The sequence below is a fragment of the Geminocystis sp. genome, assembly GCF_041753295.1.
Lineage (GTDB): Bacteria > Cyanobacteriota > Cyanobacteriia > Cyanobacteriales > Cyanobacteriaceae > Geminocystis.
In genome coordinates this window covers 1-57,671 of sequence record NZ_JBGSUU010000106.1, presented here as the reverse complement: position 1 = coordinate 57,671, position 57,671 = coordinate 1, and the positions used below count along the sequence as shown (strand labels likewise).

The following is a 57,671-nucleotide window of genomic DNA, read 5'->3' as shown; positions in this document are numbered from 1 at the left end:
TTTTATGTTTGCCCCAAAATCCGTTGCTTTAATTGGTGCATCTGAAAAAGAAGGTAGTGTTGGGCGCACTTTATTATGGAATTTGATTAGTCATCCTTTTGGTGGCACGGTTTTTCCTATCAATCCAAAACGTAAAAATGTTCTCGGTATTAGGGCTTATCCTAATATTAAAGAATTACCCGAAATCGTTGATTTAGCAGTTATTGCCACTCCTGCGGTGACAGTGCCGAATTTGATTAGGGAATGCGTTGAAGCTGGGGTTAAGGGTGCAATCATTATTTCGGCAGGATTTAAGGAAATTGGGGCAGATGGCATTGCATTAGAGCAAGAAATATTAAAAGAAGCCAAAAAAGGTAATTTACGCATTATAGGTCCAAATTGCTTAGGTTTAATCTGTCCTCCTACGGGTTTAAATGCTAGTTTTGCTAGTACCAGTGCAAAAACTGGTAATGTGGCTTTTATCAGTCAAAGTGGTGCTTTTTGTACTTCGATTCTCGATTGGAGTATCAAGGAAAACTTGGGTTTTAGTGGTTTTATCTCCATCGGTTCAATGTTAGATGTAAATTGGGGAGATTTGATCTATTATTTTGGTGATGATCCTTTAACTAAAAGTATTGTTATATATATGGAATCTATCGGTGATGCTCGATCTTTTATCTCCGCCGCTAGGGAAGTAGCCTTATCAAAACCGATTATCGTTATTAAAGGTGGGCGTACAGAAGAAGCAGCTAAAGCCGCCGCATCTCATACAGGGGCATTGAGTAGCAGTGATAAAGTCTTGGCTGCTGCCTTCCGCCGTTGTGGGGTTTTACAGGTAGATACCATCAAGGAAGTGTTTAACATGGCGGATTTATTAGCAAAACAGCCTCGCCCGAAAGGAAGACGTTTGACTATTTTAACTAATGCAGGAGGGCCTGGAGTTTTAGCTACTGATGCGTTAACGTGGGGAAAAGGAGAATTAGCTTCTTTAAGTGAGACAACGATAGAAGAATTAAACGCAATTTTGCCTACCCATTGGAGTCACAGTAATCCCATTGATATTTTAGGAGATGCTACCCCTCAAAGGTATGCACAGGCTTTGGAAATTGCTGCTAAAGATGATAATAATGACGGATTATTAGTTATTTTAACTCCTCAAGACATGACTGATCCCACTCAAACGGCAGAAGAGTTAACGAAAATTACGGGGAAAATTACTCATAAACCTGTGTTGGCGAGTTGGATGGGAGGAAGTGGGGTTGCCACGGGGGTTGAAATCCTTAATCGTGCCAATATTTATACTCAACCTTATCCTGATGATGCAGCAAGGTTATTTAATCTCATGGGGCGTTATAGTTATAACTTGAAGGGATTGTATGAAATTCCGAGTTTTTCTAAGACTGATAATCTCATTGATGAGGATTTAGCTACTAATATTATCGCCCATGCTCAGGCAACTAACCGCACTTTATTGACGGAATATGAATCTAAGCAGTTATTACAGGCTTATGGTATTCCTACTGTTACCACTATCATCGCTGAAAATGTCGAAAAAGCCATAGAATCTGCACAAAAAATTGGTTATCCTGTGGTGATGAAACTCCATTCCGAAACCATTACCCATAAAACTGATGTGGGAGGAGTTAGGTTAAATTTAACTAGCCAAGAGGATATTAAACAAGCCTTTTTAGGTATTCAAAAACGAGTTAAGGATAGTGACTTTTTAGGGGTAACAATCCAACCGATGATTCACCTAGAAGGTTATGAGTTGATTTTAGGTAGCACCGTTGATCATCAATTTGGTCCTGTATTATTATTTGGTACTGGTGGGCAATTAGTAGAAGTGTATCAAGATCAAGCTATCGGACTTCCACCATTAAATAGTACTTTAGCACGGCGATTGATGGAGCAAACTAAGATTTATACGGCTTTAAAAGGAGTTAGAGGGAGAAAAACCGTTAATTTAGAACAATTAGAGCAAATTTTGGTATTATTTAGTCAATTAGTTATTGAACAACCGTTAATTAAAGAAATTGACATCAATCCTTTATTAGTATCGGAAAATAATTTAATCGCCCTAGATGCAAGGGTGTTATTATATGAGCCAAATATTGACAAAAAGCAAATAATTTTCCCTGCTATTCGCCCTTATCCTAATCAGTATATCTCTATGGCACAATTAGCCGATGGTAAAGAGATCAAAATTCGCCCTATTCGCCCTGAAGATGAACCACGAGTAGTAAGTTTTTGTACTGCTTTATCTCAAGAAAGTGTTTACTTACGGTTTTTTCACTCTATTAGTCATCAGTCTTTGATTTCCCATGAAAGGCTTACTCGTATTTGCTTTATTGACTATAATCAAGAAATTGCTTTAGTTGCTAGTTATACTCATCCAGATACTAATGAGAAAGAAATTTTGGCGATCGCAAGACTAAGTAGAGTACATGGTAACACAGAACAAGCAGAGTTAGGTTTGTTAGTCAAGGATAGCTATCAAAAACAAGGATTAGGGACACTATTAGGTCAAAATCTGATAAAAATAGCTAAAGAAGAAGGGATTACGACTATTATTACTGAAATTTTACCTGATAATCACGGAATGCAAAATCTGTGTAAAAAATTAGGTTTTGAATTGCATAAAACTATGGATTTAGTTAAAGCAATTTATTTTGTTTAAGCAAAAACCCATAAAAGTTACCGATAGAATTTACCCATTTTATTAGGTTTAAACACTATTTATGGTGATTGGTGGGCAATGCCCACCCTACATTTAGGGTTAATTTTCTCTATTTTAATAATTTTTCTGATAAGGTTAAAGTAATGAGCGATCGCAATAATAATAAAGTAAATAACCCCGTTAATCCGAATAAAATCACCGCCCATGAGTGATAAATAGTTGAAATGAGAAGGATGCCATTAAGTAAAGAAAAACCCGTTAAACAAGTGTAAATTAGGGCTTTAAGAGCTAAATAAATAGTTTTTGTGATTCTCTCATTTTCTAAAGAACGTATCCTAATTTGTAACTCTCCTTGTTCTAATCTTTCTTGAAAATTTTGGATAGTGTTTTCTAAACGAGAAGGCTTCTGTAACTGTTGTTGTAGAAACATTTTTCCTTGACGGGCAATAGTTACAATTATATTGCTGGGTGTAGTAGAACGGGCAATATTACGAATAAAAGGTTGACTGGCGGACAAAAGACTGTATTGTGGATCTAAGTTACGAGCAATACCGTCAAGGGTAGTTAAGGCTTTAATGATAAAAGTCATTTGCGGTGGTAAACGGAAGGGTTGTTGTTCAAACATAATATAGATTTCTGCACTAATTTCACGAAAAGCGTTAATATCTACAGGTTTATCGAGAAAACGAGTTAAAGAAAAGCTAATTAAGCGTTTTATCGCCGTCATGTCTCCCATAGGTTCAATTAATCCCATATATACTAATGTATCTAAAACTTGATCAGCGTCTTTTCGCATCATGGCAAAAAACGTTTGTACCATTTGTTCTTGTGCTAATCCCTTAACCTCCGCCATCGCACCAAAATCATAGAAAATAATTGAACCATTATTGTTAACTGCCATATTACCGGGGTGAGGATCAGATTGAAAAAATCCGTCAATTAATAGTTGTTTTAAATAAGTACAAATTCCTAATTCAATTAATGGTTTAACGGGGATATTTTTTTCTATTAATGTATCTATATCATTAATTTTAATACCGGGTAAATATTCTAAAGTTAAAACTTTTTTTGTCGTATATTGCCAATAAACTTTAGGGACAATTATCCGTTTATCTTCTAAGAAATTTAAGCGAAAACGATCCGCATTTTGTCCTTCTTTGATATAATCTATTTCAGCAAATAAAATACTAAAAAATTCTTCATATATTAATTTTAAATTATATTTTTTAAATCCAATAATAAAGCGATCGCCAAAACTAATAAGAGTTTTTAAAACTTGAAAATCTAACTTAAATAACTTTTCTAAACCTTGTCTTTGTACCTTAATTACTACCTTTTCACCTGTGTTTAAAATTGCTAAATGAACTTGCCCTAAACTAGCCGCAGCAATAGGTTCAGGTTCAAACTTATGATAAATATTATCTATTTTTTCTCCTAATTCTTCTTCAATAATACTAATAGCATCTTTGGATAAAAATGGAGGAACTCTATCTTGTAGCTTACTAAATTCTTTAATATACTCTAAGGGAATTAAATCAGGGCGAGTTGACAAAGCCTGACCAATTTTGATAAAAGTAGGACCTAGTTTAATTATCTTTTTTACTAACCATTTTGCCCTTTTTTGATATTGAATACTAGACTTATTTTGACGAATAAAATCAATAAAAATAAAGAAAGAAAACTGTAAAGTCACCAGTAGAATATCCCCTTGACGATGAAAAGGAGAATAATTTTGATAATCCCAAGATAAATTATATTGTAAAGATCTCATTCATTCGATAATTGTGGAAAAATAAGAGTAAAAGTATTAAGATAATTATTTGATTTAATTAAGGATATACTAGAAACATTAATTATACCGTTTAAATTTTGTACTAAAGATTTAACTAAAGCCAACCCTAGCCCTGTACCACTATTAGTAATATTTTGTATTTGTATTCCTTGATAAAAAGGTTGAAAAATCTGTATTTGTTCATCAGTATTAATCAAACATCCATAATTACTAATTTCGATAATATTATCAGATTTTTCTTGATAAATTCGTAATTTAATATCTGTTTGGGGAAGAGAAAATTTACTAGCATTATGAAGTAACTCTTTGATGATTAAAGTAATGCTATTTAAGTCAGTATAAATATAATTTAATTGATTATCAATAATAAATTTTATTTGTTTATAATGTAACTCTTGAGAAAAAGAATTATATAAATCATCTAATAAAGGTTTAAGATATATTTTTTGATGTTCAATAGTTAATTTATTTGATTCTAATTCTTGTAAAGTTAAAAGATTGTTAACCAAATTAATTTCCTTTTCGCATTCATCTTCAAGAATATCTAAATAACGAATACTTTGTTGATTTTTATTAATTAATTTTAGCATTTTTATCCCCATTTTCATATTTGATAAAGGAGTTTTTAAAGCATCACTAAGACTAGCAATAAATTCATCTTTAATCATATTTAAACGTTTTAATTCTTCAATATGATCTCGCATTCTTTGTCCTAATTTGGCTTGTACATCTAAACTTACTTGTAGTTGTGTTGTTCTTTCATCAACTAATGATTGAACTTTTGCCAAAGTTTGTTGATTAAGAATAGATGATGTAACCTGTTTTGCCATCCATTTTCCTACTTCAATTTCTGATATTTCCCAGCTTCGAGATTGATAGTTTTGCATTACTAATAAACCAAGAATTAAAGGCTTATAATTTCGAGAATTACGTTTAACAAAAAGAGGAATAATTAATAAAGATTGAAGTAAAGTTAAATCAAAAATATCAAAAATATCATTATTTATATTCAAATTATTTAGTTGTTTTTTATCTTTAATCTTAATCAAAGAAGGTGATTTTTGCCAACCATAACAAGTTAAAGGAGAATCTGATAATTGATAAGAAATAATTTGTTTTTCATTGGTATCGTCTAAGTTTAATTGCCAATTATAAACAACTTCTACTATTGCCGAAGGAATTGATTTTAGATGAATATTAATAGGTAAATATTCATACTTAAATCTTAAAATCAAAAAGCGATCTAGTTTAAGTATTTTTGCGGTTGTAGCAAGATCATCATCAAAAATACCATCCATTATTTTATATAGTATAAATCTAAACAGCTAAGGTTTATTATATTAATAATTTAAAAAAAATAAAATAATCAAGAGAATTTAATTTATCACGTTAAAATAAAAACATTAACAATCTTACTGATGAAAATAAATGAATACTATCTCACCACCAGAATTAATTATTCCCGAATCTAATCTTGATCGAGATTGTACCACCTTATCTCGTCATGTTTTACAAAGTTTAAAGAGTTTTTCCCCAGATGCTTACGATTTAAGCGCTATTATGAGTCGCATTGCTTTAGCTGGAAAATTAATTTCTCGCCGTCTTAGTCGCGCTGGTTTAATGGAAGATGTTTTAGGCTTCACAGGGGAGACAAATATTCAAGGGGAATCCGTCAAAAAAATGGATACCTATGCCAATGAAGTCTTTATTTCTGTGTTTAAACAAAGTGGCTTAGTGTGTCGTTTAGCTTCAGAAGAAATGGATAAACCCTACTATATTCCTGAAAACTGCCCTATTGGTAGATATACTTTACTTTATGATCCTATTGATGGTTCATCTAATGTTGATATTAACTTAAATGTAGGCTCAATTTTTGCGATTAGACAACAGGAAGGGGAAGATTTAGACGGAGAAGCAACAGATTTATTACAAAACGGTAGTAAACAAATTGCCGCAGGTTACATTCTCTATGGTCCTGCTACAGTCTTAGTTTATACTATGGGTAATGGTGTACACTCTTTCTTTTTAGATCCTAGTTTAGGAGAGTTTATCTTAGCACAAGAAAACATCAAAATACCAGATCATGGTTCAGTATATAGTGTTAATGAAGGAAATTTCTGGCAGTGGAATGATTCTTTTCGCAATTATACTCGTTATGTTCATCGTCAAGAGGGCTATACTGGGCGTTATAGCGGTGCATTAGTGGGAGATATTCACCGTATTTTAATGCAAGGGGGAGTATTTTTATATCCCGGTACAACGGAGCAACCTGAAGGTAAACTAAGATTACTATACGAAACTGCACCTTTAGCCTTTATCATCGAACAAGCTGGAGGTAAAGCATCCGATGGAATTAATCCTATCCTCGATATTATACCCTCTAAAATTCATTATCGAACTCCAGCCATTTTAGGAAGTAAAAATGAAGTAGAATTAGTCGAATCATTTATCGAAAAATAATTGATAATTAACTTAGTCAAAAAACTTTAATTTTAAGGAGAAAACAATCCTTTTTTTTGATATAATCTTCTTGATTAAATACTTTTTATATTATGATTAAAGCAATTGTCACCGATATTGAAGGTACAACCAGTTCGATTAGTTTTGTTCATGATGTTTTATTCCCTTATGCTTATGATAAAATGGCAGATTTTTTAATTAAAAACTGGGATAATTCATCAATAAAAAACATAATTTTAGAAGTAGCAAAACTAGAAAATTTAACTAATTATAATCAACAACAAATAATAACTATTTTGAGAGATTGGATTAAAAATGATTTTAAAATAACTCCTCTCAAAGATATTCAAGGTATGATCTGGGAAGAAGGTTATAAAAATGGGGATTATCAGTCTCATGTTTATGAAGATGCTTATCAAAAACTATCTTTTTGGCATAGTCAAAATATCCCTATTTATATCTATTCTTCAGGTTCATGTTATGCTCAAAAACTATTCTTTAAACATTCACAATATGGTAATTTATTAAATTTATTTACTGGTTTTTTTGATACTAATATTGGCGGCAAAAAAGAAGCTAATTCTTATAAAAATATCGCTAATAATATTGGTTTAAATACTGAAGAAATAATTTTTTTATCTGATATAGAAGCAGAAGTAAACTCAGCTTTTTCCGTGGGCATGAAAACTGTTTGGGTAATTAGAGATGAAAGTATATTTAATGAGAAAAAAAATAGTAATTATCCTCATCAAATAACTAATAATTTTGGCTCTACTACTTTGAATATGATAAATTATGTCTAAAAAAAGGTGTCAGGTAGCAGGTATTAGGTTAAATTCAAACTGTTAATTTATAATAATTGCATTTTTAAAATACTCAAAGCCATACTGATTAAAGTTTACATTAATTATTTTCTATTAATTTGTCATAGCTACTGTAGGAGAGCCATAATTTTCACCAAATTAAATATAACAATTCTATAGGAGTTGAAGTAAGGAAGAACAATTAAACTAAACAGATATGTAACCGTCATTACCTAAAATTTTTTCACTTTGATAAACTTGCTACAAACTGCATAAAGACTATAGTTCATGATGGAAACATTTTGCGAATAATCAACTATGAATCTATCTACATTCATTCTCATTGCTTTAGGAATTGGTATCGCTTTCGGAACTTTTATTAACACGACTTTTCCTGCTAATGTTAGTAATTTAGATCACTATTTTCTCCTCCCCGTGGGAGAATCTTTTTTGCGTTTGATTCAGTTTTTGGTAATGCCTATTGTTTTTTCCTCCCTAATTATGGGATTTTCTCGTATTCAAAATGCTTCACAGGTAGGACGTTATACCGCTAAATTATTAAGTAGTTATGTGATAACAACAGCTATTTCTGTTTCCATTGGTATGGGAGTAGCATGGTTTTTACAGCCGGGTAACGGACTTTCAGGCTTCCAAATTCCAGAAACTATGGGCGTATCTGAGCCTCCCTCCATAATTGATTGGCTAGTTAGTCTAATTCCCATTAATCCCCTTGAGGCTTTGAGTGAAGGTAATCTGCTTCAAATTATCTTTTCGGCGGCGATTTTTGCCGTAGGGATTCAACTTGCTGGAGAAAAGTCTAAGCCTTTTGTCAATTTCATGGAAAGTGTTTATAACATCAGTGAAAAATCCCTGTCAATAATTCTTTATACCGCCCCTTTAGGGGTTTTTGCTTTAATTAGTTCAGTAATTGCTACCCAAGGCATTGGATTAATTCTCAAGTTGCTGGTTTATGTATTGGGATTACTATGTGCTACTTTATTAATGACGGGGTTTTATGTCATTATTTTGGTGATTCTTAAAGAGCAACCTGTTAAATTTTTTAGTAGTGTGTCTGAAGCATTAATTTTAGCATTTGGTACAGCTAGTTCTAATGCCGCTTTACCAGTATTATTACAAAATATTCAAGAGAAATATGGACTTAATGAGGAAATTGCCAGTTTTGCTATTCCCCTTGGCACTGCTTTAAAACGAGATGGTGCAGCGATTTTACAAGGTTTTAATGCTCTGTTTATTGCTCAAATTTATCATGTACCTATAACTACTTCTTTAATAACTGCCATTGCTCTTAGTAGTTTATTAGTATCTTTTAGTACACCCGGAGTACCCGGCTCAGCTTTAATCACTATGGCTACAGTTTTATCCGCTTCTGGATTACCCTTAGAAGGAATTGCTATCGTGGCAGGAGTTGATAGATTAACCGATGGATTTAAAACTGTCATTAATCTTATTGGTAATAGTGTAAATGCCATTGCCCTCAGTCATTGGGAACAATCCCCACAAAATGTAAACTTAGATACCGTTAGTTAAGAAAAAAATTCAGTTGTCCTACCTTAAATAAAAATTTATGGGTAGGCACAAGATTTTAGTCATATTTGCAACTAAGAAATGAAATAAGACGAATAGAATAGCCTTAAAAACGTTTTTCTGGATATAAACTAAAAACTCCTTCCGCCGATGGTTGACAAATTCCTCTTTCTGTGATTAATCCTGTAATCAGTCTTGCAGGAGTTACATCAAAACCATAGTTAGCTACTGGACTATTTTCTGGTGCTACAAGTACTTCTTTAATTTCTCCATCATGTAATCCTTTCATATATTTAACCTCCCTCCCATCTCTTTCTTCAATGGGAATTTGTTTCACTCCGTCGCTGATTTCCCAGTCAAAGGCTGAATATGTCAAGGCAACGTAAAAAGGAATGTTATTATCTTTCGCCGCCACTGCTTTTAAATATGTCCCGATTTTATTTGCTACATCTCCCGTGTAAGTTGTGCGATCGCTACCAGTAATTACAATATCGACTAAGCCGTGTTGCATCAGATGCCCTCCAGCATTATCAGGGATAATAGTATGAGGTACTCCTTCTTGCCCTAATTCCCAAGCTGTAAGGGTTGAGCCTTGATTTCGTGGGCGTGTTTCATCTACCCAAACGTGAACTTTAATACCTCGTCGATATGCTTCATAAATAGGGGAAGTGGCTGTACCATTATCAACGCAACCCAACCAACCAGCATTACAATGGGTGAGGATATTGACGACTTCTCCGTGTTTTTTTTGACTTATATCCTCAAGGAGTTTAACGCCGTGTTTACCGATATTCTGACAAAAACTGACATCTTCTTCGGCGATGGTTTGAGCAATTTTTGCACTATTTTCGATTATCAGATTTATATTATCATTTAAAGTAACAATTTTTTCTAGTTGACGATTAACCGCCCATGCCAAATTTACTGCGGTTGGACGAGTAGCTTTTAATTTTTTTCCTGCTAAATGTAGAAATGTTTGAATATCTTTGACTTGATTTTTTTTTGCTTCCAAACTAGCAAGATACATTCCATAAGCGGCTGCTGCTCCGATTACTCCTGCACCACGAACGTGCATCTCTTTAATAGCTGTGCAAACTTGTTCAAAAGTGGCTAAATCTTCGATAATTAATTGATGAGGTAAATAGCGTTGATCTATAACTTGAATTATACTATTATCTTTAGGATGTAGCCAAATTGTCCGATAAGGTTTTCCGTTAACATTCATAAATAATTACTAAAAAAACAGCATTTTCTAGTTTAATCAATTATCAATTAAAAACAGAGAAGAATCTATTATTTATGATCAATTAGCCATTTTCAATTATATATTGCTAATTATCTATTTGTGATATACTATTTTTGTCTTCAATCTCTCCTTAGCTATGGATTATCTTGTTTCTCCTTCTCATCCTCCTGATAAATTAGCCTTGAATCACACCATCAAATTAGGTGTTATGGCTTCAGGTAGCGGTAGTAATTTTGAGGCGATTGCTCAAGCGATAAATAAGGGGGAGTTAAATGCTAAAATTGAAGTCTTAATATATAACAATCCGTCGGCGAAAGTAAAGGAAAAAGCAGATAGATTAAATATTCCTTCCATATTATTAAATCATCGTAACTATTCCCATCGAGAAGCATTAGATCAAGCTATCGTAGAAGTATTTAAAGTCAATAAAGTGGAATGGGTTGTGATGGCTGGTTGGATGAGAATTATTACTGACGTGTTATTAAATGCTTTTCCCCATAGAGTAATTAACATTCATCCGAGTTTATTACCTAGTTTTAAAGGAATTAATGCCATTGAAAAAGCCTTAAAATCACGGGTAAAAATTACAGGTTGTACCGTACATTTAGTAGATTTAGAAGTTGATAGCGGTCCTATTTTAGTACAAGCGGCAGTACCTATTTTACCAGATGATACAGCAGAAACGTTACATCATCGTATTCAAATTCAAGAACATCGTATCATAACCCAAGGTATTGCACTAGCGGCGTTAAAGTCATAGATAAAAGGAAATAAAAATGCAAGAAACCCGTTTAAACTCGTTATTGAGTAAGTTTTTTAGTCAATTTAATAATTTCTTTACTAACCCTTGGCGTAAATCATCTTTAACGATAATTTGTTTATTAGGAGGATTTTTTTTAGCTTCAGCATTTTCTACTTCCGCAGGACAAGTTGGTTTATTAGATATGACAATGGCAGTAGTTTTTTTATTGTCAACAGAAATTATCAGTTTTTTTGTTTATCGTCGTCGTAATTCTAATAATAAATCATTATGGGTTGATTTGTTAAATTCAACAAAAATAGGTTTTACTTATGGACTTTATTTAGAAGCATTAAAACTCAATTCTTAACATTAATAGTTATCAAATTTTACTTTTTTATCTATAAATCTATTCTTTTTTCTTAATATTGACAATAACGCTAGTTACATAAAGACTAAACTATAATAAAACTATGGTATCTTAAGCTATAGAAAATATTTTTAACACAAATTAACAGGATATTTTAACTGAATAATATTGCTTTAATTTTTAATTAGTTTATTAAAATTATAATGAAAAAATTTATTATTATTGATCATTCTTTACAGGATTTACAGGGACATCATTATGAGTGTAGTTTGTCAGTTGCAGAGGCAGCTCAAAGACGAGGTTATAAACCAGTTATTATCGCTAATAAAAAATTTTCTTCTTCTTTATATCCTGATAATATTCAAGTAATTTCTGTCTTTAAAGTAGATTGGTTTAATAATTCTACTCAACCATTAAATATTTTTCAAAAACAACTTAAAAGATATATTAATAATCAAGAAAATAGCAGTTTTGTTAATGGCATTAAATATTATCAAGAAAAGATTAATTATCAAATTTTTAAACTAAAGTTAACTCAACCTAAAACAAGAGGAATTTTAGACAAAATAGAAGGAAGTTTATTTAGATTAAGTAAATGGATAAAAAAGGATATTAATTTAATTAAAAATATTCCTTTTACCCATACTCTTTGGGGAATCTTAAAAATAATTTGGGGTGTAACTAGGTTTAGTTTTAAAATTACTAAAAAAGTTATCGATAAGATTATCAAAAAATTAGTAAATATCGAAAGTAATTCATTTATTGAGTCTTTTCGTCAAATTATTAATTCTTTAAAACTTACTCCAAATGATCATGTTTTTATTCATACTTTAAGTATCGAACAATTAGAAGCAATCTTATATTTTTTACAAGGAAAAGAGTTAAATAATTTACCACAATATCATATCATGCTTAGACGAGATATTGATGATAATTTAGTTAAAAATGCTGAAGGAATAGGAATTAAGGCTTGTTTATCACAATTTTATCAATGTCAATTATTCCCAAAAAAAGTAAAATTTTATACTGATACACCACAATTAGTTAATCGTTATAATAGTCTTTCTCCCGTAAAATTAATAGAAATTCCTGTACCATTTAGACAAGAAATTTTACGAAAAAATAACATATCAAAAATAGAAAATAAGCCTTTACATTTAGTTTATTTAGGAGATGCGAGAATTGAAAAAGGTTATTTATATTTACCTCCTATAGTAGCTGATTTATGGGAAGATTATTTAGTCACAAAAAAAATTAGAATAACTATTCAATCTAACTTTAATATTAATAGTGGTGAAAAAGGAATTTTAGCTAGTAGATTACAACTTGAAGAATATCCTCAAGACATGGTAAAAGTTATTAAAAATTCCATGACAACAGAGGAATATTATCAATTATTAATAAGTGCAGATTTATTGATTATTCCCTATGATATTAATAGTTATCGTCATCGTACATCGGGAGTTTTAACAGAATCTTTAGCCGCAGGAAAACCCGTAATTGTACCGGCTAATAGTTGGTTAGCGAGTCAATTAGATGAAAGTCGAGGAGGCATTTATCAAAATCCTGAAGATATTAGTAAAACTATTCTTAAAGTAATTAATAACATTAGTGAATATCAAAAAAATGCGGAAAAATTTAGTATTAATTGGCGAAAAAAACATTCTCCTGATAGTTTAATTGATTGTTTATTAACAGAAGTAAATTTTAAAGATAATTCTGTGATTTCTTTGGATAATAAAAAAGAAAAAATCAATCTAGTTACCTCCCCAAAGTTATTAATGATTATTCGAGGAGATAGTTTATTAACTTTAGATATAAATGGGCAAATTATCCTTAGTCATTTACAATATTTATCAGAATGTAACTATCAACTTTTATTAATTATTTATTCTCTCGATACGTCATCATCCGAAAAAGAAAAAAATAAATTTAGTCATTCAATTAAATCTATTCTTAATCAAGATAAATTTAAAGAAATATGGTTTTTATATTCACAAAATTCTCCTCAATTGATTAATGGTTTAGACAAAGAAAAATATTTTAGCAATGTTTACCATAATCAAATAACTTTTACAAGAAAATTAATTGAAGTTAATAGTTTATTTATTCCTGATAGTTTAATTAATTATTTACAAAAAGAGAATTTAGATACTATTTTTATTGATTCTATTATCAGTGAAAATATAGTTAATAAATTAGCCTTAAATAATCTTCCTATTATTTGTCAAGTGTCAGATTTATTATCTTATCAATCAGCTATTGAAAATAATCAAAATATTGATAATAATGAATGGGAAATAGAATTAAATTTATTTAGTAAAGTAAAAGTTATTTTAGTCAAGAATAAACACCAAGGAGAAAAACTTATTAGTTATAATCCTTCTTTAGTAGCTTATAATTTACCTAGTTTTAATAACTTAGTATCAGAAAGTAGATTTATAAATAATAGTAAAATTATTAACTTTATTTGGGGTAAAAATAAACTAGAATATCAACAGATAATTAATAATGCTTTAAAAATTACTTTAGGGAATAAAATTATTAAAAATAACCTCAGTCAAGGAGGAGAAAAAATAGCAATATTTTATCCTTGGGGAGATATTTTAGAACGAAAAGCAGGGGCAAGTCAACGGGTTGGATTATTAATTGATTATTTACAAGAAAAAGGCCATTCTGTATGGTTATTTACAGTAGGAGAGGAAAAAGACTTAATTTTAGATAATGTGCGTTATAGTTTTTATGATCAAAATTTTGACGGTTTAGAGTTAATAAATCAAGTTTATACGAATAGCTATAATTCCTTAGTCACCATTAATTCATTGACAGAATTTGAAACTAATAATCACCAGAATAATCAAATATTAACAAATAATTTTCAAGAAATTTCAGAAGATTGGCGTTTAAGTATGTATAATCAATTTCCCTTTGATGATAACTTTAAAAAATCTATAACAAATATCATAGATTGGGCAGATATTGTCATTTTAGAATATCCTTTTTGGGCAAAAATTGTTAGTAAAATTTGTCAGGAAAAAAATATTAAATTAATTATTACTGCCCACGATATTTTATGTCAACAAGTATCTAAAAATTCTCCTATTTATCAAATCTTATTAGCAGAAGAAATCTCTAGTTTAAAAACAGCAAATAAAGTAATTTGTGTCTCAAAAGAAGATCAACAATTTTTATCACAATGGGGTATAAATAGTAAAGTTGTTTCTAATCCTGTTAACATCAATTTATCAGTAATAAATCATCAAGAAAAATATTTTAATCTTTATCCTTGGTTAACAGAAAATTATTGTTTATTCGTGGGAAGTGGACATTTTCCTAATATTGAAGCAGTAAAAGAAATAAAAAAAATAGCTAATAATTATCAGGGAAATCCTTGTAAATTTATTATCATTGGTAGTTGTTGTTTAGCAGAAAATAATGATTATTTTATCTCTTTAGGAAAAGTTGATTTAGAGTTATTAACTATAGTCTATCAACAGGCTAAATTAATATTAGCACCGATGTTATCAGGTACAGGATCATCTTTAAAAATAATGGAAGCAATGAGTTTTAATAAAGTTATTTTAGGCACAAAGATCGCCTTTCGTGGATATGATATAATCAATAAAACTCACGCTATTATTGAAGATAATTTAACTCAATATCCTGCTATCATTTCTCAACTTTTAACTAATAATAAAGAATTAAATTTCATTGGTAATAATGCTAAAAAATTAGCTCAAAATTATGATTATAAGGAATTATATCAAGATTATTTAGATTTTTAAATCAAGTTTGAGGTGATTATTATTATTTTACTTTACTAACTATATAACTAAGTGATAGAATAATTATGTAGTTAAAAAAAACAGGGTGAAAAAATGCTATTTCGTCAATTATTTGATCAAGAAACATGGACTTATACTTATCTCATAGCGGATATTGAAACAAAAGAGGCGGCGTTAGTTGATCCTGTATTAGAACAAGTATCCAGAGATTTAAAGTTAATTGGTGAGTTAGGTTTAACCTTAAAATATTCTATTGAAACTCATGTTCATGCTGATCATATTACTGGTACAGGTGAATTGAGAAAATTAACCCATTGTTTAGGTATTGTCCCCGAAAAAGCTCAGGTAAACTGTGCGGATCGTCACATAATTGACGGGGAAATTTTAATGTTAGGGAATATTGATATTAAAGCCATCGCCACTCCCGGTCATACAAATTGTCATTTCTCTTATTTAGTGAATAATACCCATTTATTAACGGGAGATGCTTTATTTATTAGAGGTTGCGGTAGAACTGATTTTCAGAGTGGCAATTCTGGTAATTTATATGATTCTATCACACAAAGATTCTTTACTTTATCTGATGATACTTTAGTTTATCCCGGTCATGATTATCATGGTCATACCCTATCGACTATCGGCGAAGAAAAAGAATTTAATCCTCGTATTTCCCATAAAAATCGTGAAGATTTTATCAAGATAATGGACAATCTTAATTTACCTAATCCTAGCAAAATTATGGAGGCAGTACCAGCTAATCAATTATGTGGAAAAGTTTAATAATTATTTACTTTTAAAATTTCTAATATTATTAACATTAAAATAACTTTATTAGGTAAAAATTGTCATGAATAAAACTTTATTAGAAACAACAATAAAATTGATTAATCCTCAAGAATTAATGGAAAAATTAATCAAGGAATCAGTTTTTTTAGTAGATGTTAGAGAGGAGGAAGAATATAATTTTGGTCACATTTGTACTGCTATTCTTAAACCTTCATCTCAATTTCACCCAGAGGAATGGTTACATCATCATAATATTATCCTTTATTGTCGCTCAGGCAAACGTTCTCATCAAATAGCGGAAAAATTAATAGCTTTAGGTATTACATCTGTTACTGAACTAGAAGGTGGTATTACAGCATGGCAACAAGCCAATTTTCCTCTGGTAAAGTGATTTAAAAAATATTATGCGGTTAACTTTTGGTTTATTTTTAGGGATTTTTGTTGGCTTAACCCTCGGATTAATCGGCGGTGGAGGCTCAATTTTAGCTGTTCCTATTCTTAAATATGTCATTGGTGCTTCAACAAAAGAAGCCATTGCCATGAGTTTATTTATAGTGGGAATTGTAAGTATTATTGGTTTAATACCCCATTGGCGACAGGGAAATGTCAATTTTTCTATAGCCTTAATTTTTATTCCTCCTGCCATGATAGGAAGTTTTTTAGGTGCAAAAATTAGTGATTTACCCATTATAAATGAGACAATTCAACTCATTAGTTTTGGCATTATTATGTTACTTGCTAGTATCTTAATGATTCTTAAAAGTAACCAAAAATATGAAAATAAGGATATAATTTTACCTGAAAAAAAAGAGATTATTAAGAATAAATATAGTCAACTTTTTATCACAATTATTGAAGGGTTTGGGGTTGGAATTTTAACAGGATTTGTAGGAGTTGGCGGAGGATTTTTAATTATTCCAGCCTTAGTTTTAGTGGGAGGAATACCTATGAAAGAAGCAGTGGGTACATCTTTAATTATTATTGCTTTTAATTCCGTTAGCGGTTTTGCTGGTTATTTAAACCAAGTGAATTTAAACTGGTTACTAATGATTAGTTTCACCGTCGCCGCTAGTATAGGAATTATTATGGGAGGGTATTTATCAGAAAAAATTAACGCTAAATATTTACAAAAAGGATTTGGTTATTTTGTCTTAACCGTTGCAATTTTTATTTTAATTGTTCGTTAAAATAAGTCATTTAAAATTATTGTAATGTGATAATAAGTTGTAAATTTTAAAAAGATTTTAGCTATTTATAGTTACTTTTCAATCTTTAATTACTCATCAACAATTTAGGATTGCTGTAACTAAGTAGGCAAAATAAAAAGTAAAATTTATTTTAGGATGGAAAACGTTAATTTCTTAACTCATTACTCATTACTTATTACTCATTACTTATTATTCATTACTCATTACTCCACTTCTGCAAAAAGTCTAATACTTATTTATTTGATTTTTGTTGTTGTTGATAGAGGTAAAAATAACGCCCCATCATAGCCATTAATTCTTGATGAGTACCTTTCTCTACAATTGAACCATTATCCATAACTAAGATTAAATCAGCATTTTGAATTGTACCTAAACGATGGGTAATAAATAATACTGTACGATCTTGGAAAGCATGAATTAAATTTTGACATACTTGAGCTTCTGTATTATAGTCTAACGCACTTGTGGCTTCATCTAAAATTAACATTCTTGGATTTTGTAACACAGAACGAGCGATCGCAATACGTTGTCTTTGCCCACCTGAGAGAGAAGCGCCTCTTTCACCGACTCTGGTATTATAACCGTTAGATAAATTCATGATAAATTCATGGGCAACAGCAACTTGAGCCGCTTTAATGATTTCTTCTGTGGTAGCATCAGGACTGGTTAAAGCAATATTTTCTAAAATTGTACCATCAAATAACAAACTTTCTTGGGGTACTACTCCTATTTGACGACGTAAAGAATACAATTCCACACGGTTAACGTCATAGCCATCAATCAAAATACGCCCTGATTCAGGCTCATAAAGTCGAGAAACCAGCTTTGTCATGGTACTTTTTCCAGCGCCACTTTCTCCCACAATACCGACAAATGTACCCGCAGGAAACTCGATACTAACGTTATTTAATTGTAAAGGGCCATGGGGTTTAAAACGAAAACAGACATTATCATATTTTAAAGTGCCTTGAATGGAGGGCATAGGAATGTTATCTCTATCTTCCTCCGCTTCTTGAGGATGATCTACAATATCAGCTAAACGTTCAAGAGATAAAGCAGTTTGTTGAAAATTTTGCCATAGTTGAGCGAGACGTAAAATCGGTGAAGTAACATAACCTGAGATAATACGGAAAGCGATTAATTGCCCTAAAGTTAAGTCTCCTTTCAATACTAAATAAGCACCAACCCATAATACTAGGAGTTGTGATAATTTATTTAAAAAGTTACTCGCTGAACCTGCTAAAGTTTGAGTAATAACAGTTTGAAAACTTGTACCGACATATTTAGCATAACGCTCTTGCCACTCCCAACGGGATTTTAATTCGATATTTTGAGCTTTAACGGTTTGAATCCCTGACATAATTTCTACCAGATGGGATTGAGTTTCAGCGTTACGCTCGGCTTTTGCTCGTAGTTGACGACGAATCAAAGGAGAAAATACAAGGGTTAGAAGCACGAAAATAGGAATAATACCCAAAGCCACAAAAGTTAATAATGGGCTATAAACGAACATAACCGCAATATAAATAACGGAGAAAATGGCATCTAAAACCACTGTTAAAGCAGTTCCTGTTAAAAATGACCTAATATTCTCTAACTCGTTAATACGGGTAGAAATTTCTCCGACAGGACGCTTTTCAAAGTATCTAAGAGGTAAGCGTAAAAGGTGATCGATAATATCCGAGCCTAAAGTCATATCGATGCGATTGGTTGTATCTGTAAAAGAATACGTCCGCAAAGTGCTTAAAATGGCTTCAAATACCGCCAAAACCACTAAAAATATACCTAAAACTTGCAAGGTATCAGGGCTATTTTGCACAATTACTTTATCAATGATAATCTGAATCATTAAAGGATTAGCAAGGGCAAATAATTGAACAAAGAAGGAAGCAATAAAAACTTCTATTAAACTCCATTTATATTTAATTAAAGATGGTACAAACCAACTTAAACCAAATTTTTCTTGGGCAGTTTCTTTGGTTAGTTTGAGGAGTAAAACCTTACCTTCTTGCCCCCAAATTTCGAGAAAATCATTAGTTTTATATTCTCTTACAGCACCACGACGAGGATCTGCTACTACAATAGTTTTATCACTGGTAGCATAGATAACCACTAAACTATCAGATAATTTTGTTAAAAAAGGGCCTTCTAAACGTCCAAAAGCACCAGCAGGAAGCCCTATTAATTGAGCATTTAAGCCGATTAATTCAGTAATTGCCCCACAAATATCAAGAGATAAACGTCCTCCTCTATGTACTTGTTCTTTTATAATACGAACTAAAACCTCCCCTCGATAAGGAATTTTATAGTATTTTGTAAGCATTCGCATACAAGCAATACCAATTTCTGCCTCTGTTTTTCCACTAAAAAAAGGATAGTTTTTCAGAGGTTTTTTACTTTCTTTGGTTAAAGAAGAGGGTTGTTTTTGTAGGAGAGTAGAATCGGCGATGGGAATATCTTGATTATCCATCAACACCGAGGGGGTAACAGTGGGAGTTTTATTCTCTTTATGGGAATTATCATCCGCCCAAACGTCTTCTATTTCTTCTGTTTCAACGGTAATATTGTCAATATTTTTAAGATTGTATAATTCTTGAGATTTCGGTAATTGTAAGGAAATAAAGCGACAATCACTATCAAGGGTTAATTTAGTATTTGATGGTACTTCTGAACCTATTTCTTGATCTTTAATTGTGCCACTACTCAATACCCAGATTTGATTTTCAGGAGGAGGAGGTAATTGTTGTTGTTTTCCTGAAGATAAATTATAAACTTGAGTATAATTAAGAGCTTGTTGGGTTAATTTTTTAAGATTACCTTCACCGATAGCGTGATGAATAAATTGATAGCTTAATAAGTTGAAGATTTCAATTAAACCTGCTTGATTTTGATAATACTCTTTCAATGATGGATGTTTATTGACTAACTTTAAAAATTTCTCTCTATCTAAAGTTAAGGCGATTACTTCTGTGGAGGCAATGGCAGTTTCTGAAGGAAATCCTCTAATTAAACTTTCCCAACCGATAACGCAACCATTACTCAAAAGCTGTAAACTAATAGGTTGACTATTAAGAGTATCATAAGCAATACAACGGGCTTGACCTTCGTAGATTATAGCAATATGAGGTGGAATTTTCTCTTTGATTAGCATAATCTGTCCCATTTCATATTTTAATGGTTGAAAATGCTCAGATAATTCTTGAAGTGTATTTTGTGATAATTGTTTAAAAGGCTCAATAGTAGCAAGAAACTCTCCTACTGAACTAACAGTATATACCATGATTAATAATTGTTCAGAAATTTAAGTAATTTTGATTTTAAGATTTTTTATATAGTTAATCGTAATTTTAAACCGAAAATATCAGATTTTATTGATGATTAATTAACTAAGATTGAACAAAATAGGATTAAGAGATATTATTAATTAACCTTGGATCATTTTTTATTCTCTGCTAAGTTGAAATTTTACTTGTTTTTGTAATTGTTCATTCAGCCAGTTATTAAATAATTCATCTAATAATCTACGTTTCATATTTCCATCTAATGGTGCGACTAAATATTTCTCTAATCGTAAAATAACATTCCATTCACCGATTCTCATGGGTGGCAAAACTTCCCCAGGTTGAGATGTCATGAGTTTTTGTGCAATTTGTGGATGTGGTACACTTAACTCCACAGGCCCCATTAATCCACCTGTTTCGGCTTCTGCACCTTGAGAATATGCCCTTGCTATTTCTGAAAATTCTTTTTCTCCTTCACAGATACGAAAATATAATTCTTGTGCTTGTCCTACGTTTGTTGTCCTAATTAATGAGTAAACTATCTTGTCTAGTTGGTTTTTTCTTTTTAAATAATAAGATTCTATTTCATTACTCCATGTTTCTTCTTTATATTTTTCTAGTTTAGTATTTCTTAAAATTCTTTGTTGTAATTGTTCCCTTGTCAAATAATTTCTTTCTAACCATCCTTGTAATTTTTCAGTATCATTAGGATTTAGTTGCATTTGCATAAAGAATTGTTGCTCCGCCATCGCTGTTTCTTCTGGGCTACATTGGATATTGGCGATCGCCTGATCTAAAATAATCTCCCTAGCTAAAGGCGCAATCATTTGTTTTTCAGCTAAAAGAGGAAAAATATTTTCAGGAGTAATAATAATATTACCTACTTCCATTTTATAAGTCATATAAATTGATTAATAAAGATAACGAAAATACTATAGCAAAGATAGGAGTAATGAGTAATGAGTAATGAGTAATGAGTAATGAGTAATGAGTAATGAGTAATGAGTAATGAGTAATGAGTAATGAGTAATTAATTCCTAATATTTACGATTCTTTACAAAATGACGAAAATTTGATATAAAATGTATCAATTTGAAAGAAAAACCAAGAGGTAAAAGCTCTCTATGTATATTGTTCATATTGCTTCAGAGTGCGCACCTGTAATTAAAGCAGGGGGATTAGGAGATGTCGTTTATGGGTTAAGTAGAGAAATCGAAAATAGAGGTCATACAGTCGAAATTATTTTACCTATGTATGATTGTATGCGTTACGATCATATTTGGGGTTTACATGATGCTTATAAAGATTTATATGTGCCTTGGTATGATGGGGCAATTCATTGTTCTGTCTATTGTGGTTGGGTACATGGCCGACTATGCTTCTTTATTCAACCCCATTGTGAGGATAATTTCTTTAATCGAGGTTGCTACTACGGAGAAAATGATGACGATATGAGGTTTGCTTTTTTCTCGAAAGCGGCTTTAGAATTTCTTTTTATTAGTAATAAACGCCCAGATATTATCCATTGTCATGATTGGCAAACAGGATTAATCCCTGTCATGTTATATGAGATGTATAAATGGCATGGTATGGCAAATCAAAGAGTTTGTTATACTATCCATAACTTTAAACATCAAGGTATTTGTGGCTCTGAAATATTAGAAGCTACGGGGTTAAATAATGCTCCTTATTATTATAGTTATGATCGTCTCAAAGATAACTTTAATCCTTTTGCTTTGAATATGATGAAAGGAGGTATTGTTTATTCTAATCACGTTAATACCGTTTCTCCTCACCACGCATGGGAAGCAAGATATAGCGGTGTGAGTTATGGTTTAGGTCATACTTTAGAACTTCATCACTATAAATTTAACGGTATTCTCAACGGAATTGATTACAATATTTGGAATCCTGAAATAGATACTTTTATCCCTTATCAATACAATATCAGTGATATTAGTAATAAAGCTAAAAATAGACAAGCCTTAAGAGAAAGACTATTATTAAAAGATGATAAAAAACCTATTGTGGCTTATATTGGCAGACTTGATCGTCAAAAAGGTGTGGAATTAGTACATCATTCTTTATACTATTCTCTCCATCATAATGCGCAATTTGTCTTATTAGGTTCAGCGACTGAGTCTTCTATTAATAGTTGGTTTTCCCATGAAAAATACTTCCTCAATAATAACCCTGATTGTCATTTAGAGTTAGGTTTTAATGAAGAATTAGCCCATTTAATTTATGCTGGAGCTGATATAATTGTCGTACCTAGTGACTATGAACCTTGTGGCTTAACTCAAATGATTGGTTTAAAATATGGTACAGTTCCTGTAGTTCGTGGTGTTGGTGGTTTAATTGATACAGTTTTTGATAAAGATAATGATCAAAATCATCAAGAAACCCAAAGAAATGGATTTGTTTTTTATCAAACGGATCATAATGCCTTAGAATCAGCTTTAGGACGAGCGATCGCATTATGGTATCATAATCCTAAAGAATTTGAAAAACTCCAAAAAAAAGGGATGGAATATGACTATTCTTGGAAAAACCCTGGGCAAAAATACATTGATTTATATGATTTTTTACGCCATAAATAAGGTATCAGGTATTAGATTAGACTTCTTGCAGAATTGGAGTAATGAGTAATGAGTAATAAGTAATAAGTAATGAGTAATGAGTAATGAGTAATGAGTAATGAGTAATGAGTAATGAGTAATGAGTAATGAGTAATGAGTTAAGAAATTAACGTTTTCCATCCTAAAATAGATTTTACTTTTTATTTTGCAAGAGGTCTATTAAATTAAAACTGTTAAATTATAACGTTTATATTTTTATCATAACTGTTATAGAAGAGTCATAAATAATAATAACAATTAACAATTAACAATTAATAATAATATTTCAGAAAAAATAACTCTTAAGATTGCGTAAAAAATAGTTTTATTCCACATTTTTGAATTTCATCTTATTTTCATATTTATTTGACAGTATAAAGAGTGAAAGAGATTCTAGTTTTAAAAATGAGGTAAAACTTAATTATGAGGCAAAATAAGCTCAATAGACGCAAATTCCTGCAATTTTCAGGAGGATTTGCTAGTTTTATTACCTTACATCAAATTCTTCCCGTTTCTGCTAAAGAGAAGAATGTTGAAGAAGATATTATTAATTTACAAGTAGAAAAAACTGAGATTACCATTGGCGATGTTATAACGATGGGTTATACTGTCAATAATAGTTTACCAGCTCCAACGATTCGCTTAAAAGAAGGGCAAACTGCGACAATAAAAGTAACCAATAATCTTAAGGAAGATACCTCAATTCATTGGCATGGTTTAATTTTACCAGCAAATATGGATGGAGTGCCGGGGGTAAGTTTTCGAGGGATAAAACCAAAAGAAACTTTTACTTATCAATTTCCAGTAACTCAAAACGGTACTTATTGGTATCATAGCCACAGTGGAATGCAAGAACCTTTAGGACATTATGGCGCTATAATAATTGAACCTCGTGATGGCGATCCTTTCGAGTATGATCGAGATTATGTTATTTTACTGTCAGATTGGAGTTTTGAGAATCCCCACGCAATTCTCGCTAATTTGAAAAAAATGCCTACTTATTATAATTATCAGCGTCGCACTGTGGGTAATTTAGTGCAAGATTGGGAATGGAAACAAATGCGTATGGATTCTTCTGATATTGCTGACGTGACGGGGGCAACTTATACTTATCTTTTAAATGGTAAAACGGCGGATAAAAATTGGACGGGAATTTTTCAACAGGGTGATAAAATTAGACTAAGATTTATTAACGCCTCCTCCATGACATTTTTTGATGTGAGGATTCCGGGGTTAAAGATGACAGTATTACAAGCTGATGGTCAAAATGTACAACCAGTCACGGTAGATGAATTTAGGATGGGAGTAGCCGAAACCTATGACGTAATTGTTGAACCAACTACCCAAGAGGCTTATACTATATTTGCCGAGACAATGGATCGCAGTGGTTATGTTCGAGGTACACTAGGGATAAAAGAAGGATTATCTGCTGAAATTCCAGCCCGAAGAGAGCGCCCTTTGCGTACAATGGCAGATATGGGGATGGATCATAATATGGTAGGAATGGATCATAATACCCATAATATTTCATCTTCTGTTACTACAGATCATAGTAGTCATAATTCTTCATTATCGGATCATAGTAACCATAATCAACCAAAAAATGATATGTCGAATATGAGTCACAATGATCATGATATGTCGAATATGTCAGGAATGAATCATGATAACCATGACATGAGTCAAAATCAACCCTTAGATTTTTCTTGGCAACCTCATGGGAAAAATAATCATGGTTTAGGAAATGCGGCTACGCCAATGATGGTAAAAAATCGTTTAAATGAAGCAGGAATTGGCTTAGAAAATGCACCTCATAAAGTGTTAGTTTATACGGATTTAAAAAGTCTTAAACCCCTAAAAAATAAAAGAAAACCAGATAGAGAAATTGAGTTACATTTAACTGGTAATATGGAACGTTATATGTGGTCATTTGATGGGAAAAAATACTCTGAAGATAAACAAATAAACTTTAATTATGGCGAAAGATTAAAGCTAACTTTTGTTAATGATACCATGATGGAACATCCCATACATTTACATGGAATGTGGATGGAATTAGTTAACGGTAATGGTATTTATCAACCTCGAAAACATACCATAATTGTTAAACCAGCAGAAAAATTATCTACAGAAATTGATGTTGATGCTAAAGGAAAATGGGCTTTTCACTGTCATTTAATGTATCACATGGATGTAGGAATGTTTAGGGTTATTAATGTTATCGGTTAATCTTAGGTTGATTTAAACAATGTGCAACCAATCAAAAATCTTTATATATTCTTGTGGGATTTCTCTTCTTCAACCCAACCGACAATTAAAATTTTTATAAACAAAAATAGTATTAATATTAATGTCCAAAATTATCAAAAGATATTCGTTATTAAGTGTAATCTTATCTATAAATTTTATCTTGTTTTCGCAAAATAGTAAAGCGGAAAAAGTTAATAATATTAACATAAAAAATTCTATTAGTATTGATAGTTTTAATTCGGAAAATACCATCAAAGATAAACAACTTTTTTTTCAAGATATTAAACATAATAATTTTATACATCAAGAAAAAAACTTTATTTTTGCTCAACATAATCATAACAGTGAATCAGATTTTGGTGAACCTATCCATGATAATCAAATTTTTTCTAATGTACTTTTTGATCAATTAGAATATCAGGTAAATGATAGCCAAAATATTTTTAATTGGGATGTTAGCGGTTGGGTTGGTGGTGATTATCAAAAACTTGTCTTTAAAACTGAGGGTGATGTTAGTTTAGATGATGGTAACGGTGAAGCGGAATTACAACTTTTATACAGTAAACAAATTTCTCCTTACTGGGATTTTCAGGCTGGTTTACGTTACGATCAATTATACGGTAATAAAGGAAATAGTCGAGGTTTTGCCGTTATTGGAATACAAGGATTAGCACCTTATTTTTTTGATATTGATAGCGCTTTATTTATTAGTAATCAAGGGGATATTTCCGCTAGATTTAAAGCTGAATATGAATTATTACTTTCTCAAAAATTAATTTTACAACCGAAAATTGAAACTAATTTAGCTATTCAAGAAGTCAAAGAATTTGACATTGGTAGTGGTATTAATAACTTGGAGTTGGGATTAAGATTACGTTACGAAATTAATCGACAATTTGCTCCTTATATTGGTGTTAGTTGGAATAAACTTTTTGGTAATACGGCTAATTTTGCTGAAAAAAAAGGAGAAAGTAGCGATGATGTAAAATTTGTCATGGGTGTTAGATTGATGTTTTAAATTATTTAATCAAACAATTTCTAGTATTTTTCCTTAATTTTATTAATTTTCATTCTAATTTCATTTTTATCAGGCAAAATTAAAGATAATAAAAAAGGGGGTTAATTCCCCTCTTTAAGTAAATATTTATGACGAAATCTTAAAGTTTTTTCTCTTAGTGATTGTGATGATTTTCGTTTTTTTCATCATTGTCATTATCGTCGTCTTTTTCTTTATCTTCAGAATGTTTATCATCATTACTTTTTATTCCTTTAACTTCTTGCTTGTCATTAGAAAAAGAATAACTTTCTTGACTGAATACAGGAAAAGTAGTGACAGTTAAATTAAAAATAATCCCACTCAAAAACAAAACACTTATGAATAATTTATTGGTAATTTTCATTGATTTAATTTCTTTTTTTACTAGCGAATAATTATAATGTTAACTATCAATAGTAAATATCTGGTAAAGAAATAATCTCAATGCAAAATTAAGTAGATTTATCAATCTTTAGTTATAAACTGATTAAAAATAGTGGCAATTAATGTTATAATGAGAGATTGTCTAAATAGTTCGTTTTTAAAACTTGAATTTAATTCTCGAGATTAACAAGATTTACGCAAAGAAGTTAATTCAGCCTCTCTAAAAGATTAAGAGGTAGTGCGTCAGTTATAGTTAATAAATTAAAGGCGATATTGACAATTTTTGATGCTTTACAGATATAATATTACCCATGAAAACCAGTTGGATTAATCGTGCTGATCGTTTAAGTGCCTTACCTCCCTATGTTTTTGCTCGTTTAGATGAATTGAAAGTTAAAGCCACAGAGCAAGGTTTAGATTTAATTGATTTAGGTATGGGCAACCCTGATGGTGCAACCCCTCAACCTATTATCGAAGCGGCAAAAGAGGCTCTAAATATCACTAAATATCATGGTTATCCACCTTTTGAAGGTACAGCAGATTTTCGTCAAGCGATCGCCAATTGGTATCAAAGACGTTATCAAGTTGACTTAAGTGCCGATAGTGAAACGTTACCATTACTCGGCTCAAAAGAAGGCTTATGTCATTTAGCATTGGCTTATATTAATCAAGGAGATACGGTTATTGTACCAAGTCCATCTTACCCTGCTCATTATCGAGGTCCAGCTATTGCAGGAGCGGACATTTATGCACCCATATTAACGGCAGAAGAAGATTGGGTGTTAAATTTAAGTAAAATTCCTGAAGATGTAGCTCAAAGAGCAAAAATACTTTATTTTAATTATCCGAATAATCCCACCAGTGCCACTGCACCCCGTAGCTTTTTTGAAGAAGTGGTATCATGGGCGAAGCATTATCAAATTATGTTAGTTCATGATTTAGCCTACGCCGAATTAGCTTTTGAAGGTTATAAACCCACGAGCTTATTACAAATTAAAGGAGCAAAAGATATTAGTGTAGAATTTCATACTCTCTCTAAAACTTATAATATGGCTGGTTGGCGTGTGGGTTTTGTTGTAGGGAATACCGATATTATTCAAGGTTTACGCACTCTCAAAACTAACCTTGACTATGGTATTTTCAGTGTCATTCAAGCCGCAGCGCAAACAGCTTTACAATTACCAGATACTTACATTTATGAGGTACAACAAAGGTATCAAAAACGTCGAGATTTTGTCATAGAAGGTTTAACTAAGTTAGGCTGGAATATGAAACCTTCTAAAGCCACTATGTATTTATGGGTACAAGTTCCTCGTAATTCCAATTCCACAGATTTCGCCCTTAATGTTTTGCAAAATACGGGGGTTGTCGTAACTCCGGGTAACGCTTTTGGCGAGGGAGGTGAGGGTTATGTGCGACTTAGCTTAATAGGTGATTGCCAACGATTAGGAGAAGCCTTACAACGGTGGGAAAATGCAGGAATACGTTATTAAATATCCTCATGAATCATGATAAAAGTTAGAAAGGAAACGGGGAGATAGAAAGGAAACGGGGAGATAAAAAGGAAACGGGGAGTTAGGAAGAATATTGAATAGTGTGTATAACTGAGATCTTGCACTAGATCAAAAATACTTAATAAGCAAAAGTAAAAAAATCAATTTTAGTATAGTTTGAGTCAATTTTAATCCCTTTGCCCTTTGCCCTTTGCCCTTTGCCCTTTGCCCTTTGCCCCTTGCCCAACCTTCACCAGTTAATAGGGTGCAAGATCTGAGTATAAACTCATTATTTAAAACCTGACACCCGAAACCTGATACCTGTAACCTATTCTTAATGTTACTAGAAATAATATATCAATTTACCAAGGCTAATTTTTCTAGTAATAAATCTATATTAAAATGTTCTTCTATCAAATTTTGGACACATTCTACCTTAATAGTTTCGTGTAGTCTTACCCTGCCAAAAGCCCCATCGATAATTTCTACAGAAGTTAAGGTATCAAAATCTACGGTTAAAATCGGTATTTCTAAGTCTTCAGCCCTTGCTAAAATTAATTGTTGTGGCGGAGTATGACCTGTTAAAATTAAGCAGTTTGTAGAGCTTTCTAAGGCGGCTAATTGTAAATCTGTGCGATCGCTTCCTGTTACGACAGCCATATTTTGCCGTTGACGGAAATATTCTAAAGCGGAGTTGACATTCATTGCACCGACGGTAAGACTTTCTACCATTAAGTCTAAACGATCTTCACGACATAAAACTTTAGCTTTTAATTGAGAAACCAATTCACGGACACTTACGCTTTGTAATAATCTATCCGTAGGTAACATTCCTAAAATATCGATATTTTGAGACTTGAAAAAAGGTTTAATGGTATTTTCTAAAACGTCTAATTGTTCATGAGGAATACTATTAATTAAAACACCTAAAAGACGATTTCCTAGAGATTTCTTAGCTGCTAAAATTTGGTCAATAATCAATAAAGGTTCATATTTTACCACTAATAATACAGAAGCGTCTATTTTTTGTGCAATTTCTTCTGCCGAAAGATTAAATAAATTTCCTTGAGTTAAATTTCCTGCACCTTCTAAAAGAATTAAATCTGCTTCAATAGACTCACAATATTCTAATAATTGATCTTCATAATTATTTTCTTTGCCAAGATATTCAAGAATAGTTTTTTCGTTGAGTAATAGTAAAGGAGATTTTACTTGAGATGGTGACAAATTTAAAGTTTGAGTAATAAATTGTAAGTCTTGTTCATCTCTTAAAGTATCACAAGAGTTAAAACAAGTGCCGATAGGTTTACCGTAACCAAGTTTAATGTTTTTCTTTTGAAGTTGATGGGCAATGCCTAAAATTGTAGCTGATTTTCCTGTATATGGTTCACTAGAAGCGATTAACAAATATTTACTTGACATAATAATTACTGATAATATTTTTTTGAAGAAAGACTAAATTACTACAAGACTCCTTTAGAGCTTGGTATTTCATGAATACGACGAGAATCGATTTCTACAGCCATGCGCATAGCTCTAGCAAAGGCTTTAAAAGTAGCTTCGATGATATGATGAGAGTTGATACCGTCTAGTTGACGAATATGTAAAGTAATTTGACTATGATTAACTAAAGCCACAAAAAACTCTCTCACTAATTGAGTATCATAATTACCAACTCTTTGGGTAGGTATTTCTAAACCATAGCTTAAATGTGGACGACCTGAAAAATCAAGGGCAACTTGAATTAAAGCTTCGTCTAAGGGAGCGACAAAATGTCCAAAACGATGAATCCCTTGACGATTACCCACAGCTTGAGCGATGGCTTTTCCTAGGGTAATCGCTACATCTTCATTAGTATGATGATCATCTATTTCGATGTCTCCAATGCCTTGAATATCTAAGTCAAATAAACCATGGGAGCAAAGTTGATGTAACATATGATCGAGAAAAGGAATGCCAGTGTTAACATTACATTTTCCTTCTCCATCAAGGTTAACTTCTACTTTAATGTCTGTTTCTTTAGTAGTGCGACTGACAGAAGCAACACGACTTTGATGAGAGATAAATTCTAAATTATTAGTAATAACTGACATTATTTAATTTAAGTTTTAGTCCGATTTAAAAAATAAAAATATTAAATATAATTATGATCACTTTTTTTCCTAAAGAAAAGATAACTTATAAATTAATTAATTGTTAATTGTTAATTGTTGATGATTAATTAATAGTAGCCATGTTCTGGTTGCATTTGGGGCATAGCTAGTTCAAAATTAGAAGGATCTCTTAAAAAACGAAAAGCCTCTTCTTCTAGGCGATGGATTAAGTAACCTTCTATGACGTTAGTAAGACGAAGACAAGTTAGATACCCTTCCATGTATATTCTTAACTCTTCATAGCGACTACCTCTTTGCCATAAATCCACCATTCCGTCAGTTAATTTTTGATAGTATCGAATAACAAAGGGATCTGTTAGCATAATTTTTCTTGTTATCTGTTGATATTAATATTGACAGTTATGAAATACGATGCTTTCATTTTCTTATTCTAGCTTAATTACCCGGAAAGCCAACATACCAAAAATATGTAATCATTGGTATTAAAGTCGCTAATGCTACCAAAACGATCATCCAAATAGTGGCGCTACGATCATTAGTTTCTTCGGCGGTGGCAAAAGTTCCATCTATAGCTAATTCTTTAACTTCAGGAGGCCCTGGATCTTCTTTTCCTGATAAAACGGCAATCATACGATTACTTACGTCTATTAGAGCCTGATTATATTGTAAATTTTTGAGGGGAATAACGGCGGTTTCTTTAAGTAAACTTTCACTGATGTCAGGAGTTAAAAAAGTACTAGATTCTTCACCACTACGAATAGCAGTACGATTAGTTAAAGTATCTAAAACTAATAATGTTTGGTTATTTTGTTCTTCAGGAGTAGGATACCAAGACGTAAAAATATCATCAGTTAAAGAATCGATAGTTTGATCATAATCAAGACGATTAATAACTACCATGCGAGTTTCATTGCCTGTTTTTTGAGCTAAAAGTCCTAATTCATCACTCAATTGTGATTCTGTTGCTTTACTAATTACTTCTGCATTGTCAATAACCCAAACATTTTCACCAGCATTAACTATTGGTAAATCATAGACTCCTGTGGCGGCGGCATTATTAACATTTACATTTAGTAATAAAACTAATGAAAGAAAAAAAGTACTAATAATGGCGTTTATTTTCTTCATAAAATTATTTTTCCTTATGGTCACATTTTAAATATTCTTTTAATTATCTCATGTTATTCTGAGAATTGATCTTAAAAATAACGGAAGATTATTAACATATATTATCTGTGGAAAGTAAGATTTTTTTTACAGTACTAAAGAACTAAATTAGTTTAGTTTTAAAATTAATTTTTATTTTTTGGAAATCAAATTTGAGTTAAACCAATGTATGGCGTTGGCGATCGCTGTATCAATATCAGTTTGAGGTAATCCTAACTCTTCAATGGCTTTAGTGGAATTATAATACATAAATTGAGCCGACATTTTTACTCCTTCCACTGCTATAGAAGGGGATTTACCGAATTTTGTCAAGATATATTCATCAATCATCCCAATAGTTAAAGGAATCCATAGAGGTAATTGAATTTTTGGAGATGGTTTACCGCTAATGGAGGCTAATTTTAGAAGAAACTGTTGTAAAGTTAAATTTTGATTTCCTAATATATAACGGTGTCCAGTTTTACCTTTTTCTAAAGCTAAAAGATGTCCTTTTGCTACGTCTTGAACATCAATAAAATTTAAACCAGTATTAACAAAACCGGGCATATTTCCTGTTAAAAATCTGACAATAATTTCTCCTGTAGGAGTGGGTTTTAAATCATAAGCACCGATGGGAGTGGTAGGATTTACAATAACAATATCTTGACCATTTTTGACGGCTAAATGAGCTTCTTGTTCAGCATAATATTTTGATTTTTTATAATTACCAATTAAATTTTTTACGGAGGATTGATAAGTTTCATCAGCTAAAATACCATCTTTTCTAACACCAATAGCAGCCACAGAACTTGTATAAACTGTACGTTTAATACCAGCTTTTTTTGCACATTGTAAAATATTTCTCGTACCTAAAACATTACTTTGATATAGTAAATCTTTATCTTTTAACCACAGAGAATAATGAGCACCAACATGAAATAAATAATCACAATCAGCCATATTTTGAGCTAAATTTTCATCATTTAAACTTCCTTCTAATAATTCTACATTTAAGTTTTTTAGATTAGTTAAATCAGCATTTTTTCTAACTAAAACTTTGACTTGATATTCTTGAGACAATAATAATCTAACTAAATTTGCACCCACAAAACCAGTTGCACCTGTGACAAAAACTTTTTCTTTCATTAACTATAAAAGCTCTATATTTATTGTAAAAAACTATCAAAAATAGGGTATATTTTACGCCATTAGATAATTTTAATCAGAGAAAATTGATTCAATAGACACCTTAAATATATAATAATTTAAAGAAAAGCAACTATAAATTGGTTAGTACATATATTCTGTCTGTTTCTCTATGCTCTTACTTTAATAAATAAGTAGTTTCCATTGCACACTATGGTTCATTATCGAGCATTCCGACAAGCCTTAATAGCGGTATCTTCGCTGATCTTGGTGCGAGCGCCATATTTACCGTTGACGTAGAGTAAACTTTTCATGCAATTAGCGATCGCCTCACCCGATCCTCCCGTATCTGATGTTCCCCCATTGGGAATGACAATGATGGAATTGGGAGAAGAATTATTTGGAGAGACTTGGGGCGAAGCAGGACAGCCAAAGGCATTGCATTTTTCTCCCATAGGCGGTTTAGGACAACCAAAGGCATTACATTCAGCGGCACTTGATTCAGAACACCCAAAAGCATTACAACCAGCATAAGCTATTTTAGGGGCAATACTGAGACTAGAGGCTAAAAAGAGGATAATACCGAATCCTTTTAAAGGGGTAATGGGGAGAAAAGAGTTGGCCATGGCATTTTTTTTGAGTATGTGAATAAATAGGAAGAAAGTGATTGCGTCTTTGGTTAAATGCCCTTTAATATTAGCATCAAGTATGGTAAAAATCCGATGCTAAATAGACAAAGTTTAAAAAAGGAATTTTAAGATAGTTCCAATCAGTTATTACCCATAAGCTAATAAGTATTAGTGTTTACTTTAACCAGTAAATTTGATGATTGGTGAAGGATGTAATTGTAGTTTTTTCTCATTAAAATTTTTCGCCGATGCCAAAATGAATACGATTATCTCCCTCATTATTGATAGCATAATCAATACGAATAGGGCCAACGGGAGATTGAACTCTAACCCCTAATCCATAACCAAAGCCATCACCGCTTAAGCCTCTGACTTCAGAAGGTTTACCGATAACGGCACTTCCCGAACCTAGAGTTGTCCCATAGTCAAAAAACAGAGTACCCGCCAAGAAGGAAACAATGGGGAAACGATATTCTGCCGTAGCTTGAAAGAAAGATCTACCGTTACCTAAATCCCCTTCACCATAACCCCTGACAGAATTACTACCACCGATAACAAAGGCTTCATAGGGGGGTAAATCACCTAAAACAGTTCCTCCTTGAAAGTTAAAAGCAAGAGTTTGAGGACCTTTAACAAAATCAAAATTAATTAATTTCAAAGGTAGATAATAACTATAACTAGCACGAACACGATTAAACAAAATCGAAGTCAAAGGAAGACTTTGTTCCATGCCGAGTAATAATAAACTACCACTGTTGGGACGTAAACCATTATCTCTGGTGTCTTGGGAGGCATTAAATCTAACGGTGAATATATCATCAATACCACTGTTATTAAATGCTAATTTTTGATTACCAAAGGCTTGTCCAGAACGAGGAGAAAGATTACTATCAGAATCCTGCACTTCTATGTGTTGATATTGAAAACCTGTGGTTAGAACCCAATCAGCTTTAGAGAAAGCATCTTCAGCTAAAGGACGAGATAAGGTAAAACCAGCACCAGTACGCACTACCCTTGGACTATCATTATTTCTTTCTGTACGAATAGTCTCTGTATCCGTACCATCATAAACTAGAGAAATAGATCTTCGACGAAAAATATTACCCGTGTAAGAAGTACGATAAGGATCTCCACCAATCCAAGGATCTTGAAAACTAACATCAAATAATAATTCTCTTTCTCCTAATTGAAATTCTAAACCTACGGTTTGATTATTACCGCCTAAATTTCTTTCTTGATAGCTAACTGTACCAAATAAACCGCTAGTGGAACTAATACCAGCCCCTGCGGCTAAAGATCCTGTATTATTTTCTACTACATCAACGTTCATGATAACTTGAGAAGGATCATCTCCGGGTGCAAAAGATAGTTTAACATCTTCAAAAAGACCTAAACCAAATACTCTTTGTAAATCTTCTTGGGCAGTACGACGGTTAAAAATATCTCCCGGTTTTAGCTGTATTTCTCTGGTAACAATAAATTCTCTCGTCTTACCTTTAACTTCTTCTTGCTCACTGTTAAAGTATCGCACTTGAATATTTTGTAATTGTCCTTCGGCGATAATGAGAGTTACAACACCATCAGGACTGATTTGTGGCGCACCAACGACTTGAGCCAAATCATAACCATTATCGGTGTACCATTTATTTATTTCTGTGATTCCTTCTTGTAAATCTCTTAAATTAAGAATTTTTCCGTATTGCTCTTCAAAGGCTTTTTTAAGTACTTCTGGAGGTAAAGGAGATTTTTTAGTGGTACTTTTTTCTGGGAGAGTTTGAATTTCTACTTGTTGTAGGATGGGATTAGGCACAACAGCAAAAGTAATTTTTACCCCTAGTTGGGTATCTTCTGGCGTTACTTTAACATTACTAAAATAACCAGTGGCATAAATAGCGTTAATGTCTTCTTGTAATCTTGATCTGGTGGTTGTACGCCCTGGATTTGTTCTAATGGTATTATAAACTAGGTCTTTGAGTTCACCTTCTACCCCTGTAATAGATACTTCTGACACTAAAACACGAGCTTCTTCGCTAGGGGTTTCTGTGGCAGGAGGAGTTTGGGGAGGTGTAACGGGGGTTTCTGTGACAGGAGGAGTCTGGGGGGAGGTGACAGGGGTTTCTGTTTGAGCGATTAAATCAGATGGAGTTGATACTGAAGCGTTTTCTGGGTTGACAGAGACTGGAATAGGAATAGAGTCAGTTTCTGATTTGGCAAATTTCTCTTGTGCAATCCCATAGTGTGACGTTGGCATCGTCTTATTTTCATTTTCAGGGGGAGTGACAGGAATAGCAATAGAAGCTGTAACAACATCCGAAGATTGAGAGAGAACATTAGTTTGTGCGAAAGCCTTTAAAGGAAAGGAGAAACCAAGAGTTGATAACAGTATCAAGAGTAAAGTTTTCTGCCACTGAGATTTATTTTCGACTAACATAATTTTATCAATGTCAGTATTAAAACTAATAAGTCTTTTGTTCCCTTTTTGAGTGTCAAAAGCTAATATCACAGCAGAATTACTTTGATTAGCTGTTAAAGAATGATCTTGAGTTTTGTTTTTTTTCACTGCCACACACCAAATTTTAATTAATTGCAATAATTCTTTCTAAATATACTAGGTATTTTTCAGTTTTTCAATTTGAGTTAAAACTCTTTTTTGTACTTGCTGATATGCTGATTCAACTTTACCTAAATCTCGACGAAAGCGATCTTTGTCTAAGACTCTTTTTTCTATATCTTGTTCCAAGTTATCCCATAAACGGCAAGTATCAGGACTAATTTCATCAGCTAATAGTAAATTCCCCTCAAAATCTAACCCAAATTCAAGTTTAAAATCGACTAAAGTAATATCACAACTACCAAAGAATTCTATCAAATATTGATTGATTTTTAAGGCGTTATCTTTTAACTGGTTAATTTGCTCAACAGTAGCTATATTCATGATATTAAGACGATCAACGGTTAAAAGAGGATCTCCTAAATCATCATTTTTGAGATAAAATTCCACTAAAGGAAAAGGTAATTTTTGTCCTTCAAGTAATGTTGTTTGTTTACATAAACTTCCTGCGGCAATATTTCTCACCACTACTTCTAACGGGATTATTTGCACAGCTTTAACTAACATTTCTCTTTCTGACTTTTGAGCCAAAAAATGAGTTTTAATGCCCTTAGAGCCTAAATAATTGAGCAATGCTGAAGAAATTGTACAGTTAATCTCCCCTTTCCCCATGATTGTGCCTTTTTTGAGTGCATTAAATGCCGTAGCATCATCTTTAAAATAGGTTAAATATTCCTGTAAATTTTCCGTAGCATAAACAATTTTAGCTTTACCTTCGTACAGTTTAGAGGGTGTTGACATAATCGCAAACCATTACATAGAAAAAATATTCACATATCACCATATCATAACCCGTCAGTATTTAGGAGATAGGAAATAGGAGATAGGAGTTAGGAGATAGGAGTTAGGAGTTAGGAGATAGAAAGGAAACAGGGAGTTTAGAAGAAATACTCATAGTTGACATCTCCAATATTTAGTTTTCCTCTGTTAACTTTTCAATCCTTATTCCACCCTGAGAAAAGAAGTTTAATTACATAGATTTGATAGTTTTTAAGGCTTCATCCACATGGGCTTTAAAATCTAACATAGAATTAAAAATATGACGGACAATACCATTTTTATCGATTATATAGGTAACTCTACCGGGTAAGATAAAAAGAGTTGCTGGTACATCAAATAATTTTCTGACTTGGTTTTGAGTGTCGCTTAATAAAATAAAAGGTAGTTTATATTTACTGGCAAATTGTTGATGAGAAGTCACAGAATCGCTACTAATACCGATAACTTCTGCTCCTGCTTCTTGAAATACGTCATAGCTATCTCGAAAAGCACAAGATTCGGCGGTACATCCGGGGGTATCATCTTTAGGATAGAAATAAATTACTACGGCTTTTTTTCCTAGGAAGTCGCTTAAACTAACGTTTTCTCCTGTTGCTGAGGGTAAAGTAAAATCTGGTGTGCGATCGCCTACTTGTAAACTTGTCATAATATAAAAAAAGAATAAAATAGTTTACTGTTAATTGTATCTAAAGTATGATGAGAAAGAAATAAATATATCCCATTCATTGAGTTTTCTCGAAAAATAAATTTCATGAGTTTTACATTTGCGTCTTTTTATCGTTTTTTAGTATTAGATAACCTAAAAGATTTACAAACTAAATTTTTAAATTGGTGTAATGAAAGTCAAATAAAAGGTACAATATTAATTGCCAAAGAAGGGATTAATGCTAATATTGTTGGAGAAAAAAAAGAGCTAGATAAAGTAATTAATAATATCAAAAAAGAGCTTAATTATGAATCATTAGAAATTAAATTCTGTGAAGTAGAAAAGATGCCTTTTAAGAGAATGAAAGTTAAAATAAAACGAGAAATCATCACTTTTGGCATTGATGAAGCTAATCCTAATATACAAGTTGGTACTTATATTAAACCTAAAGATTGGAATAATTTAATATCTAATCCTGAAGTAAAAGTCGTCGATACTCGCAATGAATATGAATATGAAATCGGCACTTTTAAAAATGCACAAAATCCCCATATTGATTCTTTTACACAGTTTAATGATTATATAAATAATAACTTAAATCCAGAAAAAGATGAAAAAGTAGCATTATTTTGTACTGGTGGTATTCGATGCGAAAAAGTTACGGCTTTGATGTTAAGTAAAGGTTTTAAAGAAGTTTATCACCTTGAAGGAGGAATCCTGAAATATTTAGAGGAAATCCCTCCACAAGAAAGTTTATGGCAAGGAGAATGTTTTGTTTTTGATGAGAGGATAACAGTTAAACATGGTTTGGAAAAAGGTAGTTATCAATTATCTGACTTGGGTTAATTTTAGTAACTTTAGTAACTTATTTATTAAATTAATCGAGGGAGAAATCAATTCTTAATAGTTTTTTATCAATTATTAATGATTTATGCCTGAGAATCATAAGATTATTGAAATCAACTATTTAGACACACTACATTAACCAAAAAAGGTGCAGTTTTGAGGATTTTTATTCATGGAGTTAACACTTTTGACCTTATTTTTATTAAATATAACTATAATCATTGTATAGGTAACACAAAATTTTAATTTTTCAGTATTTCTCCTCTTTCCTCTTTCCTCTTTCCTCTTTTCTCTCTCCTAACTCCTTTCTCCTAACTCCCAACTTAAAGCCTAAATTATATTAGCGTCAACGATGGGAAAGAAAACGTCTAAAAAATCGCCTAACTTTTTCCAACAACGTAAATTATGATTATCGGAAGAAGATAAATTTGGTGGAGGAAGATTAGGCAAAATTTGTTGATGTATAAAATAATAATAGGTTTCTTGAGCTTTATCTAACCAAAGATTTAATCTTAATTGTTTACCTATTTTGATTAACTTATCTATCAATTGAATATCTGCTTCTAAGGTATCAACTCTTTGTGAAGATAAAATTTGTTGAAGACAAGATAAAATTAGATTTTCAAGGGTTTTTTTACCTTTTGGTATCTCTAACTTACATCTTAAATAATCCGCTTCATTAGCAATAGTTTCTAAATCAGTTAAATAAGAATCTAAAATATCTAAGCTAGGATGATTAGTATTAATAGTCTCAATGACTTTTAGACAACGATAAGAAATGGCAACTTCTGCTGCTACTTGCAACTCTTGAGGAATTGGCACTTCATCCCGTTGAAAAGCAAGTAAAATACTATAATTATCTCGATATACTTGAGTATAAAGTTGATCAAGCCTTTTTTTCGTAGTAGTAGTTAATTTTTGCATAATAGATAATCTTTCTTCAGCGAAAAGATGTTTTAAATCAAAGGATTTATTACCAAATAAACGACTCATAGTTAAAATTAAATCTACAATACTGGTTTGTTTTAACATCAAAAACAATTCTTCTTTCATTTGGCTATAAGCTAGACGACTAGAAAAAGGTTGAATACAACAATGAAAATCCCATCCTCCCAAGTGTAAAACCGCAAAAATAAAATGTCCTCTTTCCCAAGTTATATTAGATGTTAAGCATACTTGTCCTATAGTCAAAGTCAAAGAACCTATTTGTTGTTTTTGATAATCTAATTGTTGAGTAGAGTAACAATAGATAGTTTCTTCGTCTTGATAATTATTATATAAAGAACTGAGCGCATAATGAGCGGTTACTTGTTCTAAATTTACTTTCGAGGGTATTACTCCTTGACGATAAACTCCTTCACCGTTAGCATATTCTTTAACGTTACTTGGTGCATCAGCTAAACGAGTAATAAATTCTTTCTCTAATTGTACTCCAGTAATTTCTCCTACTAACTCCATGGCATGGGAAGCATAACGTAATATCTGTGTACCTTCAGGGCGAGAAATTTCTTCAAAAAACCAACCACAACTGGTAAACATTAATAAAGAGTTTTTTTGGATTTCTAATAATCGTAAAGCGTCAATTTCTTCAGCAGATGATAATTGATGAATACTATGGATGTTTAAAAATTGTTTAACATTGTCAGGATTACGATCTAAAATAACTTTTATATATTCATCTCTGGCTAACCAAGGATTTTTAAAGTAGTTATAGCCAACATCTTCGTAAACTTTGGTTAATTCATCTCGTAACCAATTTAAAGTTTCTCGTAAAGGTTTACGCCATTTTTGATGATATTCACCGCCGCCACCACAACCACAATCATCTTTCCATCTTTCCACACCGTGATAACAACTCCAAGCGGTAACGGGTTTTAATACTACTTCCCATTCTGGAGTAACAATACTAAGATAATGCGCATAGTTGGTAACAGTCCACCCTTTTTGAGGAAATTCTTGAGTAAAAGCATAGGCAAGACATTTTTCTGTGTCTTTTTTATGATGCCCAAAGGTTTCACCATCGGTAGCCACCGAAATAATTTGTGATTGTCTATTATCTCCTCTTACGGCTGATTTTAGGCGAGAATAAAAATGATTACTACTTAATAAAACATCTCCAAAACCCATATCTCCAGAAATAGGGCCATCATAGAAGAAAATATCAATATAATCCTTTTTATTAACATAACATCGATAGGGACGAGTGGGATCAATTTGTCCTCCCCCTACTTCCTGCCATTGCTGATTATCTCCCATTTGCCGACACTTTTTAGCTTGAGTTGGTGCGAGAATAATAAACTTAATTCCTTCGGCAATTAATACTTCTAAAGTGGGATAATCTACCGCCGTTTCTGCTAACCACATTCCTTCTGGTTGTCTGCCAAAACGATGATAAAAATCCGCTTTTCCCCATCTTACTTGGGTATATTTATCTTTTTCGTTGGCAAGTGGCAAGATAATATGATTATACACTTGAGCGATGGCATTACCGTGACCATTTAATTTTTGACAACTAATTTTATCCGCTTCAATAATTTTATGATAGACTTCAAGATCATATTTTTCTAACCATGACATTAAAGTAGCACCAATATTAAAACTCATATACTCATAATTATTGACAATGCCGACAATATCACCAGAATTGTTGAAAATACGAGCAAAGGCATTATTACGATAACATTCATAAAAAATACGTTCATTCCAATCATGAAAAGGATGTGCGCTAGGCTGTCTTTCGATGACGTTAAGATAAGGATTTTCCCTAGGAGGTTGATAAAAGTGTCCGTGTACTGTAACATAAACGCCTTCTGCTTGATGTAGAGGAGAGTTTTCTGGAATTAAAAGATTATCGGTTAAGTTATCGATGGTAGCAGTAGTCATGGACAAAAAATAAAATGTTTCTTTTACTATTTAACCTTAATTTTCTGATGGTAATTAATTTTCTTGTTAAATATCTGGATTCTATAACTATTGGGAGTTATTTTCATTCTCTATTTCTCGACAATTGTTTTGTTTATAATAAGTGATAATGTAATCACTAAAATCCCCTTGAGTTATGATTGATAAACTTTTTGGCAAAAAAAAAGATTCTCCTTATACTATTCGTTGGCATGAAAAAATAGCAGAAATTCCTCAATCATCATGGGATGTTATGGCTTTACCCCTTTCTACTCCTTTCTTAGAATGGGAGTGGTTAAATAACCTTGAAACTTCTGGTAGTGTTAATCCTCGCACAGGTTGGCAACCTTGCCATCTAACTGTTTGGCATGAACATAATTTAATTGCGGCTGCGCCATTATATATAAAAGGCCATAGTTACGGTGAATTTGTCTTTGATCATCAATGGGCTGATTTAGCTTATCGTTTAAATATTGAATACTATCCTAAATTATTGGGTATGACTCCTTTTACTCCTGCGGTAGGTTATCGTTTCTTAATCGCTGAAGGAGAAGACGAATTAAAAATTACAGAAATAATGGTTAATGCTATTGATAATTTTTGTTTTAAGAATAAACTTTCAGGTTGTAACTTTTTGTTTGTAGATCCTCAATGGCAGTCAGTAATTTCTCAATTTGGTTTTACGGCTTGGATGCATCACAGTTATATTTGGAGTGATAATAACTTTAATAATTTTGATGATTATTTACAGATATTTAACTCTAATCAAAGAAAGAATATTAAAAGAGAAAGAAAAGCAGTTGAAAAAGCAGGATTAATTACTAAAAATTTAGTTGGTGATGATATTCCCCATTATTTATATCCCTATATTTATAAGTTTTATAGTAACACTTGTGATAAATTTTATTGGGGAAGTAAATATCTAAAAAAACAATTTTTTGAGCAACTTTATCCTAATTATAAACATAGGTTAATGTTAGTTACCGCCTATAGGGAAAATGATGAAAATACTCCTGTGGGAATGTCTTTTTGTATTCGTAAAGGAGAGAATTTATATGGTAGATACTGGGGGAGTTTAGCAGAATTTGACTGTTTACATTTCGAGACTTGTTACTATAAACCGATAGAATGGGGAATAACTCAAGGTATTAAAATGTATGACCCCGGTGCTGGGGGGACACACAAACGTCGTCGAGGTTTTCCAGCTACTTCTAACTATAGTATGCACCGTTTTTATCATCCTAGAATGAATAATATTTTAAATCAATATATTAATGAAATTAATTTTAGTGCTGAAGAAGAAATAAAGGCAATAAATGAAGATTTACCCTTTACTAAGAAAGATATTAATTTAATTGTTTAAGTGTTTTTAAAAGCGGTAAGACTAATAATAGTTTATTCTAACTATAAATTTCATTCTAATACTTTTATTGATGAGCTGTTTTGAGATAAAATTTTAGTTAAATCTATTCCAATAGTTAACAAGTTTACCTATTATAATTTATCTAATTTTTTATCGATAGTAAAGGATTTTAATTTTTGAAAACATTGTGAATAATCATTCAACGGTTGAAAATTATCCAAAGAAAATTCAGGAGAAATAATCCCTATATTATCCCTAGATATTTCCTCATCATTAATCGGTAAAATATTTTTTGATTCTTGGTTTTGGCATTCCTGACTAAAAATATCTTTTAACTCTTTATCTTCTTCTAAAAAAAAATTAGTTTCAGGTTTAATTAAACGACAAAATTCATAGTTAAAACTTTGATTAATCCCTCCTTTTTTTAACCATAAATTCAAAATTTGTTCCACAGAAACAGCTTTTAATCTTCCTTGATAAATAGCTTCTGTTATCCCTAAAGGTAGCCAATTATGAGGATAAATTTTAGTCCATTTTACAATTAATTCTCTAATATTATAACTACCTAAATCAAAGCTATAATATTTAATTAAAATAATAGTCTGTCGAATATGATTTAAACTCTCATTCACTGCTTTTTTTCAAGAGAAATACTTAGATAATATTTATTTTATCGGAATAAGTAAAAAAATACCTATTTATAAATATTTTTTGACTTTACCTTTACTATTATCAGCTATTATTTAACCTTGACTAACTTTAAATTTTTGTTTAATAATTATCTCATGTCTCGACCTGTTTTATATTTAGCTATCACAAATCATGGATTTGGTCATGCAGTACGAATGGCTACTATTGCAAATCAAGTTCAAAAATTAAACCCCGATATTCTATTAATATTAGTAACTACTGCACCTCGATGGTTGTTAGAATCTTATATTGAGGGAGATTTTATTTATCGTTATCGCGCTTTTGATGTGGGAGTTATTCAATCTGATAGTTTGACGATGGATTTAGCCGCAACTTTGGCGAAAATGAAAGAATATCGTCTTCGGGAAAAGGAAATCGTAGCAACAGAAGTAGAATTTATTAATATTAATGAAGTTAGCTTAATTTTAGCTGATATTCCTGCTATTATCGCAACTATTGCCGAAAAAGCTGGTATTCCTTGTTGGATGATGAGTAATTTTGGTTGGGATTTTATTTATCGCGCTTGGGGTGACGAATTTACAGAAATTGCTGATTGGTTAACCCGTCGTTATCAAAAATGTCACCGTCTTTTTCGTTTACCTTTAGCAGAAGAAATGGCTAGTTTTCCTCTGATAGAAAATATGGGTTTAACTGGTGGTATTCCTCGTTATTCTGAAGCTAAATTGCGAGAGAAATTTAACCTTTTTACCGAAAAAGAAAAAACTATTTTATTAACTTTTGGTGGCTTGGGAATAGAGGCAATTCCCTATGAAAATTTAAGTCGTTTTCCTCATTATCAGTTTATTACTTTTGCTACAAATGCACCAGATTTACCTAATTTATTTAAAGTTACTGATAAATGTGATCGTCCTGTAGATTTTATGCCCATATGTGGTAGAGTAATGTCTAAACCAGGTTTTAGTACTTTCGCTGAAAGTATGCGCCTAGAGATTCCTTTAATTAGTGTGACAAGAGAAGGTTTTGCCGAAGCAGAAATTTTGTTACAGGGTTTAAAAGATTATAGTTATCATAATATTGTTAATTATCAAGAATTTTTTGAAGGTAATTGGGATTTTTTGAATCAAGAATTATTACCCCCTCAAAGTAATGATAAAATAGCTAAAAATGGCACAGAAATAATTGCAAAAGAAGTTGTTAATTTTTTTGATAAGTAAATTTTGTAAAATCTCTAATTTTCTCACAGATAAATTATTCCTAATTCCTAATTCCTAATTATCAAATGCCTTTAATTATTGCTGGAGAAAGAAGTGGCGTTGGCAAAACTACCATCACTTTAGCTTTATTATCATGGTTAAAAAATCAAGGGAAATCCATTCAATCTTTTAAAGTTGGACCTGATTATATTGATCCCATGTTTCATACTGCTATTACTGGTTTACCTTGTCGTAATCTTGATCCTATTTTAACCTCTGAAGACTATATTAAATCATGTTTTTCCTATCATAGTCAACAAGCAGATATTAGTATTATTGAAGGAGTTATGGGGTTATATGATGGTGTTCCTACTCATACTTCTTTCTGTTACGGAAGCACTGCTCATATTGCTAAATTATTGCAAATTCCCGTTATTTTAATTATTGATTGTAGTAAATTAAGTACTTCTATTGCGGCAATTATCTATGGATATGTTAACTTAGATTTAGAAGTTAGAATAGTAGGGATAATCTTAAATAAAGTTGGTAGTGAAAAGCATTTATCTTTATTAAAAGAAGGGTTAAAAATATGTTCAATTCCCATAGTTGGGATATGGTTTAGAGAGAAATATATTGAGTTGCCATCACGACATTTAGGCTTAATTCCCACCGAAGAAATTACACTTCATAAACAAATTTTTAAACAATTAGGTATTCTCGCTGAAAATAGTTTCTCTTGGGATATATTAATGCCTTACTTTCAGGAAAAAAAAAATTATTTTACTAATAAACTTGTTATTAATTCTTCCCATTTTACTCCTCAAAAAAAGTATAACATAAGAATTGCGATCGCCAAAGATAAAGCCTTTAATTTTTATTATCAAGATAACTTTGATATTTTAGAAAGTTTAGGAGTAGAATTAGTATTTTTTAGCCCTATAAATGATGATAAAATACCTGATAACATTCAAGGAATTTATTTAGGAGGAGGGTTTCCTGAAGTTTTTGCCTCAGAATTAGTGAAAAATATAACTATGATAAAATCATTAAAAAAAGCCATAAATTCAGGTATTTTTACTTATGCAGAATGTGGAGGAATGATGTATTTATCAGAAAAAATTATTGATTTTGAAAGTAAATCATGGGAAATGGTAGGAGTTTTACCTAATATTGTGATGATGGATAAAAAATTAACTATTGGTTATAGAAAAGGAAAAATTTTAGTCAAGAATAAACTCTTTAAAAACACTATAATATTAAACGGTCATGAATTTCATCGTGGTAAAAATTATCAGGATTCTAACTCACCAATTATAGAAATTAAAGATTATTATACTCAACAAATATTATCTTATCAAGGATGGCAAATTCAAAATATTTATGCCTCCTATTTACATATTCATTTTGCTAATATTATTCCCCAAATAAAGATATTTTTAGAAGAAATTTTGTGACAATTTAGAAACTATAAATATAATCTTAATTAGCCTTTCAGAAAAAAGTATAATTTATTAAAGTAGGTATTAGGTATTAAATAAAATGTTTAAAAATCAAATTATTGATACACAAAATTAAGACAGAATAATTGACAATAGATAATTAATAACTTCTATCTTCTATATTTTCTGTTCATCGATAAATAAATGAACTATCCTAAAAAGATCATCTATAATTAAATTGAAATAGATAATTAAATATTTGTTTGTCACTTACAGATTAAATTTTTCTATTCAATGCTTAGTTAAAGGAGTAATTATTAATGGACATTACAAACAATTTAGCCACATTAGAGCAATTAATTACTAAAGTTAAAAAAGCTCAAAAACAGTATGCACATTTTACCCAAGCACAAGTTGATCGCATTTTCAAAAGAGCAGCTTTAGCCGCCAACGATGCTCGTATTCCCTTAGCAAAACTTGCTTGTAGCGAAACAGGGATGGGAATTATTGAAGATAAAGTTATAAAAAATCATTTCGCTTCTGAGATTATTTATAACAAATATCGAGATGAAAAAACCTGTGGAGTTATCGAAAAAGATGAATTATATGGCATTGAAAAAATAGCCGAACCTTTAGGCATAATAGCTGGAATAATTCCCACTACAAACCCCACTTCTACGGCAATTTTTAAAACCCTTTTAGCGTTAAAAACTCGTAATGCTATCATTTTATCTCCTCATCCGAGGGCAAAAAGAAGTACTGTTGAAGCAGCTAGAATTGTAAGAGATGCAGCCATTGCCGCAGGCGCACCTGAAGACATTATCGGTTGGATTGATGAGCCTACTTTAGAAGTATCTCAAGCCTTAATGCAACATCCTGAGATTAAATTAATTTTAGCAACAGGCGGCCCTGGTATGGTAAAAGCTGCTTATTCTTCAGGGCATCCATCCCTAGGAGTTGGTGCAGGAAATACTCCTGCCGTTATCGAAAAAAGCGCTCATATCAAAATGGCAGTATCTTCTATCATGCTCAGTAAGACTTTTGATAATGGAATGATTTGTGCCTCTGAGCAGTCGGTAATTGTTGAAAATGAGATATATGAAGAGTTTAAGGGAGAATTTGAACGTAGAGGAGCTTATTTCGTTAATTCTGAGGATTTAGAGAAGTTAAGAAATATTATCCTCAAAGATGGTAGAATTAATGCTGAGATAGTGGGGCAATCCGTGACAAAAATTGCCGAATTAGCAAATATAACCATTCCTGAAGATAGTAAATTGTTAATTGCTGAGGTAGAAAATATTGGTTTTAATGAACCTTTATCCTATGAAAAACTATCCCCAATTTTAGCAATGTATCGGGCGACTACCTTTGAAGAAGCTACGGAAAAAGCCGCTAAATTAGTTGAATTTGGAGGAAAAGGACATACTTCTTGTATTTATATTAGTCCTGAAAAACATAATTTAATCGAGTATTTTGAAGAAAGAATGGAGACAAGTAGGGTATTAGTAAATACTCCTTCTTCTCAAGGTGCAATTGGTGACTTATATAACTTCCGTCTTGATCCTTCTTTAACCCTTGGTTGCGGTAGTTGGGGCGGTAACTCTATCAGTGGGAATGTTGGAGTACATCATCTACTCAATGTTAAGACTATCACGGAACGACGAGAAAATATGCTTTGGTTTAGAGTACCACCGAAAGTTTATTTCAAATATGGCTGTCTTCCTGTTGCTTTAGGAGATTTAGCAGGAAAACATCGTGCTTTTATTGTCACGGATAAACCTCTCTATGATTTAGGGGTGACGGTAAAAATTGAAGGGGTTTTAGAGCAAATGGGCATCAAATATGATGTATTCTATGATGTAGAGCCTGATCCTTCTTTAAGTACTGTTAATCGTGGATTAGCATTACTGAATAAATTTAACCCTGACGTGATTATATCAGTAGGTGGTGGTTCTCCTATGGATGCAGCCAAAATTATGTGGTTACTTTATGAACATCCAGAGGTAGAATTTGAAGGTATTGCTACTCGTTTTATGGATATTCGTAAACGGGTTTATGATTTACCCCCCCTAGGCACAAAAGCTATGATGGTAGCCATTCCTACCACATCTGGTACAGGCTCGGAAGTAACACCTTTTGCTGTGGTGACAGATGACAAAACGGGCATAAAGTATCCTTTAGCAGACTATGCGTTAACTCCGAATATCGCTATTGTCGATCCTGAGTTAGTATTAAATATGCCTAAAAGTTTAACTGCTTTTGGTGGCGTTGATGCCCTTACTCATGCTTTAGAAGCCTATGTTTCTATTTACTCCACAGAATTTACCAGTGGTTTATGTTTAAAAGCTATCGGTTTATTGTTTAAATATCTTCCTAGTGCTTATCATAACGGGGCAACAGATGTTAAGGCAAGAGAAAAAGTACATTCAGCGGCAACCATTGCGGGGATGGCGTTTGCTAATGCTTTCTTGGGAATTTGTCACTCTTTAGCTCACAAACTAGGTTCACAATTTCATGTGCCTCACGGTTTAGCTAATGCTTTGATGATAAGTCATGTTATTCGTTATAACGCTACGGATGCACCTTTTAAACAAGCGATTTTCCCTCAATATAAATATCCTAACGCCCTTTTCCGTTATGCACAAATTGCCGATTATTTACATTTAGGTGGTGTTACGGAGGAAGAAAAAGTTGAAAAATTAGTGGAAGCTATCGAAAACCTAAAACGAGAAGTAGGTATTCCTGCCACGATTAAAGAAGTATTAACCATTGAAGATCAGGTTTTTTATGATTCCCTCGATAGTTTAGCAGAAGAAGCCTTCGATGATCAATGTACAGGCACTAATCCTCGTTATCCTCTCATTAAGGATTTAAAAGAGTTATATATTACTGCTTATCGTGGTTTTAACCTTGAATCTCAATTTGATAATTCAGCTAGTGTAACTACGGTTAAGTAATGATTAATTAGGAGATAGGAGATAGGAGTTAGGAGTTAGGAGTTAGGAGATAGAAGGGAAACAGGGAATACTGTAGGGGTGAATTGGTTTCACCCTCTTAATAGGAATGAGGAAGAATATTGAATAATCTATAAACTAATTATTTAAAACCTAAAACCTAACTCCTGATACCGAATATCTAATATCTAATACTTACCTTAAATAATGAAACTTGTTAAATCCTTTCAAAAACCTGTTATTTGGCAAAAAATTCAATGGCTTATCCCTGTTAGCTATATGATGACTGCTGTAAAACAAAATCCAGATGTCTTTAATTAAGCAAAAATTAATAACAGAATTACAAGAAACTGATAATACAAACATCTTTAAATCACCTTATTTAACTGCTGTTTGTAATGAAACTTTACGGATTTATCCCGTAGCGATGTTGACTTTTCCTCGACAAGCAACCACTAACACTGAATTATTAGATTATCAAATACCCCAAGATAGTATTCTCATGGGTTGTATTTATTTGATTCATCATCGAGAAGATTTATATCCCCAACCTGAAAAATTTATCCCTGAAAGATTTTTACATCGTCAATATTCTCCCTATGAATTTTTACCTTTTGGCGGCGGTGTCAGACGTTGTTTAGGAGAAGTTTTAGCTTTAACAGAAATTATTTTGGCGATCGCCAAAATAATTACAGAATATGATTTAGTTTTAGCTGAGGATAAGCAACTCAAACCTAAACGTAGAGGTGTAGTATTAAGTCATGAAGATGGTGTTAAGATGATTTTTAAAGGAAAACTCAAAAAATGAATTAAACACGAATTATATTGAGAATTAATTTTATTGAAAATAACAACTATTTCCCCTTGAAAAGGGGAGGTTTTAAACTATGGATTTAAGCAATAGTTGCTAGAATATCTTGAGCATGAGTAGCAGTTTTTACTTTATCATCAACATGAGAAATAATTCCGTCACCATTAATAATATAAGTAACTCGTTTCGGATAACCGCCACCGTCAACATCATAGCCTTTAGAAATACTTCTATCCGTATCAGCTAAAAGACTGAAAGGCAAACCGTATTTTTCTTTAAATTTTGTGTGGGAGGCTTCGTCATCGTTACTAACTCCTAACACAACAACATCTTTACCTTGATATTCTTCATAATTATCACGAAAACCTTGGGCTTCAATGGTGCAACCCGGAGTATCATCTTTAGGGTAGAAATATAAAACTACTACTTTACCTGCAAAATCAGACAAAGAAACAATATTACCTTTATCATCTTTAGTGGTGAATGCTGGTGCTTTAGTGCCAACGGTGAGTGTCATAAATAAATTCCCTACAATTAAATAAATTCTGTTTCTTACTCTACTTTACAATACTTAATGAAAGATGAAAATATTTTTTCCGAAAAACTTTGAACCTCAAAAACCGATTAAAATTTATGATCATCATGATATTATGGTGACATTTTTTTGCGGTACTATTAACCCCAGTCAATTTAACTTAGTAAAACTTAGAGAAACTGACATAATTCCTTTAGATTGGCAATTAGAAAAACCCATAATAAGTAAACCAGAGTTATTACAATTTTCTTTTAAAGAAGGCATAAATATTTTTATTGCCATAGGCAAAATATCTTTTATTATAAAAAAAGGAAGTAACTATGTTGATTTACAAAAAATTATTATTCGCTTTATCGATAAATTTAATAATTATAATTGGCAAAAAATACAGCTAAATATTAGACGTTTAATGTCTCTACCTGGTAGTAAAGATAATGGGGAAAAATTTATGAGAGAAATATTATTAAATAGCGATAAATGGGATATTTTAGGATTAAAACCAGTAAAAATGCAAGTCACTTTTTATTATCCATTCTTACAAAATCCATTATTAATTAATATTACTGATATTAAGGTTAAAACTAAAGAGAATAAGATCAAATCAGGTTTATTATTTAGAGGAACTTTTCATTATGCACTTGAATTAAAATCAACTATTAATAAAATCAATTATTTAAAATTAATTATCAATAATATTTCTAAAAATATAGAACTTTTTAATACAATCATTGAAGAAAAGTTTTTAGTTTAAAGATAACGATTATAAATAAAATTCTTTTTTTTACCTAACAATAAAAAGTGATGAAAAATAACTTAATATGAAAAATAAATCTGTAAATTTTACTATCTCACCAGGGCTAATCATATTATCAACATAAGATATTTACTAAAATTAATTGAATTTCATTGATGAATTATTCAATCAACAACGTTTTAATATTTTCTTAATAATTATCCCAACTTATCATGAAAAAAAGATAAAAAAGAAAATTAAATTGAATTGGTAATCATCATTACAACTAATTGGGATCAAGGAATGTTAGCTTAGAGAGTATCAAAATAAATTAAATTTTAATAAACCCATCATCGTCATGGCTCAAATATTAGATGCGATTCCTCACAATGAAAATGATGCTATTTTATGTTGTTATGTTAATGCGACAAACCAAATTCAAATAGCTAGGATCACAAATATTAGTAATTGGTATTTTGAGAGAGTAGTTTTTCCGGGACAAAGATTAATCTTTGAGGCTTTACCAGAGGCTTTACTAGAAATTCACTCAGGAATGATGGCTAGTGCTATTTTATCTGATACGATACCTTGTAAACGTTTGTGTGTTCATGAGTCAGAAAATGATGAACAACAGGAGGAAAATCAAACAAATATTGACAATAAAGAAGAAAATACAATATCTTCAGATCTAGAAGCTATTATCGCTTAAAATAAACATAAAACCTCTTTTTTTTCTGATTACTAAAACCTCTTTTTTTTATGTATAAAAAGTGATATTTTAAATAATTTTATATTAATATTTAGGGATAAATTTTTGTTGATTTTTATTCCTAAATAAAATTTAAAAATACATAATTTTCTTTCATGCAATTACATTTAAGTTTCTCTATCTAAGTCAAAATGATTCGTTATAATTGTCTTTTATCGCAATTATTTCAATTTTTATTTTATGGTGATTATAGCTGACGACATTAACCAGAAAATGCCCTTAACTCCGATTTTTAACCCAGCAGGAGATGATCGCATTGAGAATAGAACTGTGTGGTTTGGTAATACCACCAACTTAATGCAATTAAATGATGTTCGTTATTCATGGGCTATTAGCTTATATCAACAGATGCGAGAGAATTTCTGGATTCCCCAAAAACTTGATATAACCCAAGATGTAACCGATTATTGGAATTTAACCATAGATGAGCGTCGTGCATTTGAAGGAATCTTGTCTTACTTAACTTTTTTAGACTCTGTTCAAACTTGTAATATTCCTCACTTAAAAAGCTCCATTACAGCCCCAGAAATTAGCCTTTGTATGGCTGAACAAATTTCTCAAGAGGGGATGCACAATCACGCCTATCAATATATGATTGAGACAATTATTCCTAGGGATAAAAGAGATCAAGTTTATGATTTTTGGCGCACAGATAAAGTGTTATCGGCGAGATGTGAATTTATCGCTGGTTTCTATCAAAAATATATCGATAATCCCACTAAAGAAAATTATTTTATTGCCCTTTTAAGTGATTATTTATTAGAAGGTTTATACTTTTATAATGGCTTTATTTATTTTTATAATTTAGCAGCTAGAATGTTAATGCCGGGCAGTGCCGATATATTTAAAATGATTAATCGTGATGAATTAAGCCATGTGAGATTATATCAAAAACTAATTCCTGAAGCGATGCAAACTTTTAATTATTCTTTAGATCAAATTTACGAAATGTTTGATACCGCCGTCAATCATGAGTGCAAATGGACTAACCATATTGTGGGGAATAATATCTTAGGTATTACAGAATCTAGCACTGAACGCTATACTAAATACCTTGCGAATATTCGTTTACGAGCTATTGGCTTAGATCCTCTTTATACTGATAGTAACTATAGCAAAAGTCCTTACAGTCATTTAGAAAAATTTTCCGACACCAAAAAAGAAGGTAATACAAAAGCCAATTTCTTTGAAGCTAGTGTTACCAGTTATATGATGTCTTCAGGGGTTTCAGGATGGGATGAAATTTAATCAAAAAAAGTTGATTGATTCCTCATTAATAATCATCCAAAATTGATATAAGTACGCAAAATCATCTGTATCTTTACTTAGGGGGAGGCAAAAGGCAACAAAGATTCTTAGTTATTTTTATTAATTAAAATATATAATACCTAAATACTTTAATACTTAAACAGAAGGAGATTATTTTTAATTTCTTTCTGCCTTTTGGCATAATAATGTAAATCCTTTTCCGAAAAATAAGTTTTGATAGAGAGTAAAATACAATATTGGTAAAAATATTATCAATTATTAGGTTTAAACCTCTGTAAATAAATAGTAAACTAGAAAAACCTCCATGGAGGATAAATAACGAGAAAACTGGAGAAAAAAAGTAACAATGGGTAGAGTCGTTGGTATAGATTTAGGCACAACAAACTCAGTGGTAGCAGTTATGGAAGGGGGAAAGCCTCTCGTTATTCCCAATTCTGAAGGTAGTCGCACCACTCCCTCTGTGGTAGGTTTTAATAAAGATGGCGAGTTAGTCATTGGGCAAATGGCAAGACGACAAGGAGTGTTAAATCCTCAAAATACTTACTATGGCATTAAGCGTTTTATGGGGCGTAAATACAGTGAATTAAACGAAGAATCAAAACGTGTACCCTATACTATTCGTCGTGATGAGGTTGATAATATTAAAATTCGTTGCCCTAAACTAAAGAAAGAATTTGCCCCTGAAGAAGTTTCAGCGATGATTTTACGCAAATTAGCCGAAGAAGCTGAAAGATATTTAGGAGAAGAAGTCACGGGAGCAGTAATTACTGTACCAGCGTATTTCAATGATGCACAACGTCAAGCTACCAAAGACGCTGGAAAAATTGCAGGGTTAGAAGTATTGCGTATTGTTAATGAACCTACAGCCGCTTCTTTAGCTTATGGTTTAGAAAAAAGACGTAGTGAGAAAATATTAGTATTTGACTTAGGAGGAGGTACTTTTGATGTTTCTATCCTAGAAGTGGGTGATGGAGTTTTAGAAGTAAAAGCCACTAGCGGTGATACTCAGTTAGGGGGTAATGATTTTGATAGAAGAATTGTTGATTACCTTGCGGAGGCATTTTTAGAAGCTGAAAAAGTAGATTTACGGCGTGATAGGCAATCCTTACAACGGTTAACCGAAGCCGCCGAAAAGGCTAAAATTGAACTATCAGGAGTTAGTAATACAGAGATTAACTTACCTTTCATCACCGCTACAGAAGACGGGCCAAAACACATCGAAACTAGCCTCAGTCGTAGTAAATTTGAAGAATTATGTGGTGATTTAGTGTCTCGCTTACGCCGCCCTATTCAACGTGCTTTGAAAGACGCAGGATTAAGTCCAGTACAGATAGATGAGGTTGTATTAGTTGGTGGTTCAACCCGCATTCCTATCGTTCAAGAGCTTGTTCGTAGTTTTATTGATATTGAGCCTAATCAAAATGTTAACCCTGATGAGGTTGTAGCCGTTGGAGCAGCCATTCAAGCAGGAATTTTGGGAGGAGAAGTCAAAGATATTTTACTCCTTGATGTGACCCCTTTATCTATAGGTGTAGAAACAATTGGAGGGGTGACAAAAAAACTCTTGCCTCGAAATACTACAATTCCCGTAAGACGTTCTGATATATTCTCTACTTCGGAAAATAATCAAACTTCTGTAGAAATTCATGTAGTGCAAGGTGAACGAGAAATGGCTGAAGATAACAAGTCTTTAGGGCGTTTCAAGTTAACGGGTATTCCTCCTGCACCCCGTGGAGTTCCTCAAATTCAGGTATCTTTCGATATTGATGCTAACGGCATTTTACAGGTAATCGCCAGAGATAAAACTACAGGTAGAGAGCAACGTATTATTGTTCAAGGTGCTTCTACTTTGTCACAAATAGAAGTTGATGCCATGATGAAGGAAGCCGAAGAATTTTCTAAAGAAGATAGAGAAAGACGGGATAGAGTGGAAAAACGTAATCGAGCTAAGGCTTTGACAGATCAAGCACAACGTCGTTTAAGGGAAGTTACTCTCGATTTTGGTAGTCAATTTACTAATCCTTATCGCCGAGATGTCGAAAATCTTTGTAGTGAAATTCTCGACAGTTTAGAAAAAGATGATGATCGCCGTTTAGATAGAAGCCAAGCAGATTTGCAGGATGTTCTTTATGAGTTAAATCGTGAAGTAAGACTACAATATGACGATGAAAACGAGGGCTTTTTTGAGTCGATTAAAAAAACTTTCGTCGGCGATGATGATGATTATGACTATAACTCTACGGAGCGAGTTTATCGTAATTCTGATACTACTTTATACGGTGCAAAAGTGCCTCCTAGTCGAGACTATCGAGATTATGACAACCCCAATAATTACGGTTATGGCGGTGGTGGTTTATCATCTTCTCGTAATCCTAAAAGTTCTAAGCCAACTTCTCAAGGCTCTCAATCTTCTCCTCGTCGTTATAATGATTATCCTCAAGATGGCGATCGTGAAAAGCCACTGCGCGATCGCAATGTATCAAGAAGTGATCAACGTTATAGTAAAGGAAAAAAACGAGACATTCCTTATGAAAATGGCTGGGAAGACGATGACGATTGGTTTTAACTAAAAAATGATAGTTAATCTTCACGGAAAATTAATCTTTTTAAACGCTGTTATTGACAAAAATAATCATTATCAAATAGTATAGAGAGAATAATCCTGTGAAGAGTAAAAAGAAGTGAAGAATAAATTATTAATTGGTAGTGCGTTATTATCTGTTATTTTTCCCGATATGGTATTAGCCTTACCAACAGACGACATTTTAGAACAAATCGACAACTATCAAACAACGAAAAATCAAGCCCAAGTAACTTCAGTATCTCAGTTAAGAGATGTATCGCCTACAGATTGGGCATTTGAAGCCTTAAGAAGTTTAGTTGAGCGTTATGGTTGTATTGTAGGGTATCCTGATCGTACTTTCAGAGGAAATCGTGCCTTAAGTCGTTATGAGTTTGCGGCTGGTTTAAACGCTTGTATGCAACAAATGGAGAGGTTAATTGCCCAATCGGAAGCTGTTACAAGGGAAGATATAGAAAAACTTAAACGGTTGATGGCAGAATTTGAAACAGAATTATCAACATTAGGTGCTAGAGTTGATAACTTAGAAGGTAGAATAGCATTTTTAGAAGATCATCAATTTTCCACTACTACTAAGTTAAGTGGTGAAGTAATTTTTGCCTTGGGTAGTATTTTTAATGGACAAAAAAATAATGGTAGAGATAGTATTGAACAAGTACCAGTATTAGGAAATCGTACTAGAATCGAATTAAGTACCAGTTTTACTGGAAAAGATTTACTTTATACTCGTCTTGCTACGGGTAATTTTCCCGAATTTGCCGACATCGCCAACACTCAACAAGCCAGTTTAGCCTTTGCACAACCTGATAATAATGACGTAGTCGTAGAAGTTTTAAACTATAATTTTCCTATTAACGATAATATTACCCTTTGGTTAGAAGGTGCGGGTGGTGCATTTGATGACTTTACTAATACTTTAAGTATTTTAGATGGCGATGGCGGTAGTGGTGCAATCTCTAGTTTTGGTACTCGTAATTTAGTCTATTATCAAGGTGAAGGTGCTGGTTTAGCTTTAGAAGGAAAAATGGGTAGTTTTGGTTGGAGTCTAGGTTATTTAGCTACGGATGCTAATAATCCTGAAACTGGTAATGGCTTATTTAATGGCGCTTACGGTGCGATAGCTCAAATCGGTTATTATCCTAATGATAAGTTTGCTGTGGCTTTTGCCTATGGTCAAGGTTATAATACCTTTGGTATTGGTGAAAATAGTCGTCAATTTGCTCAAGTTGTTGCGGATAGTCCTATTGACACTTCTCATAACACTTATGCCCTGACGATGTCGTGGCAATTAGCAGAAAAATTTGTTCTTGGTGCATGGGGAGGTTATTCTAATGTTAGAACTTTGGACTCTTTGGTTGATAGTGCCAATGATATATATGTTTCTCGTGGTAGCTCTGATGTATGGTATTGGGCAGCAACTCTCGGTTTTCCAGATTTATTCAAAGAAGGTAATTTAGGGGGTATAGTTGTAGGAATGCAACCTTGGCAAACTAATTCTACTATTAGAAGAAACAATGGAATAAGATTAGGTGAAGATGATACTTCTTTTCATATTGAGGCATTCTATGAATATGCCATTACTGATAACATTAAAATTACTCCGGGTGTAGTGGTAGTAACTAATCCAAGTAATAATACTCGTAATGATGCTTTAGTTATCGGTGCTTTGCGTACTACTTTTATATTCTAAATTACTCTATCTTAGAAGTAGCTATATTTGAAACTACAAGAATGATTATTTTACGAAGATTAATTTTGCGATAATCCCTAATAATGCTGTAAAAGCAACGGCTATTAAGGTATTTAAGGGAGTATCTATACCATCTATTCTTTTTGTTAAACTGGTTTCGATAGTATCTAGTCTTTTATTAATAGTCGTTTGCCCTTCTTTTAATGTAGCTATATCTACTTTCATCTGATTTACGTTTTCTGCTAAGTTGTCTAGTTTCGTGTTGATTTGAGTTAACGGTACTTAAACAAAAATTATGCCCAAACAAAGCCCAAACTTGCTTTATAATTAGTAAATACCTCAATATTATCTTTTAACCATTGAAAAAAGCGAAAAGATATGGCGGTGCGAAACGCTTCTAAGGCTTCACCAA

At 32.1% G+C, this 57,671-nt stretch carries 44 protein-coding genes (1 of these 44 running past the window's edge); 25 read left to right on the top strand and 19 right to left on the bottom strand.

Features of this window, described 5'->3' with window-relative positions; translation table 11 throughout:
• On the top strand, positions 1-2,656 hold the 3' portion of the coding sequence (locus tag ACEW8E_RS12670) for a GNAT family N-acetyltransferase (RefSeq protein WP_373480712.1). Its footprint begins 53 nt before the window's first position; the window shows 2,656 of its 2,709 coding nt (coding positions 54-2,709); its start codon lies beyond the left edge, outside the window; it ends in the stop codon at positions 2,654-2,656.
• Between the two features lie 109 nt (positions 2,657-2,765).
• Here ACEW8E_RS12670 and ACEW8E_RS12665 read toward each other — a convergent pair whose 3' ends face one another.
• The gene (locus ACEW8E_RS12665; RefSeq protein WP_373480711.1) at positions 2,766-4,427 is read right to left on the bottom strand and encodes an ABC1 kinase family protein; all 1,662 of its coding nucleotides are present in this window, start codon (positions 4,425-4,427) and stop codon (positions 2,766-2,768) included.
• Entirely contained in the window at positions 4,424-5,746 is a 1,323-nt protein-coding gene (locus ACEW8E_RS12660; protein WP_373480710.1) for a sensor histidine kinase, read from the bottom strand. The genes ACEW8E_RS12665 and ACEW8E_RS12660 overlap by 4 nt, the downstream gene beginning before the upstream one ends.
• Positions 5,747-5,876: 130 nt before the next feature.
• Between ACEW8E_RS12660 and fbp the strand changes: the two genes are divergently transcribed.
• The 3 genes from fbp to ACEW8E_RS12645 all read left to right on the top strand — a co-directional run bounded on the left by fbp (position 5,877) and on the right by ACEW8E_RS12645 (position 9,259).
• Positions 5,877-6,908, top strand: a complete 1,032-nt coding sequence (gene fbp / locus ACEW8E_RS12655) for a class 1 fructose-bisphosphatase (protein ID WP_373480709.1) — start codon at positions 5,877-5,879, stop codon at positions 6,906-6,908.
• A 92-nt stretch (positions 6,909-7,000) separates the two neighbouring features.
• Complete coding sequence (mtnC, locus tag ACEW8E_RS12650) at positions 7,001-7,711, top strand: acireductone synthase (RefSeq protein WP_373480708.1); 711 nt, start codon at positions 7,001-7,003, stop codon at positions 7,709-7,711.
• Between the two features lie 318 nt (positions 7,712-8,029).
• A complete protein-coding gene (locus tag ACEW8E_RS12645; protein WP_373480707.1) occupies positions 8,030-9,259 on the top strand; it encodes a dicarboxylate/amino acid:cation symporter in 1,230 nt (409 codons plus the stop codon).
• 103 nt (positions 9,260-9,362) lie between these two features.
• On the opposite strand, the gene mtnA is transcribed toward ACEW8E_RS12645, so the two are convergent.
• Positions 9,363-10,481, bottom strand: a complete 1,119-nt coding sequence (gene mtnA / locus ACEW8E_RS12640) for an S-methyl-5-thioribose-1-phosphate isomerase (RefSeq protein ID WP_373480706.1) — start codon at positions 10,479-10,481, stop codon at positions 9,363-9,365.
• A gap of 157 nt (positions 10,482-10,638) precedes the next feature.
• On the opposite strand from mtnA, the gene purN reads away from it, so the two are divergent.
• The 6 genes from purN to ACEW8E_RS12610 all read left to right on the top strand — a co-directional run bounded on the left by purN (position 10,639) and on the right by ACEW8E_RS12610 (position 17,369).
• A complete protein-coding gene (gene purN / locus ACEW8E_RS12635) occupies positions 10,639-11,262 on the top strand; it encodes a phosphoribosylglycinamide formyltransferase (RefSeq protein ID WP_373480705.1) in 624 nt (207 codons plus the stop codon).
• A 16-nt stretch (positions 11,263-11,278) separates the two neighbouring features.
• The gene (locus ACEW8E_RS12630; RefSeq protein ID WP_373480704.1) at positions 11,279-11,611 is read left to right on the top strand and encodes a DUF565 domain-containing protein; all 333 of its coding nucleotides are present in this window, start codon (positions 11,279-11,281) and stop codon (positions 11,609-11,611) included.
• Between the two features lie 203 nt (positions 11,612-11,814).
• Positions 11,815-15,396, top strand: coding sequence for a glycosyltransferase (locus ACEW8E_RS12625; RefSeq protein WP_373480703.1), 3,582 nt, complete (start codon positions 11,815-11,817; stop codon positions 15,394-15,396).
• Positions 15,397-15,489: 93 nt separating this feature from the next.
• Positions 15,490-16,176, top strand: coding sequence for an MBL fold metallo-hydrolase (locus tag ACEW8E_RS12620; protein WP_373480702.1), 687 nt, complete (start codon positions 15,490-15,492; stop codon positions 16,174-16,176).
• A 67-nt stretch (positions 16,177-16,243) separates the two neighbouring features.
• Positions 16,244-16,573 carry a rhodanese-like domain-containing protein gene (locus tag ACEW8E_RS12615; RefSeq protein WP_373480701.1) on the top strand — a complete coding sequence of 110 codons (330 nt, stop codon included), beginning with the start codon at positions 16,244-16,246 and terminating at the stop codon, positions 16,571-16,573.
• 13 nt (positions 16,574-16,586) lie between these two features.
• Positions 16,587-17,369: a sulfite exporter TauE/SafE family protein gene (locus ACEW8E_RS12610; protein ID WP_373480700.1), complete on the top strand. Its 783-nt coding sequence runs from the start codon at positions 16,587-16,589 to the stop codon at positions 17,367-17,369.
• Between the two features lie 253 nt (positions 17,370-17,622).
• Here ACEW8E_RS12610 and ACEW8E_RS12605 read toward each other — a convergent pair whose 3' ends face one another.
• Positions 17,623-20,670 (bottom strand): peptidase domain-containing ABC transporter, encoded by a 3,048-nt coding sequence (locus ACEW8E_RS12605; protein ID WP_373480699.1) that lies wholly within the window; start codon positions 20,668-20,670, stop codon positions 17,623-17,625.
• Between the two features lie 162 nt (positions 20,671-20,832).
• Positions 20,833-21,573, bottom strand: a complete 741-nt coding sequence (locus tag ACEW8E_RS12600) for a peptidylprolyl isomerase (RefSeq protein WP_373480698.1) — start codon at positions 21,571-21,573, stop codon at positions 20,833-20,835.
• A 222-nt stretch (positions 21,574-21,795) separates the two neighbouring features.
• Here ACEW8E_RS12600 and glgA point away from each other — a divergent pair, with 222 nt between their 5' ends.
• The 3 genes from glgA (at position 21,796) to ACEW8E_RS12585 (ending at position 26,557) form a co-directional block, all read left to right on the top strand.
• Complete coding sequence (glgA, locus tag ACEW8E_RS12595; protein ID WP_373480697.1) at positions 21,796-23,271, top strand: glycogen synthase GlgA; 1,476 nt, start codon at positions 21,796-21,798, stop codon at positions 23,269-23,271.
• Positions 23,272-23,712: 441 nt separating this feature from the next.
• Positions 23,713-25,518: a copper resistance system multicopper oxidase gene (locus ACEW8E_RS12590; protein ID WP_373480696.1), complete on the top strand. Its 1,806-nt coding sequence runs from the start codon at positions 23,713-23,715 to the stop codon at positions 25,516-25,518.
• A gap of 181 nt (positions 25,519-25,699) precedes the next feature.
• Positions 25,700-26,557: a copper resistance protein B gene (locus ACEW8E_RS12585; RefSeq protein WP_373480695.1), complete on the top strand. Its 858-nt coding sequence runs from the start codon at positions 25,700-25,702 to the stop codon at positions 26,555-26,557.
• A 154-nt stretch (positions 26,558-26,711) separates the two neighbouring features.
• Here the strand turns inward: ACEW8E_RS12585 and ACEW8E_RS12580 are convergent, their stop codons facing one another.
• Entirely contained in the window at positions 26,712-26,900 is a 189-nt protein-coding gene (locus ACEW8E_RS12580) for a hypothetical protein (protein WP_373480694.1), read from the bottom strand.
• Positions 26,901-27,270: 370 nt separating this feature from the next.
• On the opposite strand from ACEW8E_RS12580, the gene ACEW8E_RS12575 reads away from it, so the two are divergent.
• Positions 27,271-28,452 carry an aspartate aminotransferase gene (locus tag ACEW8E_RS12575; RefSeq protein WP_373480693.1) on the top strand — a complete coding sequence of 394 codons (1,182 nt, stop codon included), beginning with the start codon at positions 27,271-27,273 and terminating at the stop codon, positions 28,450-28,452.
• Between the two features lie 357 nt (positions 28,453-28,809).
• On the opposite strand, the gene ACEW8E_RS12570 is transcribed toward ACEW8E_RS12575, so the two are convergent.
• The 9 genes from ACEW8E_RS12570 to ACEW8E_RS12530 all read right to left on the bottom strand — a co-directional run bounded on the left by ACEW8E_RS12570 (position 28,810) and on the right by ACEW8E_RS12530 (position 37,524).
• On the bottom strand, positions 28,810-29,874 hold the full coding sequence (locus tag ACEW8E_RS12570; RefSeq protein WP_373480692.1) for a phosphotransacetylase family protein: 1,065 nt from the start codon (positions 29,872-29,874) through the stop codon (positions 28,810-28,812).
• A gap of 41 nt (positions 29,875-29,915) precedes the next feature.
• Entirely contained in the window at positions 29,916-30,545 is a 630-nt protein-coding gene (gene hisB, locus ACEW8E_RS12565) for an imidazoleglycerol-phosphate dehydratase HisB (protein WP_373480691.1), read from the bottom strand.
• A gap of 128 nt (positions 30,546-30,673) precedes the next feature.
• Positions 30,674-30,928, bottom strand: a complete 255-nt coding sequence (locus tag ACEW8E_RS12560) for a DUF6761 family protein (RefSeq protein WP_373480690.1) — start codon at positions 30,926-30,928, stop codon at positions 30,674-30,676.
• A gap of 73 nt (positions 30,929-31,001) precedes the next feature.
• Positions 31,002-31,694 (bottom strand): photosystem II repair protein Psb32, encoded by a 693-nt coding sequence (psb32, locus tag ACEW8E_RS12555; protein ID WP_373480689.1) that lies wholly within the window; start codon positions 31,692-31,694, stop codon positions 31,002-31,004.
• Between the two features lie 171 nt (positions 31,695-31,865).
• Positions 31,866-32,858 carry a hopanoid-associated sugar epimerase gene (hpnA, locus tag ACEW8E_RS12550; RefSeq protein WP_373480688.1) on the bottom strand — a complete coding sequence of 331 codons (993 nt, stop codon included), beginning with the start codon at positions 32,856-32,858 and terminating at the stop codon, positions 31,866-31,868.
• A gap of 221 nt (positions 32,859-33,079) precedes the next feature.
• On the bottom strand, positions 33,080-33,484 hold the full coding sequence (locus ACEW8E_RS12545) for a hypothetical protein (protein ID WP_373480687.1): 405 nt from the start codon (positions 33,482-33,484) through the stop codon (positions 33,080-33,082).
• A gap of 235 nt (positions 33,485-33,719) precedes the next feature.
• Complete coding sequence (locus ACEW8E_RS12540) at positions 33,720-36,053, bottom strand: BamA/TamA family outer membrane protein (RefSeq protein ID WP_373480782.1); 2,334 nt, start codon at positions 36,051-36,053, stop codon at positions 33,720-33,722.
• A 42-nt stretch (positions 36,054-36,095) separates the two neighbouring features.
• A complete protein-coding gene (purC, locus tag ACEW8E_RS12535) occupies positions 36,096-36,839 on the bottom strand; it encodes a phosphoribosylaminoimidazolesuccinocarboxamide synthase (RefSeq protein WP_373480686.1) in 744 nt (247 codons plus the stop codon).
• Positions 36,840-37,068: 229 nt separating this feature from the next.
• The gene (locus tag ACEW8E_RS12530; protein WP_373480685.1) at positions 37,069-37,524 is read right to left on the bottom strand and encodes a peroxiredoxin; all 456 of its coding nucleotides are present in this window, start codon (positions 37,522-37,524) and stop codon (positions 37,069-37,071) included.
• A gap of 105 nt (positions 37,525-37,629) precedes the next feature.
• Between ACEW8E_RS12530 and ACEW8E_RS12525 the strand changes: the two genes are divergently transcribed.
• A complete protein-coding gene (locus ACEW8E_RS12525) occupies positions 37,630-38,370 on the top strand; it encodes a rhodanese-related sulfurtransferase (RefSeq protein WP_373480684.1) in 741 nt (246 codons plus the stop codon).
• Between the two features lie 330 nt (positions 38,371-38,700).
• Here ACEW8E_RS12525 and ACEW8E_RS12520 read toward each other — a convergent pair whose 3' ends face one another.
• Positions 38,701-41,253 carry a DUF3536 domain-containing protein gene (locus tag ACEW8E_RS12520; protein WP_373480683.1) on the bottom strand — a complete coding sequence of 851 codons (2,553 nt, stop codon included), beginning with the start codon at positions 41,251-41,253 and terminating at the stop codon, positions 38,701-38,703.
• Positions 41,254-41,428: 175 nt separating this feature from the next.
• On the opposite strand from ACEW8E_RS12520, the gene ACEW8E_RS12515 reads away from it, so the two are divergent.
• Entirely contained in the window at positions 41,429-42,634 is a 1,206-nt protein-coding gene (locus ACEW8E_RS12515; protein ID WP_373480682.1) for a GNAT family N-acetyltransferase, read from the top strand.
• Positions 42,635-42,765: 131 nt separating this feature from the next.
• Here the strand turns inward: ACEW8E_RS12515 and ACEW8E_RS12510 are convergent, their stop codons facing one another.
• Positions 42,766-43,266, bottom strand: a complete 501-nt coding sequence (locus ACEW8E_RS12510) for a hypothetical protein (RefSeq protein WP_373480681.1) — start codon at positions 43,264-43,266, stop codon at positions 42,766-42,768.
• A 153-nt stretch (positions 43,267-43,419) separates the two neighbouring features.
• On the opposite strand from ACEW8E_RS12510, the gene ACEW8E_RS12505 reads away from it, so the two are divergent.
• From ACEW8E_RS12505 to ACEW8E_RS12490, 4 genes are all read left to right on the top strand, one after another.
• Positions 43,420-44,499, top strand: a complete 1,080-nt coding sequence (locus ACEW8E_RS12505; RefSeq protein ID WP_373480680.1) for a glycosyl transferase — start codon at positions 43,420-43,422, stop codon at positions 44,497-44,499.
• A 65-nt stretch (positions 44,500-44,564) separates the two neighbouring features.
• Entirely contained in the window at positions 44,565-45,932 is a 1,368-nt protein-coding gene (locus ACEW8E_RS12500) for a cobyrinate a,c-diamide synthase (protein WP_373480679.1), read from the top strand.
• A 305-nt stretch (positions 45,933-46,237) separates the two neighbouring features.
• A complete protein-coding gene (adhE, locus tag ACEW8E_RS12495; RefSeq protein WP_373480678.1) occupies positions 46,238-48,874 on the top strand; it encodes a bifunctional acetaldehyde-CoA/alcohol dehydrogenase in 2,637 nt (878 codons plus the stop codon).
• A gap of 304 nt (positions 48,875-49,178) precedes the next feature.
• Positions 49,179-49,679, top strand: a complete 501-nt coding sequence (locus tag ACEW8E_RS12490) for a cytochrome P450 (RefSeq protein WP_373480677.1) — start codon at positions 49,179-49,181, stop codon at positions 49,677-49,679.
• An 85-nt stretch (positions 49,680-49,764) separates the two neighbouring features.
• Here the strand turns inward: ACEW8E_RS12490 and ACEW8E_RS12485 are convergent, their stop codons facing one another.
• Positions 49,765-50,199, bottom strand: a complete 435-nt coding sequence (locus ACEW8E_RS12485; RefSeq protein WP_373480676.1) for a peroxiredoxin — start codon at positions 50,197-50,199, stop codon at positions 49,765-49,767.
• Between the two features lie 64 nt (positions 50,200-50,263).
• On the opposite strand from ACEW8E_RS12485, the gene ACEW8E_RS12480 reads away from it, so the two are divergent.
• From ACEW8E_RS12480 to ACEW8E_RS12460, 5 genes are all read left to right on the top strand, one after another.
• Positions 50,264-50,968 (top strand): hypothetical protein, encoded by a 705-nt coding sequence (locus ACEW8E_RS12480; protein WP_373480675.1) that lies wholly within the window; start codon positions 50,264-50,266, stop codon positions 50,966-50,968.
• A 340-nt stretch (positions 50,969-51,308) separates the two neighbouring features.
• The gene (locus ACEW8E_RS12475) at positions 51,309-51,659 is read left to right on the top strand and encodes a DUF1830 domain-containing protein (protein WP_373480674.1); all 351 of its coding nucleotides are present in this window, start codon (positions 51,309-51,311) and stop codon (positions 51,657-51,659) included.
• Positions 51,660-51,932: 273 nt separating this feature from the next.
• Positions 51,933-52,967 carry a ribonucleotide-diphosphate reductase subunit beta gene (locus ACEW8E_RS12470; protein ID WP_373480781.1) on the top strand — a complete coding sequence of 345 codons (1,035 nt, stop codon included), beginning with the start codon at positions 51,933-51,935 and terminating at the stop codon, positions 52,965-52,967.
• Positions 52,968-53,334: 367 nt separating this feature from the next.
• Positions 53,335-55,554 (top strand): molecular chaperone DnaK, encoded by a 2,220-nt coding sequence (dnaK, locus tag ACEW8E_RS12465; protein WP_373480673.1) that lies wholly within the window; start codon positions 53,335-53,337, stop codon positions 55,552-55,554.
• 169 nt (positions 55,555-55,723) lie between these two features.
• A complete protein-coding gene (locus ACEW8E_RS12460) occupies positions 55,724-57,259 on the top strand; it encodes an iron uptake porin (RefSeq protein WP_373480780.1) in 1,536 nt (511 codons plus the stop codon).
• A gap of 45 nt (positions 57,260-57,304) precedes the next feature.
• On the opposite strand, the gene ACEW8E_RS12455 is transcribed toward ACEW8E_RS12460, so the two are convergent.
• The gene (locus ACEW8E_RS12455; protein ID WP_373480672.1) at positions 57,305-57,484 is read right to left on the bottom strand and encodes a hypothetical protein; all 180 of its coding nucleotides are present in this window, start codon (positions 57,482-57,484) and stop codon (positions 57,305-57,307) included.
• Positions 57,485-57,671 lie beyond the last annotated feature (187 nt).

Bases quoted from the DNA above. Each gene is read 5' to 3' on its own strand.
- ACEW8E_RS12665 (WP_373480711.1), bottom strand. From the start codon at position 4,427: ATGAGATCTTTACAATATAATTTATCTTGGGATTATCAAAATTATTCT.
- ACEW8E_RS12660 (WP_373480710.1), bottom strand. From the start codon at position 5,746: ATGGATGGTATTTTTGATGATGATCTTGCTACAACCGCAAAAATACTT.
- fbp (WP_373480709.1), top strand. From the start codon at position 5,877: ATGAATACTATCTCACCACCAGAATTAATTATTCCCGAATCTAATCTT.
- mtnC (WP_373480708.1), top strand. From the start codon at position 7,001: ATGATTAAAGCAATTGTCACCGATATTGAAGGTACAACCAGTTCGATT.
- ACEW8E_RS12645 (WP_373480707.1), top strand. From the start codon at position 8,030: ATGAATCTATCTACATTCATTCTCATTGCTTTAGGAATTGGTATCGCT.
- mtnA (WP_373480706.1), bottom strand. From the start codon at position 10,481: ATGAATGTTAACGGAAAACCTTATCGGACAATTTGGCTACATCCTAAA.
- purN (WP_373480705.1), top strand. From the start codon at position 10,639: ATGGATTATCTTGTTTCTCCTTCTCATCCTCCTGATAAATTAGCCTTG.
- ACEW8E_RS12630 (WP_373480704.1), top strand. From the start codon at position 11,279: ATGCAAGAAACCCGTTTAAACTCGTTATTGAGTAAGTTTTTTAGTCAA.
- ACEW8E_RS12625 (WP_373480703.1), top strand. From the start codon at position 11,815: ATGAAAAAATTTATTATTATTGATCATTCTTTACAGGATTTACAGGGA.
- ACEW8E_RS12620 (WP_373480702.1), top strand. From the start codon at position 15,490: ATGCTATTTCGTCAATTATTTGATCAAGAAACATGGACTTATACTTAT.
- ACEW8E_RS12615 (WP_373480701.1), top strand. From the start codon at position 16,244: ATGAATAAAACTTTATTAGAAACAACAATAAAATTGATTAATCCTCAA.
- ACEW8E_RS12610 (WP_373480700.1), top strand. From the start codon at position 16,587: ATGCGGTTAACTTTTGGTTTATTTTTAGGGATTTTTGTTGGCTTAACC.
- ACEW8E_RS12605 (WP_373480699.1), bottom strand. From the start codon at position 20,670: ATGGTATATACTGTTAGTTCAGTAGGAGAGTTTCTTGCTACTATTGAG.
- ACEW8E_RS12600 (WP_373480698.1), bottom strand. From the start codon at position 21,573: ATGACTTATAAAATGGAAGTAGGTAATATTATTATTACTCCTGAAAAT.
- glgA (WP_373480697.1), top strand. From the start codon at position 21,796: ATGTATATTGTTCATATTGCTTCAGAGTGCGCACCTGTAATTAAAGCA.
- ACEW8E_RS12590 (WP_373480696.1), top strand. From the start codon at position 23,713: ATGAGGCAAAATAAGCTCAATAGACGCAAATTCCTGCAATTTTCAGGA.
- ACEW8E_RS12575 (WP_373480693.1), top strand. From the start codon at position 27,271: ATGAAAACCAGTTGGATTAATCGTGCTGATCGTTTAAGTGCCTTACCT.
- ACEW8E_RS12570 (WP_373480692.1), bottom strand. From the start codon at position 29,874: ATGTCAAGTAAATATTTGTTAATCGCTTCTAGTGAACCATATACAGGA.
- hisB (WP_373480691.1), bottom strand. From the start codon at position 30,545: ATGTCAGTTATTACTAATAATTTAGAATTTATCTCTCATCAAAGTCGT.
- ACEW8E_RS12560 (WP_373480690.1), bottom strand. From the start codon at position 30,928: ATGCTAACAGATCCCTTTGTTATTCGATACTATCAAAAATTAACTGAC.
- psb32 (WP_373480689.1), bottom strand. From the start codon at position 31,694: ATGAAGAAAATAAACGCCATTATTAGTACTTTTTTTCTTTCATTAGTT.
- hpnA (WP_373480688.1), bottom strand. From the start codon at position 32,858: ATGAAAGAAAAAGTTTTTGTCACAGGTGCAACTGGTTTTGTGGGTGCA.
- ACEW8E_RS12545 (WP_373480687.1), bottom strand. From the start codon at position 33,484: ATGGCCAACTCTTTTCTCCCCATTACCCCTTTAAAAGGATTCGGTATT.
- purC (WP_373480686.1), bottom strand. From the start codon at position 36,839: ATGTCAACACCCTCTAAACTGTACGAAGGTAAAGCTAAAATTGTTTAT.
- ACEW8E_RS12530 (WP_373480685.1), bottom strand. From the start codon at position 37,524: ATGACAAGTTTACAAGTAGGCGATCGCACACCAGATTTTACTTTACCC.
- ACEW8E_RS12525 (WP_373480684.1), top strand. From the start codon at position 37,630: ATGAGTTTTACATTTGCGTCTTTTTATCGTTTTTTAGTATTAGATAAC.
- ACEW8E_RS12520 (WP_373480683.1), bottom strand. From the start codon at position 41,253: ATGACTACTGCTACCATCGATAACTTAACCGATAATCTTTTAATTCCA.
- ACEW8E_RS12515 (WP_373480682.1), top strand. From the start codon at position 41,429: ATGATTGATAAACTTTTTGGCAAAAAAAAAGATTCTCCTTATACTATT.
- ACEW8E_RS12505 (WP_373480680.1), top strand. From the start codon at position 43,420: ATGTCTCGACCTGTTTTATATTTAGCTATCACAAATCATGGATTTGGT.
- ACEW8E_RS12500 (WP_373480679.1), top strand. From the start codon at position 44,565: ATGCCTTTAATTATTGCTGGAGAAAGAAGTGGCGTTGGCAAAACTACC.
- adhE (WP_373480678.1), top strand. From the start codon at position 46,238: ATGGACATTACAAACAATTTAGCCACATTAGAGCAATTAATTACTAAA.
- ACEW8E_RS12490 (WP_373480677.1), top strand. From the start codon at position 49,179: ATGTCTTTAATTAAGCAAAAATTAATAACAGAATTACAAGAAACTGAT.
- ACEW8E_RS12485 (WP_373480676.1), bottom strand. From the start codon at position 50,199: ATGACACTCACCGTTGGCACTAAAGCACCAGCATTCACCACTAAAGAT.
- ACEW8E_RS12480 (WP_373480675.1), top strand. From the start codon at position 50,264: ATGAAAATATTTTTTCCGAAAAACTTTGAACCTCAAAAACCGATTAAA.
- ACEW8E_RS12475 (WP_373480674.1), top strand. From the start codon at position 51,309: ATGGCTCAAATATTAGATGCGATTCCTCACAATGAAAATGATGCTATT.
- ACEW8E_RS12470 (WP_373480781.1), top strand. From the start codon at position 51,933: ATGCCCTTAACTCCGATTTTTAACCCAGCAGGAGATGATCGCATTGAG.
- dnaK (WP_373480673.1), top strand. From the start codon at position 53,335: ATGGGTAGAGTCGTTGGTATAGATTTAGGCACAACAAACTCAGTGGTA.
- ACEW8E_RS12460 (WP_373480780.1), top strand. From the start codon at position 55,724: ATGGTATTAGCCTTACCAACAGACGACATTTTAGAACAAATCGACAAC.
- ACEW8E_RS12455 (WP_373480672.1), bottom strand. From the start codon at position 57,484: ATGAAAGTAGATATAGCTACATTAAAAGAAGGGCAAACGACTATTAAT.